The 56790-nt window shown below is 70.8% G+C and carries 51 protein-coding genes (2 of these 51 cut by a window edge); 18 read left to right on the top strand and 33 right to left on the bottom strand.

All coding sequences use genetic code 11. The features are described 5' to 3' along the window. From ACIA5G_RS18265 to ACIA5G_RS18300, 8 genes are all read right to left on the bottom strand, one after another. Positions 1–927 carry the 5' portion of an MlaD family protein gene (locus ACIA5G_RS18265; RefSeq protein ID WP_395924443.1) on the bottom strand. 105 nt of this gene lie to the left of the window's left edge, so 927 of the gene's 1032 nt are visible here — the first part of the coding sequence; the start codon lies at positions 925–927; its stop codon lies beyond the left edge, outside the window. Continuing rightward, a complete protein-coding gene (locus tag ACIA5G_RS18270) occupies positions 924–1961 on the bottom strand; it encodes an MCE family protein (RefSeq protein WP_395924445.1) in 1038 nt (345 codons plus the stop codon). Before ACIA5G_RS18270 ends, ACIA5G_RS18265 begins: the two co-directional genes overlap by 4 nt. Further along, positions 1958–3292 (bottom strand): MCE family protein, encoded by a 1335-nt coding sequence (locus tag ACIA5G_RS18275; RefSeq protein ID WP_395924447.1) that lies wholly within the window; start codon positions 3290–3292, stop codon positions 1958–1960. The genes ACIA5G_RS18270 and ACIA5G_RS18275 overlap by 4 nt, the downstream gene beginning before the upstream one ends. After that, positions 3289–4137, bottom strand: a complete 849-nt coding sequence (locus tag ACIA5G_RS18280) for an MlaE family ABC transporter permease (protein WP_395924449.1) — start codon at positions 4135–4137, stop codon at positions 3289–3291. Before ACIA5G_RS18280 ends, ACIA5G_RS18275 begins: the two co-directional genes overlap by 4 nt. Next, positions 4137–4925 (bottom strand): ABC transporter permease, encoded by a 789-nt coding sequence (locus ACIA5G_RS18285; protein ID WP_086674213.1) that lies wholly within the window; start codon positions 4923–4925, stop codon positions 4137–4139. The genes ACIA5G_RS18280 and ACIA5G_RS18285 overlap by 1 nt, the downstream gene beginning before the upstream one ends. 87 nt (positions 4926–5012) lie before the next feature. Next, complete coding sequence (locus ACIA5G_RS18290; RefSeq protein WP_395924451.1) at positions 5013–5771, bottom strand: glucose 1-dehydrogenase; 759 nt, start codon at positions 5769–5771, stop codon at positions 5013–5015. Then, positions 5768–6625 (bottom strand): 3-oxoacyl-ACP reductase, encoded by an 858-nt coding sequence (locus ACIA5G_RS18295; RefSeq protein ID WP_395924453.1) that lies wholly within the window; start codon positions 6623–6625, stop codon positions 5768–5770. The genes ACIA5G_RS18290 and ACIA5G_RS18295 overlap by 4 nt, the downstream gene beginning before the upstream one ends. 82 nt (positions 6626–6707) lie before the next feature. Beyond that, the gene (locus ACIA5G_RS18300; RefSeq protein WP_395924455.1) at positions 6708–6899 is read right to left on the bottom strand and encodes a ferredoxin; all 192 of its coding nucleotides are present in this window, start codon (positions 6897–6899) and stop codon (positions 6708–6710) included. A 70-nt stretch (positions 6900–6969) separates the two neighbouring features. Here ACIA5G_RS18300 and ACIA5G_RS18305 point away from each other — a divergent pair, with 70 nt between their 5' ends. Both ACIA5G_RS18305 and ACIA5G_RS18310 read left to right on the top strand, forming a co-directional pair. Next, positions 6970–8133 (top strand): acyl-CoA dehydrogenase family protein, encoded by a 1164-nt coding sequence (locus tag ACIA5G_RS18305; RefSeq protein WP_395924457.1) that lies wholly within the window; start codon positions 6970–6972, stop codon positions 8131–8133. A 9-nt stretch (positions 8134–8142) separates the two neighbouring features. Next, positions 8143–9165, top strand: coding sequence for an acyl-CoA dehydrogenase family protein (locus ACIA5G_RS18310; protein WP_395924459.1), 1023 nt, complete (start codon positions 8143–8145; stop codon positions 9163–9165). Between the two features lie 4 nt (positions 9166–9169). Here the strand turns inward: ACIA5G_RS18310 and ACIA5G_RS18315 are convergent, their stop codons facing one another. From ACIA5G_RS18315 to ACIA5G_RS18330, 4 genes are all read right to left on the bottom strand, one after another. After that, positions 9170–10303, bottom strand: coding sequence for a serine hydrolase domain-containing protein (locus ACIA5G_RS18315; RefSeq protein WP_395924943.1), 1134 nt, complete (start codon positions 10301–10303; stop codon positions 9170–9172). Beyond that, on the bottom strand, positions 10300–12981 hold the full coding sequence (locus ACIA5G_RS18320) for a GNAT family N-acetyltransferase (RefSeq protein WP_395924461.1): 2682 nt from the start codon (positions 12979–12981) through the stop codon (positions 10300–10302). The genes ACIA5G_RS18315 and ACIA5G_RS18320 overlap by 4 nt, the downstream gene beginning before the upstream one ends. Before the next feature lie 2 nt (positions 12982–12983). Further along, complete coding sequence (locus ACIA5G_RS18325) at positions 12984–14153, bottom strand: acetoin utilization protein AcuC (RefSeq protein WP_395924463.1); 1170 nt, start codon at positions 14151–14153, stop codon at positions 12984–12986. A gap of 80 nt (positions 14154–14233) precedes the next feature. Next, entirely contained in the window at positions 14234–15079 is an 846-nt protein-coding gene (locus ACIA5G_RS18330) for a sulfurtransferase (RefSeq protein ID WP_395924465.1), read from the bottom strand. Between the two features lie 113 nt (positions 15080–15192). On the opposite strand from ACIA5G_RS18330, the gene ACIA5G_RS18335 reads away from it, so the two are divergent. From ACIA5G_RS18335 to galE, 3 genes are all read left to right on the top strand, one after another. Beyond that, a complete protein-coding gene (locus tag ACIA5G_RS18335) occupies positions 15193–15909 on the top strand; it encodes an iron dependent repressor, metal binding and dimerization domain protein (protein WP_395924467.1) in 717 nt (238 codons plus the stop codon). Further along, positions 15906–17090, top strand: a complete 1185-nt coding sequence (galK, locus tag ACIA5G_RS18340; protein WP_395924469.1) for a galactokinase — start codon at positions 15906–15908, stop codon at positions 17088–17090. Before ACIA5G_RS18335 ends, galK begins: the two co-directional genes overlap by 4 nt. A 102-nt stretch (positions 17091–17192) precedes the next feature. Further along, positions 17193–18182 carry a UDP-glucose 4-epimerase GalE gene (galE, locus tag ACIA5G_RS18345; RefSeq protein WP_395924471.1) on the top strand — a complete coding sequence of 330 codons (990 nt, stop codon included), beginning with the start codon at positions 17193–17195 and terminating at the stop codon, positions 18180–18182. 653 nt (positions 18183–18835) lie between these two features. Here galE and ACIA5G_RS18350 read toward each other — a convergent pair. Beyond that, positions 18836–19909 (bottom strand): DUF4192 domain-containing protein, encoded by a 1074-nt coding sequence (locus tag ACIA5G_RS18350; RefSeq protein ID WP_395924473.1) that lies wholly within the window; start codon positions 19907–19909, stop codon positions 18836–18838. A 158-nt stretch (positions 19910–20067) separates the two neighbouring features. Continuing rightward, positions 20068–20922, bottom strand: a complete 855-nt coding sequence (locus tag ACIA5G_RS18355; protein WP_395924475.1) for a M23 family metallopeptidase — start codon at positions 20920–20922, stop codon at positions 20068–20070. Positions 20923–21018: 96 nt separating this feature from the next. Between ACIA5G_RS18355 and ACIA5G_RS18360 the strand changes: the two genes are divergently transcribed. Together ACIA5G_RS18360 and ACIA5G_RS18365 are read left to right on the top strand one after the other, a co-directional pair. Then, entirely contained in the window at positions 21019–22140 is a 1122-nt protein-coding gene (locus tag ACIA5G_RS18360) for a sensor histidine kinase (RefSeq protein WP_395924477.1), read from the top strand. After that, entirely contained in the window at positions 22137–22778 is a 642-nt protein-coding gene (locus tag ACIA5G_RS18365; RefSeq protein ID WP_395924479.1) for a response regulator, read from the top strand. Before ACIA5G_RS18360 ends, ACIA5G_RS18365 begins: the two co-directional genes overlap by 4 nt. Positions 22779–22787: 9 nt before the next feature. Here ACIA5G_RS18365 and ACIA5G_RS18370 read toward each other — a convergent pair whose 3' ends face one another. The 3 genes from ACIA5G_RS18370 to ACIA5G_RS18380 all read right to left on the bottom strand — a co-directional run bounded on the left by ACIA5G_RS18370 (position 22788) and on the right by ACIA5G_RS18380 (position 26488). Beyond that, entirely contained in the window at positions 22788–23951 is a 1164-nt protein-coding gene (locus ACIA5G_RS18370) for a hypothetical protein (RefSeq protein WP_395924481.1), read from the bottom strand. Between the two features lie 81 nt (positions 23952–24032). Further along, positions 24033–24680 carry a YdcF family protein gene (locus ACIA5G_RS18375; RefSeq protein WP_395924483.1) on the bottom strand — a complete coding sequence of 216 codons (648 nt, stop codon included), beginning with the start codon at positions 24678–24680 and terminating at the stop codon, positions 24033–24035. Further along, positions 24680–26488: a Xaa-Pro dipeptidyl-peptidase gene (locus ACIA5G_RS18380; RefSeq protein ID WP_395924485.1), complete on the bottom strand. Its 1809-nt coding sequence runs from the start codon at positions 26486–26488 to the stop codon at positions 24680–24682. Before ACIA5G_RS18380 ends, ACIA5G_RS18375 begins: the two co-directional genes overlap by 1 nt. A gap of 84 nt (positions 26489–26572) precedes the next feature. Between ACIA5G_RS18380 and ACIA5G_RS18385 the strand changes: the two genes are divergently transcribed. Then, positions 26573–28129, top strand: a complete 1557-nt coding sequence (locus tag ACIA5G_RS18385; protein WP_395924487.1) for a DUF4139 domain-containing protein — start codon at positions 26573–26575, stop codon at positions 28127–28129. 3 nt (positions 28130–28132) lie between these two features. Here ACIA5G_RS18385 and ACIA5G_RS18390 read toward each other — a convergent pair whose 3' ends face one another. The 4 genes from ACIA5G_RS18390 to ACIA5G_RS18405 all read right to left on the bottom strand — a co-directional run bounded on the left by ACIA5G_RS18390 (position 28133) and on the right by ACIA5G_RS18405 (position 32308). Continuing rightward, positions 28133–29860 (bottom strand): hypothetical protein, encoded by a 1728-nt coding sequence (locus ACIA5G_RS18390; RefSeq protein ID WP_395924489.1) that lies wholly within the window; start codon positions 29858–29860, stop codon positions 28133–28135. Between the two features lie 58 nt (positions 29861–29918). Then, positions 29919–30350: a CBS domain-containing protein gene (locus ACIA5G_RS18395; protein WP_395924491.1), complete on the bottom strand. Its 432-nt coding sequence runs from the start codon at positions 30348–30350 to the stop codon at positions 29919–29921. Between the two features lie 102 nt (positions 30351–30452). Beyond that, positions 30453–30899 carry a hypothetical protein gene (locus ACIA5G_RS18400; RefSeq protein WP_395924493.1) on the bottom strand — a complete coding sequence of 149 codons (447 nt, stop codon included), beginning with the start codon at positions 30897–30899 and terminating at the stop codon, positions 30453–30455. Further along, on the bottom strand, positions 30896–32308 hold the full coding sequence (locus ACIA5G_RS18405; protein ID WP_395924495.1) for a PLP-dependent aminotransferase family protein: 1413 nt from the start codon (positions 32306–32308) through the stop codon (positions 30896–30898). The genes ACIA5G_RS18400 and ACIA5G_RS18405 overlap by 4 nt, the downstream gene beginning before the upstream one ends. Positions 32309–32390: 82 nt before the next feature. Between ACIA5G_RS18405 and ACIA5G_RS18410 the strand changes: the two genes are divergently transcribed. Continuing rightward, positions 32391–32963, top strand: coding sequence for a TIGR03086 family metal-binding protein (locus ACIA5G_RS18410; protein WP_395924497.1), 573 nt, complete (start codon positions 32391–32393; stop codon positions 32961–32963). On the opposite strand, the gene ACIA5G_RS18415 is transcribed toward ACIA5G_RS18410, so the two are convergent. Continuing rightward, positions 32956–33918 (bottom strand): neutral zinc metallopeptidase, encoded by a 963-nt coding sequence (locus ACIA5G_RS18415; protein ID WP_395924945.1) that lies wholly within the window; start codon positions 33916–33918, stop codon positions 32956–32958. The genes ACIA5G_RS18410 and ACIA5G_RS18415 overlap by 8 nt on opposite strands. Before the next feature lie 181 nt (positions 33919–34099). Here ACIA5G_RS18415 and ACIA5G_RS18420 point away from each other — a divergent pair, with 181 nt between their 5' ends. After that, complete coding sequence (locus ACIA5G_RS18420) at positions 34100–36112, top strand: prolyl oligopeptidase family protein (protein WP_395924499.1); 2013 nt, start codon at positions 34100–34102, stop codon at positions 36110–36112. Here ACIA5G_RS18420 and ACIA5G_RS18425 read toward each other — a convergent pair. Next, the gene (locus tag ACIA5G_RS18425) at positions 36102–36416 is read right to left on the bottom strand and encodes a DMT family transporter (protein WP_395924501.1); all 315 of its coding nucleotides are present in this window, start codon (positions 36414–36416) and stop codon (positions 36102–36104) included. The two genes, ACIA5G_RS18420 and ACIA5G_RS18425, sit on opposite strands and share 11 nt — an antisense overlap. 77 nt (positions 36417–36493) lie before the next feature. On the opposite strand from ACIA5G_RS18425, the gene ACIA5G_RS18430 reads away from it, so the two are divergent. Further along, on the top strand, positions 36494–37039 hold the full coding sequence (locus ACIA5G_RS18430; RefSeq protein ID WP_395924503.1) for a TetR/AcrR family transcriptional regulator: 546 nt from the start codon (positions 36494–36496) through the stop codon (positions 37037–37039). Here ACIA5G_RS18430 and ACIA5G_RS18435 read toward each other — a convergent pair. Continuing rightward, complete coding sequence (locus ACIA5G_RS18435) at positions 36996–37553, bottom strand: hypothetical protein (RefSeq protein ID WP_395924505.1); 558 nt, start codon at positions 37551–37553, stop codon at positions 36996–36998. The two genes, ACIA5G_RS18430 and ACIA5G_RS18435, sit on opposite strands and share 44 nt — an antisense overlap. Before the next feature lie 250 nt (positions 37554–37803). Between ACIA5G_RS18435 and ACIA5G_RS18440 the strand changes: the two genes are divergently transcribed. Then, positions 37804–38151, top strand: a complete 348-nt coding sequence (locus ACIA5G_RS18440; RefSeq protein ID WP_395924507.1) for a Shedu anti-phage system protein SduA domain-containing protein — start codon at positions 37804–37806, stop codon at positions 38149–38151. On the opposite strand, the gene ACIA5G_RS18445 is transcribed toward ACIA5G_RS18440, so the two are convergent. Continuing rightward, a complete protein-coding gene (locus tag ACIA5G_RS18445; RefSeq protein ID WP_395924509.1) occupies positions 38148–38885 on the bottom strand; it encodes a ferritin-like domain-containing protein in 738 nt (245 codons plus the stop codon). The two genes, ACIA5G_RS18440 and ACIA5G_RS18445, sit on opposite strands and share 4 nt — an antisense overlap. Before the next feature lie 134 nt (positions 38886–39019). On the opposite strand from ACIA5G_RS18445, the gene ACIA5G_RS18450 reads away from it, so the two are divergent. Next, on the top strand, positions 39020–42640 hold the full coding sequence (locus tag ACIA5G_RS18450; protein WP_395924511.1) for a TIR domain-containing protein: 3621 nt from the start codon (positions 39020–39022) through the stop codon (positions 42638–42640). 9 nt (positions 42641–42649) lie between these two features. On the opposite strand, the gene ACIA5G_RS18455 is transcribed toward ACIA5G_RS18450, so the two are convergent. Beyond that, positions 42650–43348 carry a TetR/AcrR family transcriptional regulator gene (locus tag ACIA5G_RS18455; RefSeq protein WP_395924513.1) on the bottom strand — a complete coding sequence of 233 codons (699 nt, stop codon included), beginning with the start codon at positions 43346–43348 and terminating at the stop codon, positions 42650–42652. Positions 43349–43440: 92 nt separating this feature from the next. Here ACIA5G_RS18455 and ACIA5G_RS18460 point away from each other — a divergent pair, with 92 nt between their 5' ends. Next, positions 43441–44967, top strand: a complete 1527-nt coding sequence (locus tag ACIA5G_RS18460) for an FAD-dependent monooxygenase (protein ID WP_395924515.1) — start codon at positions 43441–43443, stop codon at positions 44965–44967. Here the strand turns inward: ACIA5G_RS18460 and ACIA5G_RS18465 are convergent. Beyond that, a complete protein-coding gene (locus tag ACIA5G_RS18465) occupies positions 44933–45823 on the bottom strand; it encodes a LysR family transcriptional regulator (protein WP_395924517.1) in 891 nt (296 codons plus the stop codon). The two genes, ACIA5G_RS18460 and ACIA5G_RS18465, sit on opposite strands and share 35 nt — an antisense overlap. Before the next feature lie 76 nt (positions 45824–45899). Here ACIA5G_RS18465 and ACIA5G_RS18470 point away from each other — a divergent pair, with 76 nt between their 5' ends. Continuing rightward, positions 45900–46691, top strand: a complete 792-nt coding sequence (locus ACIA5G_RS18470) for an oxaloacetate decarboxylase (RefSeq protein WP_395924519.1) — start codon at positions 45900–45902, stop codon at positions 46689–46691. 36 nt (positions 46692–46727) lie between these two features. Here ACIA5G_RS18470 and ACIA5G_RS18475 read toward each other — a convergent pair whose 3' ends face one another. From ACIA5G_RS18475 to ACIA5G_RS18485, 3 genes are all read right to left on the bottom strand, one after another. Then, positions 46728–49538, bottom strand: coding sequence for a vitamin B12-dependent ribonucleotide reductase (locus ACIA5G_RS18475; RefSeq protein WP_395924521.1), 2811 nt, complete (start codon positions 49536–49538; stop codon positions 46728–46730). A 30-nt stretch (positions 49539–49568) separates the two neighbouring features. Then, complete coding sequence (gene nrdR / locus ACIA5G_RS18480; RefSeq protein WP_395924523.1) at positions 49569–50063, bottom strand: transcriptional regulator NrdR; 495 nt, start codon at positions 50061–50063, stop codon at positions 49569–49571. A 299-nt stretch (positions 50064–50362) separates the two neighbouring features. After that, on the bottom strand, positions 50363–50836 hold the full coding sequence (locus ACIA5G_RS18485; protein WP_395924525.1) for a LysM peptidoglycan-binding domain-containing protein: 474 nt from the start codon (positions 50834–50836) through the stop codon (positions 50363–50365). Positions 50837–51198: 362 nt separating this feature from the next. Here ACIA5G_RS18485 and lexA point away from each other — a divergent pair, with 362 nt between their 5' ends. Beyond that, positions 51199–51858: a transcriptional repressor LexA gene (gene lexA, locus ACIA5G_RS18490; RefSeq protein WP_395924527.1), complete on the top strand. Its 660-nt coding sequence runs from the start codon at positions 51199–51201 to the stop codon at positions 51856–51858. A 234-nt stretch (positions 51859–52092) separates the two neighbouring features. Here lexA and ACIA5G_RS18495 read toward each other — a convergent pair whose 3' ends face one another. Genes ACIA5G_RS18495 through ACIA5G_RS18505 form a run of 3 tightly spaced genes read right to left on the bottom strand, consistent with a single transcriptional unit; the run spans position 52093 to position 55153 of the window. Next, positions 52093–53106, bottom strand: coding sequence for an esterase-like activity of phytase family protein (locus ACIA5G_RS18495; RefSeq protein ID WP_395924529.1), 1014 nt, complete (start codon positions 53104–53106; stop codon positions 52093–52095). 52 nt (positions 53107–53158) lie between these two features. Further along, positions 53159–54607 (bottom strand): GTPase HflX, encoded by a 1449-nt coding sequence (hflX, locus tag ACIA5G_RS18500; protein WP_395924531.1) that lies wholly within the window; start codon positions 54605–54607, stop codon positions 53159–53161. A 42-nt stretch (positions 54608–54649) separates the two neighbouring features. Further along, complete coding sequence (locus ACIA5G_RS18505) at positions 54650–55153, bottom strand: ArsR/SmtB family transcription factor (protein ID WP_395924533.1); 504 nt, start codon at positions 55151–55153, stop codon at positions 54650–54652. A 62-nt stretch (positions 55154–55215) separates the two neighbouring features. Between ACIA5G_RS18505 and ACIA5G_RS18510 the strand changes: the two genes are divergently transcribed. Beyond that, positions 55216–56472 (top strand): MFS transporter, encoded by a 1257-nt coding sequence (locus ACIA5G_RS18510; protein WP_395924535.1) that lies wholly within the window; start codon positions 55216–55218, stop codon positions 56470–56472. Between the two features lie 9 nt (positions 56473–56481). Continuing rightward, a protein-coding gene (gene valS / locus ACIA5G_RS18515) for a valine--tRNA ligase (protein WP_395924537.1) crosses the window boundary here: on the top strand, positions 56482–56790 show its 5' end (the start). Its footprint extends 2205 nt past the window's final position; the window shows 309 of its 2514 coding nt (coding positions 1–309); its start codon is at positions 56482–56484; the stop codon falls past the right edge of the window.

Consider the following 56790-nt stretch of genomic DNA (forward strand, 5'->3'; position numbering starts at 1 on the left):
CAGGTACCCCTCGAACCAGCGGCCGTTGCCGGTGGCGTTCGCGCCGACGCGGGCGAAGGGCGCCATCAGCTGCAGGCTCTGGTCGAGGTTGCCCTGGTTGCGCTGCAGGATGTCGGTCACCTTCCCGAGCTTGTCCAGCGTCGGCTTCAGCTGCGCGCGGTTGTCCTGGACCAGCCCGGTCAGCTGCGCCGAAAGCTGCTGGGTGCCGGTGAGCAGCGCGTGGATCGCGGTCTTGCGGTTCTGCAGCTCGGTGAGCAGCAGGTTGCCGTCGCTGATCACCCGCTGGAGCTGGGCGTTGCGGTCGGACAGCGTCTTCGACACCTGGCTCGTGTTGGCCAGCAGCGCGTGCAGATCGGCGTCGCGGGAGGACACCGTCTTGGCCAGCGAAGACAAGCCCGACAGGGTGTCCTTCAGGTACTGCGGGCTGTCCTTGAGGCTGTCGGAAAGCGCGTTGAAGCTGTCCGCGAGCTGTTTCGTGTTGATGTCGCCGACCGTCGTCGAGAGCTGCTCGAAGGCGTCCTGCAGCTGGAACGGCGTGCGCGTGCGAGCCTGCGGGATCGTCGTGTCCGGCTCCTGGGTGCCGCCGCCCTTCGGGTCGAGCGCGAGGTACTTCTCGCCCAGCAGCGTCTTGATCTCGATGGACGCCGTCGTGGCGTCGCCGACGTGGACGTCCTTGACCCGGAAGCGCACGAGCACCTGCTTGCCGGCCAGGGCCACCGAGGACACGGTGCCGACCTTCACACCGGCGACCTCGACCTCGTTGTCCGGCGCCAGCCCGGCGGACTCGCCGAAGTACGCCGAGTACGTCGTGCCGTTGCCGAAGAACGGGAGCTGGTCGGAGAAGTACGTGGTGGCCGTGACGAGCACGATCAGCACCAGCGCGACCGCGCCGACCGCGGCCTGGTTGCGATCCTTCAGCGGCTTCACGGACCACACCTTTCCGCGCGCTGGGTGCCGGGGATGGGGATGATCGGCAGGGTGATGTCGAGCGAGGAAATGCCGATGGTGCCGGTGATCCCGCACAGGTAGTAGTTGAACCAGCTGCCGTAGCTCAGGGTCCGGGTGAACTTCTGCAGGTTGCCCGGCAGCACCTCGAGGAGGTGGTTGATCAGCTCACCGGAGTCACCGAGGTTCTGCGACAGCACCCCGAGCTGCGCGACGTCGTCCTTCAGCGCCGGCCGCGCGTCGGCCAGCAGCCCGGTGGTCGACACCGCGAGGTCGCCGAGTGCGGTCACCGCGTCGCCGATCGGCTTGCGCTGCTCGGCCAGGCCGCTGACGAGCTTCTGGGTCTGCTCGATCAGGTCGCCGAGCTGCGGGCCGTGCTGGTTGACGGTGCCGAGGACGGTGTTGAGGTTGGCGATCACCTGGCCGATCACCTGGTCCTTGCTCGCGATCGCGGTGGTGAGCGACGCGGTGTGCTGCAACAGGCTGGTGATCGTGCCGCCCTCACCCTGGAAGACGCTGATGATCTCGGCCGAAAGCTGGTTGACGTCCTTGGGGCTGAGCGCCTTGAACAGCGGCTTGAAGCCGTTGAACAGCACGGTGAGGTTCAACGCGGGTTTGGTGCGCTCGGGCGGGATCGTGCCACCCTCCTCGAGCGCCCGGTCACCCGGGACGTCGGTGCCGAGCGCGAGGTAACGCTGCCCGACCAGGTTGCGGTACTTGATCGTCGCGGTCACCGATTCGGGCAGCCGGTAGCTGTGCTCGACGTCGAATCGCACCTCGGCGAGGTTCCGGTCCCCTTCGACCACCCCGATGGCGTCCACCTGGCCGACCTTGACCCCGGCGATGCGGACGTCGTCACCTTCCTTGAGGCCGGACGCGTCGGTGAACTTCGCCAGGTAGCCGGACGTCTCGCCGAAGTTCGTGTTCGCAATGGTGGCCGCGAGGACGCCGGTGAGCAGCACGGTGACGACGGCGAACACGGCGAGCTTCACCAGCGATGGCACGAAGGTCCTCATTTGAGCTCCACCTCCGCCCCGCGGTAGAGCGGCCCGACGAGCAGGCCCGCCCAGCCGGGCACCTGGTCCGGCCGCGCGCCCAGCGCCGGTGATGCGAGCAACGCGATCAGGTCGGACTCGTCGGCCGAGCCGACGATGCTGCCGGACCCGCCGATCGCGCCGCCGCCCGCGGTGATCGGGCCGGGCAGGCTGCCGTCCGGCGACTTCGGCGGCGCGGGTTTGCTGGAGCCGTCCTCGATCGGGCCGTCGGGCGGGTACTGCGGCCACACCCCCGGCTTCGGGACCGACGGATAACACCGCGGCCCGCGCTTGTCCTCGTACTTCGGCTCGTCGACGCCGGGCAGGTACTTGCCGCGGCTCGCGGCGAACTCGATGGTGACCCGGCTGACCTCCGGGTGCGCGGTGCCCTTGCCGAAGGCCAGCTCGGCGCGCGGCACGGACTCGGCCAGCTGCCGCATCAGGCACGGGTACTCGGGCGCGTACTTGGCGAGCACGTCCAGCGTCGGCTGGACCGCCGTGGTGAGCCGGATCAGGTTGTCCTTGTTGACCTGCAGGAAGTTCGTGAGGTCCACCGAAGCCGCGGTGACGGTGGCGTAGAGGTCGCTCAGCTGTGCGCGCTGGTCGACGATCGTCCGGCTGGTCGTGGTCAGATCGGACAGCGCCTGCAGCAGGTCCGGCGCCGCCTTGTTGTAGGTGTCCGCGACGTTCGCGAGGCCGGTGATGTCGGCCTTGACGTCCGGCAGTGACGGGTTGAGCTTGCCGAGGTAGTCACTCAGCTGCACGAGGGTCTGGCCGAGCTGCTTGCCGCGGCCTTCGAGCGCGGTCGACACCGCGGTGAGCGTGCTCGACAGCTTCTCCGGCTGCACCGCCTGCAGCAGCGGCATCACGTCGTCGAGGACCTTCTGCAGCTCGATCGCGGTGCTGCTGCGGTCCTGCGGGATGACGTCGCCGGCCTTGATCGAGCGCTCCGGCTCCGCGGGCAGCTGGAGAGCCACGTACCGCTCGCCGAACAACGTCTTCGGCAGCAACCTGGCCGACACGTTCGCCGGGATGACGGCCGTCTTGTCCGGGTCGAGCGCCAGTTCCAGCTCAGCGTGGTCCCCCTTCGCGAGCACCGACCGGACTTCGCCGACGAGCATGCCGCGGACCTTGACGTCACCGCCGGTGCGCAGCTGGCTGCCGACGCGGTCGGTTTCCAGCTTCACGAGCGTCACCGGCGTGAAAGCCTTGTTGTAGACGGCGAGCGTGAGCGTGATGAACAGGGCGGCGACAAGCAGGAAGGCGAGCCCCAGCACCTGGTACCGGAGCCGCTGCCAGAGCTCGCGCCTCATCCCGAGATCCTCACCGTGGTGTTCGCGCCCCAGATCGCGAGGCTGAGGAAGAAGTCCAGCACCGAGATCAGCACGATCGACGTCCGCACCGCGCGGCCGACCGCCACCCCGACCCCGGCCGGGCCGCCGCTGGCGTTGAAGCCGTAATAACAATGGGACAGGATCACGAGCACGCTGAACACGATCACCTTCCCGAACGACCACAGCACGTCGCCCGGGGGCAAGAAGAGCGTGAAGTAGTGGTCGTAGGTGCCGGCGGATTGGCCGTAGAGCCAGATGGTGATCTGCCGGGAGGCGAGGTAGCTCGAGAGCAGACCGACCGCGTACAGCGGGATCACCGCGGCGACCCCGGCCAGCACCCGTGTCGTCACCAAGTAGGGCATGCTCGGCACGCCCATCACTTCGAGCGCGTCGATCTCTTCGGAGATCCGCATCGCGCCGAGCTGCGCGGTGAAGCCGCAGCCGACGGTCGCGCTCAACGCGAGCCCGGCCGAAAGCGGCGCGACCTCGCGGGTGTTGAAGTAGGCGGAGATGAACCCGGTGAGCGCGGCCGTGCCGAGCTGGTTCAGCGCGGAGTAGCCCTGCAAGCCGACGATGAGACCGGTGAACAGCGTCATCCCGATCATCACGCCGAGCGTGCCGCCGATGACGGCGAGGCCGCCGGTGCCGAAGCAGACTTCGGTGAGCAGCCGCAGCGTTTCCCGGCTGTAGCGGCGGATCGTGCGCGGTGACCAGGCGAGCGCCTTCGCCGCGAAGGCGAGCTGCTTGCCGAGGCCTTCCAGGCTCTGGCCCGGGCGCGCGATGTACTCGAGCGTCCGGTCTCGTTCGATGGGCTCCGCCGTCATCACATGGCCTTCGGCGGGACGATCCGCAGGTAGATCGCGGTGAGCACAACGTTGATCAGGAACAGCAGCAGGAACGTGATCACGACCGCCTGGTTGACGGCGTCCCCGACGCCCTTCGGCCCGGGCGGCGGGTTCAGCCCGCGGAACGCCGCGACGACCCCGGCGACAAAGCCGTAGAGCAGTGCCTTGATCTCACTGACCCAGAGGTCCGGCACCTGGGCCAGCGCGTTGAAGCTGGCCAGGTACGCGCCGGGCGTGCCGCCCTGCAGGACGACGTTGAAGAAGTACCCGCCGAGCACACCCACGACGCTGACCAAGCCGTTGAGCAGCACCGAAACGACCATCGCGGCGAGCACGCGCGGCACGATGAGGCGCTGGATCGGGTTGACGCCGAGGACCTCCATGGCGTCGATCTCTTCACGGATCTTGCGCGCGCCGATGTCCGCGCACACCGCGCTGCCCCCGGCGCCCGCGACCAGCAGCGCGGTGATCAACGGGCTGGCCTGCTGCACGATGGCCAGCGCGCTGGCCGCGCCGGTGAACGACTGGGCGCCGATCTGCGCGGTCAGCGAGCCGAGCTGGAGGGCGATCACCGCGCCGAACGGGATGGCCACCAGCGCGGTCGGCAGGATCGTGACACTGGCGAAGAACCAGCACTGCTGGATCCACTCGCGGGCCTGGAAGGGGCGCTTGAAGATCGCGCGCAGGACTTCCCAGGAAAGCGTCGCGAGGCGCCCGACCTGGGTCAGGGCCGCGGTTCCCGGGAGCGTGCCCGTGCTCTCGCTCACCACACCTCCCAGTAGGTCGTCGCTGACCTCCGAGTGTTCTCCATACCCGGTGTCCACTTTTCGTTAGCGGTGTTAACTGATCGTCCGCTAGAAGTTGAGCGCGTGCGACGCCGTGGCGCCGCCGTCCGCGACGAACTCCGCCCCGGTGCAGTACGCGCTTTCGTCGCTGGCCAGGAACAACACGAGCTTGGCGATGTCTTCGGGCTGTCCGACCCGGCCGAGGGCGACCTTCTTGCCGACGTACGACATGTCGACCTTCTGGCCGCCGGCCGCGGTCGAGACCATCTGGGTGTCGATCGCGCCGGGGTGGACGGAGTTGACGCGGATGTGCTTCTTGCCGAGCTCCATCGCCGCGACCTTGGTCATCCCGCGGATCGCGAACTTGCTCGCGGTGTAGGCGACGAGGTACGGCATCCCGGCCAGACCCTCCACAGAGGACACGTTGACGATGGAGCCACCGCCGGCGGCGGTCATCGGTTCAACGACCGAGCGCATCCCGAGAAACGCCCCGATCTGGTTCACCCGGATGACGCGTTCGTAATCGGCCAGCTTCGTCTTGCCGAGTTCCGAGAAATGGAGGATGCCCGCGTTGTTGACCAGCACGTTCGGCGCGCCGAACTCGGTGGTCACGCGGTCGACGGCGGTGGCCCAGCCGTCCTCGTCGCCGACGTCGAGGTGCTGGTAGACGGCGTTCTCGCCGAGTTCGGCGGCGAGCTGCTTGCCCTCGTCGTCCAGGATGTCGGCGAGCAGCACCTTCGCGCCCTCGTCGACGAACGCGCGTGCGGCGGCTTCCCCCTGTCCGCGCGCGGCGCCGGTGATCAGGGCGATCTTCCCGTCGAGCCTCACGAGTCCTCCAGGATTTCGGTGGCGGCGAACATCCGGCCGGGGTCGCGGTCGGCGAAGAACGCGCTGACCGTGGTGTCGAGCTCGTCGAGGGACCAGCGCTGCTCGATCCGCGGGGCCTCGACCAGGGAGACCATGCCGCCGTGGACGACGAACACCTGGCCGTTGACGTGCTCGGCCGCCGGCGAGGCGAGGTAGGCGACGAAGGGGGCGACGTGCTCGACCGAGAGCGGATCGGCGCCCTCGGCGGGAGGAGCACCGAACACGCCCTCGGTCATCGCCGTCCGCGCGCGAGGGCAGATCGCGTTGGCGCGGACGCCGTACTTGGCCAGGCCGCGGGCGGCCGACATGGTGAGCGCGGTGATGCCCGCCTTCGCCGCGGCGTAGTTGGGCTGGCCGGGCGAGCCGATGAGGAAGGCTTCGGACGCCGTGTTGATCAAGCGTCCGTAGACCGGCTGTCCGTCCGCTTTGGACTTGTCGCGCCAGTGCTTGGCGGCGTTGCGGGACAACAGGAAGTGGCCGCGCAGGTGCACGCGCAGCACGGTGTCCCAGTCGTCGTCGGACATCGAGAACAGCATCTTGTCGCGCAGCACACCCGCGTTGTTGACCACGACGTCGAGCCCGCCGAGGTCGAGCGCAGCGCTCACGAGTGCGTCCGCAGTGGCCCGCTCCCCCACGTCACCGGCGACCGCGACGGCCTTGCCACCAGCGGCTTCGATTTCTTCGACGACGTCCTTCGGCTCACCGATGTCGTTGACGACGACGGTGGCACCCTGTGCGGCCAGTGCGAGCGCTTCCGCCCGTCCCAGCCCGGCGGCGGCGCCCGTGACGATCGCTGTCCTGCCGGTCAGGCTCACGCGAGGCCTCCTCATCGAGTCCGGTGATCGGGCCTACACTAGAATCTGTTCTCGCCGAGGGCAAGCCCTTGAGTGAACACCGCTAACTGGCGATGAACAGGGCGTTCTTAGGGCAACCTTTCACGGCATCTGTAACAAGTTCTATCTGATCGTCCGGAACCGGCCCGGGCTGGATGACCAGCTCTTCGTCGTCGTCGAGGTCGAAGACGTCCGGCGCGAACCCCAAGCACACCGCGTTCGCCTCGCAGAGTGAACGATCAACGCCGATCTCCATGCTTCCTCCGCCGCGTGAGTCCTGGTACAACTAGAACAGGTTCTACTATAACGCCGGATCGAGGTGACGGGTGCGGATCGACTACACACCGGAGCAGCGCGCACTGGCCGGAGAACTGCGGGAGTACTTCGCCGAGCTGATGACGCCCGAGCGTCGCGAAGGTCTCCGCACGGGCAACGGCGAGTACGGCGACGGCCTGGCGTACAAGGAGATCGTCCGGCAGCTGGGCAAGGACGGCTGGCTCGCGATCGGCTGGCCGCCGGAGTACGGCGGGCAGGGCCGGCCGATGCTCGACCAGCTCATCTTCACCGACGAAGCGGCGGTCGCCGGGGTGCCGGTCCCGTTCCTCACGGTGAACACCGTCGGGCCGACGATCATGCGCTACGGCACCGAAGAGCAGAAGGCGTTCTACCTGCCGAAGATCGCCGCCGGTGAGCTGCACTTCTCGATCGGCTACTCCGAGCCGGAGGCCGGCACCGACCTCGCGTCGCTGCGGACGCGCGCGGTGCGCGACGGTGACGAGTACGTCGTCACCGGCCAGAAGATGTGGACCAGCCTGATCGAGCACGCCGACTACGTCTGGCTCGCGGTCCGGACCGACCCGGAGGCGAAGAAGCACCGGGGCCTGTCGATCCTGATCGTGCCGACGTCGGCGCCCGGGTTCTCGTGGACCAAGGTGCACACGGTGGCGGGGGCGGGTACCAGCGCGACGTACTACGACGACGTGCGCGTGCCGGTGTCGGCGCGCGTGGCCGAGGAGAACGCGGGCTGGCCGCTGATCACCAACCAGCTCAACCACGAGCGCGTCGCACTGACGTCGTCGGCGCCCGTCCGCAAGGCGCTCGCCGACGTTCTGGCGTGGGCGAAGGAGACCGGCGCCATCAACCAGGAATGGGTGCGGCTGCACCTCGCGCGGGTGCACGCCGGCGCGGAGTACCTGAAGCTGCGGAACTGGCGGATCGCCTGGGCGGCCGCGGCGAGCGAGCTGGGCCCGGCCGACGCGTCGGCGACGAAGGTGTACGGCACGGAGTTCGCGATCGAGGCCTACCGGCTGCTGATGGAGGTGCTCGGCGCGGCCGCCGTCGTCCGCGACGGATCGCCGGGCGCGCTGCTGGCCGGGCGGATCGAGCGGCTGCACCGCTCGGCGCTGATCCTCACCTTCGGCGGCGGCACCAACGAGATCCAGCGGGACATGATCGCCGCGACCGCCCTCGGCCTGCCCGTCACGCGCTAGGAGCGTCCCATGGACTTCACCCCTTCCGAGGCGTCGGCCGACCTCGCGGCGCTGACCCGGCGGATCCTCGCCGACAAGGTCACCCACGACCCGCACGGCACCGGCGGCTTCGACGCTCCCCTGTGGACGGCGCTGGGCCAGGCGGGTGTGCTCGACGCGGCGCTGCCGTCGTCGCTCGGCGGTGGCGGGTTCGGGCTGCTGGAGCAGTGCGCGGTCCTCACCGAAATCGGCCGTGCGGTGGCCGCGGTCCCCTACCTGACCTCGATCACGATGGCGGCGTCGGCGCTGGCGGAGTTCGGCACGCCGGAGCTGGTCGACCGCTGGGTGCTGCCGGTGCTGCGAGGAGAACGTGTTCTAGCGGTGGCACTGTCCGGCTTCACCGCCTCGGACGGCCGCTTGTCCGGCACCGAGTCCGCGGTGGCGTTCGGCGCCTTCGCGAACGGCTTCCTGGTGGCCGTCCCCGGCGAGGTGTTCCTCGTCGACGCGGCGGCCCCGGGGGTCACCGTGCGGCCGCAGCAGACGGTGGATCACGCGGACGCTGGTCTGCTGGAACTGTCCGAGGCGCCGGGGATTTCGCTGGGCGACATCGGTGAGTGGCTGCGCCTGCGCGGCACGGTGGGCGTGTGCGCGCAGCAGCTCGGCGTTGTCGAGCGGGCGCTTGAGCTGACCGCGGCGTACGCGGCCGAGCGCAAGCAGTTCGACCACGTCATCGGCGGGTTCCAGGCGGTCCGGCAGCGTCTCGCGGACGCGTACGTCGACGTCGAAGCGGTCCGGCTTACGTCGCTGCAGGCCGCCTGGCGGCTCGCGTCGGACCTCCCGGCGGCGGAAGCGGCGGCGACGGCGAAGTTCTGGGCCGCCGAAGCCGGGCACCGGGTGGCCCACACGACGGTCCACGTCCACGGCGGTGTCGGCATCGACGTCGACCACGTCGTGCACCGCTACTTCGTGGCGGCGAAACGCTTGGAGTTCCTGCTGGGCCCGGCGACCTCGCAGCTCCTGGCCCTCGGCGACCAGCTGGCCGCGGACGCCTGAAGCCCTACTCCGCCGCGTAGGTCCAGAACTCGCGCATCAGCGGGGTCGGCGCCGGGCTCGTCATCTCGACCTGGGTGAGCAGGACCGTGACCGTGCCCGTCGCGGGGACCACGTGCCAGGCCGTGCCCGCGCCGCCGATCCAGCCGTAGCGGCCGGGCACGTGCCACGGTTCCCGCGCCTCGACGTCGACCGAACCGCCGTAGCCCCAGCCCTGGCCGTCCAGGAACATCCGGCCGGCCTCACGCTGGGCCGGCGTCAGGTGGTCGGTGGTCATCCGGCGCACCGACGCCGTCGTCAGCAGCCGGCGGTCGCCCACCGTGCCTCCGGCCAGCAGGAACCGGCCGAACGCGAGCAGGTCGTCAGCCGTCGAAACCAGGCCCGCCGCCGCGGACGGCAACGCCGGCGCGGAGCTCCACCGGCCCTCCGGCGAGTCGATCAGCCGCAGCCCCGCCTCACCGGGCCGGTACGCGCTGGTGAACCGGCCCAGCGCCGCGGTCGGCACGAAGAACCCGGTGTCGGCCATGCCCAGCGGCTCGAACAGCCGCTCCGCCAGGAACTCCGGCAGCGGCCGGCCCGACACCCGCGCGATCAGCACCCCCTGGATGCTCGAACCGGTGCCGTAGAGCCACCCCTCGCCCGGCTGGTGCAGCAGCGGCACCTGCGCCAGCGCGGCGGTCCACTCGTCCGGCGACAGGTCCCGCGGCGCCGCTGCCGGGTGGCCCAGCACCTGCAGCAACAGGTCGACGGCGGGCAGCGTCATGTCCGCCGCGAAGCCGTACCCGCAGCGGAAAGTGAGCAGGTCGGCGACCGTGATCGGGCGGGCGGCGGGCACGACGTCGTCGACCGGCCCGGCCGGCGTCCGCACGACCACCGGCGACGCCAGCTCCGGCAGCCATCGCGCGATCGGGTCGTCCAGCGCGAGCTCACCATCGTCGACGAGCAGCATGACCGCCGCGGCGACGATCGGCTTGGTCAGCGAGGCGATGCGGAACAGCGAGTCCCGCGCCATCGGCACGGTGCCCCCGGCGTCGGCCGAGCCCACCGCCGCCACCTCGACCTGGTCGCCGTGCGCGACGAGCGCGACCGCGCCGGGCAGGTCCGCGGCGTGCCCCTTCAGCAGTTCGGTGAGCATGCTCAGTCCTGGGGGTTGATGGCGCGCAGGCGCCGCGGGCCGGTGTCGGGCCGGGACGGCGGTGGCCCCAGGACAAGCCGGGCATTGGCGACAAAAGCGCCGTCCGGCGACGCCAGGATCGGGTCGAGCACCAGCGACCGCACCTCCGGGTTGTCCTCGGCCAGCGCGGCGACCCGCAGCACCATGTCCTGCAGGGCGGCGAGGTCGGCGGGCTCGTCACCGCGGTAGCCGGTGAGCAGCGGCGCCGTCCGCGGCTCACGCAGCAGCGTGGCCGCGTCGACGTCGGTGAGCGGCACCGCACGATACGCGCGGTCGCCCAGCAGCGTGCTGACCAGGCCGGACAGCCCGAACGACACGAGCGTGCCGAACGACGGGTCGTCCTGCAGCCCGATCACGCACGACAGGCCCTTCGGGGCCATCCGCTGGACGTAGACGTCGTCGTCGCCGGAGATTTCGCGCAGCGTCTCGTAGGCGGTGCGCACGGCTTCGTCGGAGGCCAAGTCGAGCCGCACGCCGGCCAGGTCGGGCCGGCCGCGCAGGCGTTCGTCGACGGCCTTGAGCGTCACCGGGTAACCCAGCTCGGCCGCCGCCGCGACCGCGTCGTCCACTGTGGACACGACGCGGAAGGGGACGACGTTGATGCCGTAACAGCCCAGCAGCCGCACGACGTCGGTGTCCGACAACAGCGTCGTCTTGCCGCTCTCGCTTTCCAGGAGCTCGCGGACGATCACCTGCGCCTGTTCGGTGTGGATCCCCGACGGCGTCACGAGCGTGCCTTGCGGGCGCTGCCGCCACGCCGCGTACCGGATGACCTGGGCGAGGGAGTTCACTGCACGTTCCGGGCTCGGGTACGACGGGATCGAGCCGCGCGTCGGGACGCCGTCTTCGGACAGGACGGCGAGCTCGTCCGGCACTCCTTCGGCGGCGAGGAACGTCGAGACGATCGGCTTGCGCTGTCCCAGTTCGACGACGGTTTCGCGCAGGGCGCGTGCGTACGCGGTACCGGGGATCGCCACCGGCGGCGCGAACACGACGACCAGCGCGTCGACGTCCGGCGACGTCAGCGCCTCGCCGACCGCCTTGGCGAAGTCGTCGGGCCCGGCCTGCGGGCCGACGTCCACCGGGTCCGACGCCAGGCGCAGCCCTTGCATCCGCGCGGTGTCGGCGGCCAGCAGCCCGATCGCGCTGGAGTTGCCGACGATCGCGACCCGCGGCCCGGCGGGCAGCGGCTGGTGGGCGAACACGAGCGCGGTGTCGAACAGCTGCGCCAGCGACTCCACCCGCACGACGCCCGCCTGCTCGAACAGCGCCTGCACGCTGGCCTCGTCGATCTCCGTCGACGTCGCCGCCAGCTGCGGGCGGACGGCGTGCCGCCCCGATTTCACCGCGACGATCGGCTTCGTCCGCGCGAGCCGCCGGGCCAGCCGCGCGAACTTGCGCGGATTGCCGAACGACTCGAGGTACAGCAGCACCAGATCGGTGTCCGGGTCGGTTTCCCAGTACTGGAGCAGGTCGTTGCCGGAGACGTCGGCGCGGTTGCCGGCCGAGACGAACGTCGAGAGCCCGAGCCCGCGCGACTCGGCGTCGGCGAGGATCGCGGTGCCCAAAGCGCCGGACTGGCAGAAGAACCCGGTGCGCCCGCGGGCCGGCAGCCGCGGCGCGAGGGTGGCGTTGAGGCGGATGCCGGGCGCGGTGTTGAGGACGCCGAGCGCGTTCGGCCCGACCACGCGCATGCCGTGCGCCCGCGCCTCGCCGACCAGCCGCAGCTCGGCGTGCAGGCCGTGCAGGCCCGCCTCGGCGAACCCGCCGGAGACGATCAGCAGCGTTTTCACGCCCTTCGCCAGGCAAGCGTCCAAAACGGACTCGACGACCTCGGCGGGCACCGCGACGACGGCCAGGTCGACCTGGTCCGGGATGTCGAGCACCGAGGCGTAGGCGCGGACGCCGCGAACCGAGTGGTGCTCCGGGTTGACCGGGTAGACGGTGCCCGTGAACGCGGCGGCCAAGAGGTTCGCGAAGGCGACGTGCCCGACCTTGCCCGGCTCCGCGGACGCGCCGATCACCGCGACCGACGTCGGGTGCAGCAGGTTGTGCACACTGCGCGCCTCGGCCGCCTGCTCCCGCGAGCGGGCCACGGCCAGCGACTCCTCGGTCGGGTCGATGTCGAACTCCAGGTGCAGCACGCCTTCCTCGATCTCGCGGCTGACCTGGTACCCGGCGTCGCGGAAGACGCGGACCATGGCGGCGTTCTCGGCGAGCACCTCGGCGACGAACCGGCGCAGCCCGCACTCAGACGCGGCCGCGGCGAGGTGTTCCAGCAGGATCGAGCCGACTCCGCGGCCCTGGTGCGCGTCGCTGACGACGAAGGCGACCTCGGCCGACGGGCCGTGGTCGAGCCGCTCGTACCGGCCGACCGCGACGATGTCGTCCCCCAGGAACGCGGCGAACGCGACCCGGTCGTGGTGGTCGACGGTGGAGAACCGCTTCAGGTCCTTCTCCGGGATCCGCGGGTAGGCGCCGAAGTAGCGGAAGTAGCGCGTGCGCTCCGACAGTTTCCCGTGGAAGGCGACGAGCCCGTCGGCGTCACTGGGCACGACCGGGCGCAGGTGGACGGTGCCGCCGTCGGACAGCACGACGTCGGCCTCCCAGTCGCGGGGGTAGTCGAAGGGATCACGGCCGGCCATCGTCAGTCCCTGGGGTCGTCCGGATCGAGGCCGTGCAAGGGGAAGACGGCCCGGCGCGTGTCCCGGACGGCGACGTCGACCGGGTCGTCCTCACCGTCACCCCACGGCTTGAACTCCGTGTCGCGGTCGTCGGTCATCGCCAGAGGCAGCTCGGCGCGTGGAGCCGCTTTCTTGACGGTGGAGATCCAGCCGGGCGGCAACGGCGTCGACGGGGCGACGTCCCGGTCGAGGACGGTGGCGATCAGGTGCGTCCACGACCGCGGCACCACCCGGATCAGCTGGTAGCCGCCCCCGCCGACGGCGATCCACTTGCCGCCCGCGTACGTCTCGGCGAGGTCGCGCAGGGTGCTGTAGATGGTGCGGTGGCCGTCGACGCTCAGCGAGAGGTCCGCGAGGGGATCTTCTTCGTGCGAGTCGACGCCGCACTGGGTGAACAGCAGCTGCGGCTCGAAGTCCGCCAGCATCGACGGGACGACGGCGGTGAACGCCCGCAACCAGCCCGGGTCCCGGGTGCGCGGCGGCAGGGGAATGTTGACGGAGGTGCCGTCGGCCTTTCCGCGGCCGGTCTCGCCGGAGTAGCCGGTGCCCGGCCAGAGCGTGAAGGGGTGCTGGTGCATCGAGATCGTGAGGACCCGCGGGTCGTCGTAGAACGCCGCCTGGACGCCGTCGCCGTGGTGGACGTCGGTGTCGATGTAGGCGATCCGCTCGAAACCGTGGTCGAGCAGCCACGAGATGGCGACCGCGCAGTCGTTGTAGACGCAGAACCCGGCCGCCTGGTCACGCATGGCGTGGTGCAGCCCGCCGGCGATGTTGACCGCGCGGGTCGCCTCCCCCTCCGCGATCTTGCGGGCGGCCAGCAGCGTCGAGCCGACGACCAGGGCGGAGGCGTCGTGCATGTCGGTGAAGACGGGGTTGTCCGCGGTGCCCAGCCCGTGCCCGACGTCCCACCCGACCAGCGGCGCCTCCCGCACGGCGGCGAGGTATTCGGGGGCGTGGATCCGCAGCAGCTCCTCGTCCCCGGCGGCGGACGGCACGAGCAGCTCGACCCCGTCGAGCACCCCGAGCTCGGTGGCCAGCCGGACGGTGAGTTCCAGCCGGACGGGGTTGAACGGGTGTTCCCCGCCCAGGTCGTAACCCAGCAGGGCGGAGTCCCACACGACAGCCGGCGACATACCGTCCGACTGTAGTGCCCGCCGCGGCGATCCGTGGTTTCGAAAGCCGCGCTCCGGCTCTCGCACCTCCCGTGCCGTGCTCAGCCCGGGAGGTTGCCCGTCGCCGCCGGACGCTCCGGGTCACGCGACCAGTGCGACCACGAGCCCGCGTACAGCCCGGCGCCGGCGTGGCCCGCGAGCTCCAGCGCCAGCACCACCGAGCTGGCCGTGACCCCGGAGCCGCAGTACGCGCCGACCGGCTCGCCCGGGCGCAACCCCAGGTCCGCGAACCGGGCGGCCAGCTCCTCGGGCGCGCGCCAGCGGCCGTCCTCACCGGTGTGGCCGGCGAACGGCGCGTTCACCGCGCCCGGGATGTGGCCGGCCCGCGGGTCGACCGGCTCGGTCTCACCGGCGTAGCGCGGGGTGGCGCGGGCGTCGAGCAGCAGGCCGTCGCGGGCCAGGGCCGCCGCCTCGTCGGCGTCGAGCACCGGCATCGCGCCCGGACGGACCGTGATGTCACCCGGCTCCGGCCGCGCCGGCTCGGTGTCGACGGGGTGGCCGTCGGCGGTCCACGCCGCGTAACCGCCGTCGAGGACCGCGACCTCGTCGTGGCCGGCCCAGCGCAGCAGCCACCACGCCCGCGCGGCCACCGAACCGTCGGCGTCGTCGTAGACCACCACCGGCGCGCCCGCCCGCACACCGGCCGCGCGAAGGTCGCGCTGCAGGTCGGCAGGGTCGGGCAACGGGTGCCGGCCGCCTTCGCCCGGCTCGCCCGCGAGCACGCGGTCGAGGTCGGCGAACACCGCGCCGGGCAGGTGGCCCTCCCGGTAGGAGTCGGCGCCGGGCGGGCCGGCGAGCCGCCAGCGGACGTCGAGGACGACGGGCCGGTCGCCGGCCGGGCCGCCGAGCGCGGCGGCGAGGTCGGTGGTGCTGATCAGCGGACGCATGCCTCCCATCTTCCAGCGGCCGCCCACCCGGCCGCGCCGGGGTGCGGACATATCCCCCACCGGCGAGTTGTTATCCGCAAGGCCCCCCGCCGCTGTCGGGGTCAACGACTACGATGAGCAACGCGGACGAAGGGGACAGCGTGAACGATCTCATCGACACCACCGAGATGTACTTGCGTACGATCTACGAGCTCGAAGAAGAGGGTGTCGTTCCGCTGCGCGCCCGGATCGCCGAGCGCCTGCAGCAGAGCGGCCCGACCGTGAGCCAGACCGTCGCCCGCATGGAGCGCGACGGGCTGGTCGTGGTGGCCGACGACCGGCACCTCCAGCTGACCGACCACGGCCGTGAGCTGGCCATCGCCGTCATGCGCAAGCATCGCCTGGCCGAACGCCTCCTCGTCGACGTCATCGGGCTCGAGTGGGAACACGTTCACAACGAGGCGTGCCGCTGGGAGCACGTGATGAGCGAGGCCGTCGAGCGCAAGCTGGTCAAGCTGCTCGACCACCCGACCACCTCGCCCTACGGCAACCCGATCCCCGGCCTGGACAAGCTGGGTGACGGTGACCCGGCGCCGCCCGCCGAGGCCGACCTCGTCCGGCTCGACGAGTTCGCCCGCACCGGCGGCGGCCGTGTCGAGATCCGGCGCATCGCCGAGCACGTCCAGCTGGACGAGTCGCTGATGACCGAGCTCAAGTCCGTCGGCATCGTGCCGGGCGGCACGGTCACCATCGGCCGGGCCAACGGCGGCACCATCGAGGTCACCGGCGGGGACACCACCGCCCAGGTCGCCAGCTCCGCGCTGCACGCCGTCCTGGCGCAGGCCAGGTGAGCCCGGCCTCGGAGGCCAAGGCGGCGTTCCGCACGGTGCACGGCGTCGAGCCGGCCGGTGTGTGGTCCGCCCCGGGGCGGGTCAACCTGATCGGCGAGCACACCGACTACAACGACGGCTTCGTGCTGCCGTTCGCCCTGCCGCACCGCCTGGCCGCGGCGGCGTCACCTCGCGAAGACGGCGTCCTGTCCGTGGCCACGCTGGGCGACGACGGCCAGCTCCAGCGCTCCGGCGACCTCAAGATCGCCGACCTCGCGCCGGGCACGGTCGGCGGGTGGGCCGCGTACCCGGCGGGGGTCGCCTGGGTGCTGCGCGACCAGGGCTTCACGGCCGGGGCCGACCTGGTCATCGCCGGGGACGTGCCGTCGGGGGCGGGACTGTCCTCCTCCCACGCGCTCGAGTGCGCGGTGTCGCTGGCGTTGCTCGGGCTGGCCGGCCTCGAGCTCGACGCGACCGGCGAGCGGGTCCCGGCCCGGCCCCAGGTGGCCCGGTGGGTGCAGCGCTCGGAAAACGACTTCGTCGGCGCGCCGACCGGCCTGCTCGACCAGACGGCGTCCCTCTGCTGCACCGAGTCCCACGTCCTGTTCCTCGACGTGCGGTCCGGTGAGCAGGAGCAGGTGCCGTTCGCCCTGGCCGAGGCCGGGCTGCAGGTGCTGATCATGGACACCCGCACGAAGCACTCGCACGCCGAAGGCGGGTACGGCGAGCGCCGGCGCGGCACCGAACGAGCGGCCGAGCTGCTCGGGGTGAAGGCGCTGCGCGACGTCACCGCCGAAGGCCTCGCCGACGCCCTCGACCGGCTGCCGGACGACCTCGCGCCGCTGGTGCGGCACGTGGTCACCGAGAACCAGCGGGTCCTCGACGTCGTCGCGCTGCTGCGCGAAGGGAAGATCGCCGAGATCGGCCCGTACCTGGACGCGTCGCACGTCAGCATGCGCGACGACTACCGGATCTCCACGGCCGAGCTGGACCTCGCGGTCGACGCGGCCCGGCAGGCCGGCGCCCTCGGCTCCCGGATGACCGGCGGCGGCTTCGGCGGCTCGGCGATCGCGCTGGTCCGCGACGCCGACCTGGCCGGGGTCAAGGCGGCCGTCGAAGCGGCGTACGAGAAAGCCGGCTACCGGCGGCCGCGGATGTTCACGGCGGTGCCCTCCCGCGGCGCCGGCCGCGACGAGCTCTGAGGCCGCGCGGGTCCGCCCGGGGCAACCCCCGCGCGGACCCGTGCGTCGCCATGGGGGAAGACTGTGGCGCACAGTCACCACCCTCGGCAGGAAGGCCTGGACGTGTCGGAGCAGAGCAACGCCCTGAAACTGGTCGTGACGGGCGGAGCCGGGTACATCGGCAGTGTCTGCGCCGCCCGGCTCGTCGAAGCCGGCCACCAGGTCACCGTGGTCGACGACCTGTCCACCGGCCACGCCGACGCCGTCCACCCGGACGCGCGGTTCATCGAGGGTGACGCCGCCGAGGTGGCGGGCAGCCTGCTTCGCGAGGGCTTCGACGGCGTGCTGCACTTCGCGGCGAAGTCGCTGGTCGGCGAGTCGATGGCGGAGCCGGCGAAGTACTGGGAAGGCAACGTCGTCACCTCGCTGCGGCTGCTCGAGGCCATGCACGAGCACGGCACGCCCCGGCTGGTGTTCTCCTCGACGGCGGCGGCGTACGGCGAACCGGACCAGTCGCCGATCCCGGAGTCCGCGCCGACCCGCCCGACCAACACCTACGGCGCCACGAAGCTCGCCATCGACGCGGCGATCACCAGCTTCGCCGTCGCGCACGGCCTGGCCGCGGTGAGCCTGCGCTACTTCAACGTTGCGGGCGCGTACGGCGCGTTCGGCGAGCGCCACACCACGGAAACCCATCTCATTCCTCTCGTCCTCCAGGTCGCCTCGGGCGACCGCGAGCGCATCCAGATCTTCGGCGACGACTACCCGACGCCCGACCACACCGCGATCCGCGACTACATCCACGTGGTGGACCTCGCGGACGCGCACCTGCTGGCGCTGAAGCACGCGACCGCGGGTGAGCACCGCATCTACAACCTGGGCAACGGCACGGGTTTCTCCGTTCTCGAGGTGATCGAGGCCTGTCGCGAGGTCACCGGCCACCCGGTGCCGGCGGCGGTAGCACCGCGCCGCGCCGGCGACCCGGCCGCGCTCGTGGCGGCCAGCGACCGGGCTCGGGAGGAGCTGGGCTGGAAGCCTGAGCGCACCGAGCTGACGGGGATCGTGCGCGATGCCTGGGAGTTCACCCAGGCACAGCGGGCTGCCCAGGGCTGAGGCATCCGCGCGGTGGGGGTGGGCCGGTCGGCACGCCCCCAACCGGCGCCCGTCTCGGACAGCCAGCGAGCTAGACCACGAAACGCTGGGCCCGAAGCCGGAACGCACGAGCTGACGAGGATGGTCCGCGACGCCTGGGAATTCACCCAGGCACAGCGGGCCGCCCAGGGCTGAGCCATCCGCGCAGCGGGAGTGGGCCGGTCGACCTGCCCTCACCAACGCCGGTCTCGAACAGCCAGCGACCCAGACCAGGAAGCGCTGGGCTGGAAGCCTGAGCGCACCGAGCTGACGGAGATCGTCCGCGACGCCTGGAGATTCACCCAAGCCCCGCGGGCCGCCCAGGGCTGAGGCATCCGTGCAGCGGGAGTGGGCCGGTCGGCCCGCCCTCACCGGCGCCGGGTTTCAGACCGCAGTTGCCGTATGTCCGATCGCGCCCTGACTCGTCGGCGCCGTTCTCGCCTGCCTCGGCCAGTGCCAGTTCGTGCGCAAAACCGGACGGCTTCCAGCGCGGGTAGCCAGCGACCGGCCTAAGCCGGAACGCACCGAACTGACCGGCCTCGTCCGCGACGCCGGGGAATTCACCCAGGCACAGCCGGCCACTCAAGCTTAGGACGCGGAACCGGAGTCCTCAGTGGACAGCGGGCAAGCACGAATCACGCCCTCTCGAAGCTGTCGAGGTCCACGGGTTCCAGGCCGAAGCCGGAAATGCCCGCCGGGTCGGCGGCCAATGCCAGGCCCAGCAGCACCTCCGGTGGCGTGCCTCGCTCCAGCACCGCCTTCAACAGCGTCGCCAAGACGTGGCCCGGAGCCGCCTCCAGCGCGTTCTCCAGCGCCATGCCCGCCAGAGTCCCGTCGCCGCGCATGAAGGCCGAATAGCCCAGCAGCGCCGCGGCTTCCGCGCGTTCCGGCGCCGGGAGTTCGCGGACCAGCGTCAGCCAAAGGCGCTCGGCCTCGCGGGCCGCCGGCAGGTGGGGTGGGACCGCCATCGCCAGGCACACGTCGCGGATCTCCGCGATCGTCAGGGCGCTGGCCAGCAACACGGCCTCCTCGTCCGTCGGAGGTCCTTCGCCGCGGAGCTGACGCTCGAAGGCCGCGCGGATCTCCGACGCCGCATCGGAAACGCGCGTTGCTTCGGGCCGCGGCGGCGAAGGCAGGCGCGCCAGCTGGGCAGCGCGGCGGGCGAGCGCGTCCGGCGAACGCGGGGTGAGCAGCGCCGCCAGTTCGTCGCGGCTGTCGAACGCCACCGTGCCGCAGCCGGTCGCCGCTGCGGCCGCCACGGTTGCACGGGGGTCCGGCAGGGTGCCGCCGCACTCCGGGTCGGCGTAGCACCCCCACGGCGCGTCCTCGGTGATCTCCGCGGTCCACATCGCGTGCAGCACCGGGAGGCCGAACTCGGCCAGCGCGTCGGCCAGTTCGTCGACGAAACCCGCGTGCGGTGGCGGGTCACCGGGTCTTCGCCGGCCGCCGACGACCACCAGTGTCACGCCGGTGTGCGCGCCCGTGGCGAACTTCGGGGCCAGTGCGCGGGCCTGGCGGACCTCGTCTTCACCGCGGGGGAGGTTGCCGCGCAGCACCAGGCCCAGGCGGTTGCCCACGGGGGCCCGGTGGCCGAGCGCGACGACGGAGTTCTCGGGCCGGAACCCGATCAGGTACGGGAGCGCGGCCAGCAGCTGCGCCGGGTCCCGGAGGTTGACCGGCGCCCGGCCGGTCGGGGTGGAAGTGGTCATGCCTCCACCGTGGGGCAGAACGGGGCCGGATGGGGCGGTGGCGGCAAATCTGTGGATCGCCGGGGCCGATGTGGACGGAACCGGGCGGGAGCCGGCCGGACGGCGGGTTTCTGTCGGTGGGGCGGGCTATGCTGCCCGGCCCCACCGACCGGTCCGGCTCAGCCGCAGTGCTCGAAACCGCTTTCGTAGGTGTTGCTGCCGACCGAGCCGCCCCACTTCACGCAGGTCGCTTCGGCGGTCTTCTTCACCGGCCCGGCGTAGTAGGTGAAACTGCCGGAATCGGTCGTCCGGGCCGAACCCTGGACCTCGAGGAACGCCGAGACCGGGCTGGCCGTGCCGAGCGACGTCGCCTTCAGCGTCGTCACGCAGTTCGCCTTGGTCGAGGCGTTGTACAGCAGGTACGCCGTGCCCGACGAGTTCGCCAGCGCCTGCTGGTCGACGACGGAGAAGCCGGAGCCGCAGACCTCTTCGGCGGAGTACGGGTTGCCGCCGCAGTTGTTCTTGCTGGTGAAGCTCGTGTGCCCGTAGTACGGCACGGCGACGCCGTTCAGCTTGGCCTTCTGGACGACACCGTCGAGCCGCTCCTCGAAGTGCAGGTGCGGGCCGCTGACCCCGCCGGTCGCGCCCGCCTTGCCGATTTCCCGGCCACCCGAGACCGACTGCCCGACCGAGACCTCCTGCTCCGACAGGTGCGCGTACCGGGTGCGCCAGCCGCCGCCGTGGTCCAGCTCGATCCACTTGCCGTAGCTGGTGCTGCCCTCGTTCGCCACCCGGGTCACGGTGCCCGACGCGGCCGCGAGCACCGGCATTCCGGTGATGCCCGACTTCTGGAAGTCGACGGAGTACTCCGGGCTGTGGCCGCTGAACGTCGCGGCGGTCACGGTGACCCCGCACTTGAACGGCACCTGGAAGTTCGGCGCCGCCGACGCGGTCGCCTGGCCGGCGAGGGTGAGGCCGAGCGCGGGCAGCGCCGCGGCGGCGGCGAACACGGCGAGCCGTCGCAACCTGGACATGGGGAGTACCTCCTGACAAACGGGGCAGCTTGACCCGCCAAGGGAAGCCCGCGTCGGTACATTTTCCGTACAACCACCCCGCGGAGGGCACCGAAGATGATCACCCGACGAGCCGATCTCCACCGGCTCCCGCAGGCCCAGGACTGGGTGCGCTGGGGGTTCGTCGCGGTGCCGATGTTCGCCGCGATGCCCCGCGCGAACACGCTCTCCTGGATCCTGATCGGCATCACCCTGGTCCTGTCGATCCCGCTGCTGTGGATCTTCGACGTCGCCGGCCACCGGCTGCTGCCGGTCATCACCCTCACCGTGATCGCCGCCGCGGGCGGGCTGTGGGCGGTGGTGCCGAACAGCTGGGCCTCGGTGACGATGTTCAGCACCACGTTCTTCGTCGTGCTCCGGCAGTCCAGGGTGCCGATCGTGCTCGCGGTCGGCGTCGACCTGGCCGTGATCACCTTCTGGGCCGGCCACCACCACGCGTGGGAAGGCGCCCTGCCGACCTACACGATCCTCGCCGTGGTCGTGCTGCTCGGGCTGAACCGGCGCACCCGGCTGGCCCGGATCGAGCAGACCGAACTGGCGCTGGCCCGCGCGCAGACGGCCACCGAGGAGCACGCCCGCGCCGCGGCGCTCGCCGAACGCGCCCGCATCGCCCGCGAAGTGCACGACGTCCTGGCGCATTCGCTCGCCGGGCTCTCGCTGAACCTGCAGGGCGCGCGGCTCATGCTGGTGCGCGACGGGGCGAGCCCGGACGCCGTCGCGCAGATCGAACGGGCCCAGAAGCTGGCGTCGGAAGGCCTCGCCGAGGCGCGGAAGGCCGTCGCCGCGTTGCGCGAGGACGCCGTCCCGGTCGAACGCACGATCGCGGACCTCCTGACCGCGTACCGGCTCGACAGCGGGGCCCGCGCGGACCTGACGATCGAGGGCGAGCCGCGTGAGCTCGACCCGGCGGTCGGCACCGCGCTGGTCCGCGCGGTGCAGGAGGCGCTGGCCAACACCCGCAAGCACGCGGCGCACGCCGATGTCGACGTCACGCTGGACTTCGGCGCCGGAACCGTCGCGCTGACCGTGGCCGACCGCCAGGGCAGGCGCCCGCCCGACGCGCCGGCGGCAGGTTACGGTTTGCGCGGGATGAGCGAACGGGTCGCGCTGCTCGACGGACAGCTCGAGAGCGGGCCGGGGGAGGACGGATGGCGGATTCACCTGACGGTGCCGGCGTGACACTGCGCGTGGTGCTGGCCGACGACCAGGCGGTGGTCCGGGAAGGCCTGGTCACGCTGCTCGGGCTGCTGCCCGGGGTCGAGGTGGTCGGCGCCGCCGCCGACGGGCTCACCGCGCTCGACCTGGTCGCCGAGCACCGCCCCGACGTTGTGCTGGTGGACCTGCGGATGCCGCGCTGCGACGGCGTCGAGACCACCGAGCGGATCCGCGCCGAGCACCCGGGCACCGAGGTCGTCGTGCTCACCACCTACGCCGACGACGAGTCGCTGCTGGCCGCGTTGCGCGCCGGCGCCCGCGGGTTCTTGACGAAGGACGCCGACGCCGAGGCCATCGCCCGGGCGCTGCGCTCGGCCGCCGCCGGTCAGTCCACAGTGGACGGCGAGCTGCAGCGGCGGCTCGTCGAGGCCGCCACGCGCAGCACGCCCAAGCGGGTCAAGGAGGTCGAAGGCCTGACCGCGCGGGAGATCGAGGTGCTGCGGCTGATCGCGGCGGGGCTGTCGAACACGGAGATCGCGCGCACGCTCGTGGTGAGCGAGGCGACCGTGAAGACCCACGTGAACCACCTGTTCACCAAGGCCGGGCTGCGGGACCGCGCGCAGGCGGTCGCCTTCGCCTACCGGGCCGGCATTGCCGACTGACGCTCGCGGTCAGGGGGCCGCACCGTCTCGATCCTGGTTCGCCGCGATCTCGGCGAGGAGGCGGAACGCGGCGTCGCGGCTGTCGTCGTTCGTCACCTTCGAGACGAGGAAGTTGGCGAAGTGCAGGTGGTGGGTGGCCACCAGCCGGTCGTGGAAGGTCCCGATGGACTGCACGGTCTCCGTGAACATCCTGAGGTAGACCACGGCGATGAAGTTGCCGAGGATCCCGCCGATGGCCCCGAGCGACGCCACCAGGATCTTCTCGAGCGAACCGGCCGGCGTCGCGGACCTGAGCAGCACGAACGCGATCGCGATCACGGCAAATCCGGCGACGATGCAGAAGATCCCGGTGAAGAAGATCAGCCCGCGCTGCCGCAGCGCCTGGTCGTAGTACCGCTTCAGCTGCTGGCTGTGCACCTGGAACAGTTTCATCGCCCGGCGCTCCAGCTCCTCGCCCGCCAGCATCTGTTCGAGGTCCTGCTGGCCCCGGATCGCCTCGATGTCCTTGAACAGCGAGCTCGATTCCATCCGGGCCCACACGCCGTACGCCAGCAAGCCGCCCGAGTACAGGAGGATCAACAGCGCGAACTTGGCGAAGTCGGCCGAAACGAACGCGAACCCGCCGCCCATCCCGCTGACCGCGGCGACCAGGATCGCGGCCGCGGAATACTTCTTCAGCCGCTGCCGCCGGGTCTCGATCCGGTGCACCCGCCGGTCGATCGCGGCGGTGTCGGTGGAGATCACCGGGTCGGTGTCCCCCAGTTCGAGGCTGCCGCCCGGGCGCCAGCACGCGGTCACGTGCACCGGCCGGTCGCCGCCGAGCCCTTCGAGCTCCTCCACCAGGGACTTCACCAGGGCCAGCACCTTGGCTTCGAAGTGGCCGCCCGCCGTCGAGCTGTTGCTCTTGGCCAGGTTCAGCCGTCCGTAGGCGTAGAGCCGCACGGTCATCGTCCCGCCGGTCGCGCCAAGTTCGACGGAGCCGTTCTGGACGTCCTTGAACTGCCGCTGGGCCGCGGCGAGGAGCCGGTCCCCCAACCCGCTCTTGAGGGCGGCGAGCCGGTCCGCGCCGAGCGACGAGCCGTCCGCGTCCCGGACGATCAACCCGATCGACACCAGTTCCCCGGACGCGACCAGGAAATCGGTGGCCGCCCGCAGTTCTTCCAGCTTCACCATGACGTCCTCCCCGACGGATCCGGCAGCCGCTGTCCCCTATCCGGACCTCCGGAACCCGCCCGTGATACCGGCGGGAGGCAATCAGTTCCCGCGGAGCAGGCGCTGGGTGAACCCGGCGTCGACCAGCCGGCCGAACGCCCGCTCGACACCCGCCGGGACCCGTTGCGGGATCGCGAAACCCCGCGCCGCGTACTCCGTGATCCGCTGGGTTTCGCCGACGAGCATGCCGATCACGCGGTCTTCGTCCTCTTCGCCGGTGAGGTGGTCCTCGAACGACACCGCCTTCGACGCGCACACGAGGTCGACGCCGGGCCAGAGCCGCTTCGCCGTGGCGTAGGCCCGCCGCTGCTGGTACGGCCGCGTCACCAGCGTCACGGACCGGACCTCGCGCTCGGCGAGCAGCGCACGGGTGAACACGATGTTCTCCCCCGTGTTGCGGGCCTCGGGCTCGACCAGGATCGCCTCGGCGGGCACGCCGAGCTCCAGCGCGATCTCGCGGTAGTGGACCGCTTCGCCGCGCGGGAAGCGCTCCACCGTCGTCGGCGCGTTGGCGCCGGTGAAGACGATCAGCGGGAACCGCCCGGCGTGGAACAGCTCCGCCGTGTGGACGGCTACGCCGGGATCGCGGCTGCCGAGCCCGATCCCGACGTCCGACCGCCGCCGCGGGTGCCGCAGGTCGTGGTAGTCCCATAACGTGCGGACGTCGGCGTGGAGCTGTTCCGGCAGCATCAGCCGAACGCGGCTCGCAGGGCCGGCTTCCCGCCCGTGACCGGCAGGGTCACCGACGTCTTGGTCAGGTCGAGCGCCAGGCCCGCGCCCGGCTTGGGCCGCAGCGTGTAGTCGTGGTCGCTGGAGGCCAGCAGGAACTCGAGCCGGTGCCCCGCCGCGAGGACGTAGTCCTTCGGCATCAGCTCGACGCCGATGCGGTAACCCCGGCCCGGCGTGATCGGCTCGGTGCGGGCCGGCGACGTGCGGTTCTGCGGGTCGGTCCAGCCGCGGCTGATCACGTGGGACGTGCCGTCCGGCGCCCGGTCGAGCAGGATCGCCGAGACGTTCGCCGCGGGCCGGTCGAACGACAGCGCCAGGTCGGCGCGCGCCGTGCCGGACAGGCGTACGGACTGCTTCGCCGCCGAAGTCGCGTACAGCAGCCGGTTGCCGGACGACGCGAGGCCGGCCAGCTGCTCGATCGTCTTGCCGGAGTCGTCGGCGAGGGTCTCGACGGTCGCCGTACCCGGCACCGGGTTGCGGGTGTTGATGGTGCCCTTCGCCTTGCCGCCGGGCCACGGGTAGACGCGCACGTCGGCCGTCGTGGGCGCCGGCCAGTCGGCCTCGTCGACCCACGAGAGGTCCTCGCGCTGGATCGTCGCCTTCGGCTCGTCCTGGATGCCGTTGTCGATCCCGTAGAGGTAGTGCGACATCCACTTGTTCAGCGTGGCGAGCCAGGCGTCGCGCCGCAGCGAGTACGGGTCCGCGTGCCCGGCCTGGTGCAGCCAGATCTTGTGCTCGACGCCGTGCGCCTTGAGCGCTTCGTACCACTCGGCGACCTGGTCGGTCTTGACGTTCCAGTCGTTGAGGCCGTGCACCGCGAGCACCGACGCGTGCACCTTGGCGACGTCGTTGCGGTAGTTGCGGACGTCCCAGAACGGCGTGTAGTCGCCGGTCACGCGGTCCTGGTCGCGCACCAGGCCGTCGATCACCGGGCGGCAGATCTGCCGGTCCTCGCGGGTGTAGACGTACTCGGCGAGCACGTCTGCGTCCTCGCCCTGGTAACCGCCGGCGGCGACAACCGCGCCGTCGTTGCGGTAGTACTGGTACCAGCTGGAGATCGCGGCGATCGGGACGATCGTCTCGAGCCCTTCGACGCCGGTGCTCGCGACGGCGTTGGGCAGCGTCCCGTTGTAGGACACGCCCATCATGCCGGTCTTGCCGGTGCTCCAGTCGGCCTTCGCGGCGGCGCCGGCGGCGTCCCGGGCGGGCGTGCGGCCGTTGAGCCAGTCGACGACCGAGCGGGCGCCGATCGTCTCGTTGACGTCACCCGTGGTCGGGCAGCCGGTCGAGAGGCCGCTGCCGAGCGATTCGCCGTACACCACGGCGAACCCGCGCGCGGTGAAGTAGTCCTGGTAACGCCAGGTGATCGGGGTGGCCGGGCCGACGCCGTGCGCGGCGACGCGCGGACCTTCCGGACCGCGGGCGTGGCCGGGCGCGTACAGCTCGACGTCGACGTCGTGGTTCGCGACGTCGTTGCCGCCGGCGTAGTACGGGCTGGCCTGGTAGACGACCGGCACCTTCATCCCCTGCTGCGTCGCGCGCGGGCGCACGACCTGGGCGTGCACGAGGTCGTCGGCGCCGTCGTGGTCGCTGTCGACCGGCGCGGTGACCCAGACGTCCTCGCGGACGACGTCGGCCGGGTCGAACACCGGTTGCGCCTGGCCGCCGGTGAACACCGGGGCGGGCGGGTCGGCGGCTTCGGCGGTGACCGCGGTCAGCGGCAGGCTCGCCAGGGCGAAGAGCAGGACGGCTGTTCGTGCGGCTTTCACTCAAACCCCCAAGCCGGGCGAAGCGGACGCTTGAAGACACTTCCGTCCGGCCCGATCCGGTGTCAAGAGACTAACGTCGGGGGCATGCCGACCGTGGAAGCGCCGATCGCCGCCGTGACCGTCTACCCGCAGCAGGCCCGGATCACCCGCCGGGGCAAGGCGCCGCTCGACGGCGGGCCGCGCCTGACCTTCGCCGGGCTCCCCCTGGCCCTCGACCCGGGCTCGGTGCGCGTTACCGGCACCGGTCCCGCGCTGATCACCGGCGTCGACGTGCGCACCGAGCGGCACGCGGCGCCGGCCGACGCCGCCCTGCGGGAGCTCGTCGAACAACGGCGGGCGGACCAGGCCACGCTCGACGGCGTCGTCGACGACGAAACGGCCGAAGCGATGAAGGTGGATCTGCTGAACTCGCTCGCGAAGCGCAGCGGCGGCAGCTTCGCCAAGGCACTGGCCGCCGGGACCGCTGAGCCGTCACGCGTCACCGAGGTGACCGACGCGCTGAGTGCGCGGCTGGCCGCGGCGCTGAAGGCCCGGCGGGCTCTCGCGGACCGGATCGCCCGGTTGCGTGAGGACCTCGCCGCGCTCGACCGCCGGATCGAAATGCACAGCGCACAGTCCGAACAGGACAGCACGTCGGTGGTGGTGGAGCTGGAGATCTCGGATCCCGCGGCGTCGGCGGAGCTGGAACTGTCCTATGTGGTCCCGGGAGCGAACTGGGAGCCGGGTTACGACATCCGGGTCCGCGGCGCCGACGTCACGGTGATGTCATACGGGCTGGTCACCCAGCACACCGGCGAAGACTGGCCGGAGTGCGAACTGGCGCTGTCGACGGCCCGGCCGGCGGTTTCGGTGGTCGTCCCGGAGCTTTCGCCGTGGTACCTGGACCGGGTCCACCCAGTCCCACCGGCGCCGGCGGCCGCGTACGGCGGCTCCGGCGGCGGCATCCCCGAGGGCGCGCGGATGGCCCGATTCACAGCGGCGTCGGCGAGCCTGGCACCGAAGTTCGCTTCGGTCGAGCAGGGGACGACGGCGGTCACGTACCGGCCGTCGCGCCCGGTGGCGGTGCCCTCGGGAGCGCAGGGGCACCGGACGACGTTGGCACAGCTGGATCTCACCGCTTCGCTGGGATATGTGACGGCGCCGGTGCTGGCCGAGGAGGCTTATCTGCGGGCCACGGTTGTCAACACATCCGAGCACGCGTTGAGGCCGGGTCGGGCTTCGGTGTTCCACGACGCGGAGTTCGTCGGGACGACGGTCTTGGAACCTTGGGCGCCTGGAGAGGAATTGGAACTGGCGTTGGGTGTTGACGACCGGATTCGAGTCGAGCGGGAACTGGTGCGCCGGACGGCTTCGAAGGCGACGTTGTCCGGGCAGAAACGGCGTGAAGCGGAGTACCGGATTTCGGTCGGGAACCACGGGCCGCGTTCTGCGGTCGTCACGGTGCTGGACCAGGCGCCGGTTTCGCGGGACGACACGATCACGGTGAAGGACGTTCGCACCTCGCCCGATCCTGTCGAGACGTCGGCGCTGGGTGAGTTCACGTGGAAGCTGACGTTGGAGCCGGGTGAGACGGGCGTGGTGACGTTGTCGTATCGGGTGGATGTCGCGAAGGGCGTGGAACTGTCCGGCTGGCGGGAATAAGTGTCAGCCGGCCTTGCGGATGAGTCCGGTGTATCCGGCGAGGGCCAGCGTAGCCAAGCCCCAGACCGCTGCCTGCACAAGCCAGATGGCCACGGTGAACAGGCTCGCGCCAGGCACGTCGGGGTTGATGTCACACCGCGCGCGGATCCCGGTCGGTGACAGGGGCAAGCCTCGGTCGAGCCCGAGGCCGACCAATTCGACGGTGGTGCAGGGTCGTCCCGCCGGGGCCCCGAAGTCGGAGACGCGCTCGGCGACGTTGTGGGACCCCTCTGCGACGCGCCCGGCCATGAACCCGAGGACCCCCGCCACAGCGAGCGCGCTTGCGAGCGCAAGCGCCGTTCGCCGCGTGCGGTAGCCGTACCCGGCGAGGGCGCCCCAGAGCTTGTGGATCCGCCGTGACCACCAGCCCCCGAGGGCTTCCGGCGCTCGATGATGCAGATCCTGCTGCTGCGCGATGAGGATCCGCCGGGCGTTGCCGTCGTGCCCGGCGGCCCGCTCCACCGCAGCCAGCTGCTGGTACGGCGCCGGCCGGTACTTCGCGGTGTGGAAGCGGATGACGTGCAGCCACTCTTCCCAGGAACTTCCCTCCAGCACCGCAAATGTGCAGTCGTCGACGTTGACGGTCTTCGCTCCGGCACACCTTTCCCGCGCACCCGGTGTCGAGCACACGATTCCGACGGGCCAGAACCAAGCACCATCGATCTTGGCTCCTTCGAGCACCACTGCGGGCCCAGTGTCGTTTTCGATGTTTGCGCCGCTGAAGACGAGCTGAGAACCCACCCTGGTGGAAGACGCGCTCAGCGCCCCCCATTCCCCGCGACCGGCGATCCGTGTCTGGTCGAGCCGCAGATTTCCGTGGATGTCGGAGTTGTCGAGGGTCATTGCGGTACCGCCGTCGTTGCAGATCTTGGCGCCGGCGAAGTTCGCGGATCCGCCGATGCTGATGCCTTGCAGCACAATGGCTCCCGGATCGCCGTGGCCGACGATGTCCGCCCTCCGGAACTCCACCAAGCCGTCGGCACGGAGGCGGTCGCCGAACAGAGCCGGACCGGTGTCGTTGCGGACGACCACGTCATCAGCCAGCAGCAATCCCTCCACCTGCGCACCGACGAGCCGGACAGCGCCGAATCGACCCGAGCCGGACAGCTGCGCATCTCGAAGCAACAGGTTCCCTGCCACTCGCAGATTGTCGGCGGACAATGCAGGCCCTGCGGTATTCGTCAGGACCGTTTTATCGAGGTCGACTTCGCCATCGACTCGGGCGTCGGTGAGCCGGACCACACTGCTCTTCCCATCGCCTCTCGCACGTGTCCCTCGCAGCCGGAGAATTCCATCGACTCTGAGGTGCAACGCGTCGAGACCGCCGATGACGCAGTGGAGCACCATGATGTTGGGCAGATGCGCGCCACGCAATAAGATTTCGCCTTCGACCACGCAGCTGTCCAGAACGAGGCTGACGGAGCTGCGCACATTATCCAGGTCGAGCGTGTAACTGATCCGCGCGCCGCTCAGCCACACGCCGTGTGGATCGAGCGGGCCGTGCAACCCTATGAGCAGGTCGCGCAGAACCCGCGCCCGGATCTCTTGAGACGGATCGACGTCGTGGGCGAGATCGTCCGCGGTCAGACTGCTGCATTGGAAGGCGCGCTGGCCACGACGAACCGCGGCGACCAGGTCCCTTTCGGGACTGGTGAGATTCTCGAGCGCCGGCAGCGGCGGAAAGTCGGTCACCGGTGCACCGTAGCCGCGGCACACGGCGCGAGGACGACTTTCCGCCCGCCGCCTTTGCTCAGCCCTGCGAGATGTACGCCTCCAGCTGTTCCTGGCTCTTCTCCAGCTCCTCCATCCGGTTCTTCACCACGTCCCCGATGGAGATGATCCCGGCCAGCCGGCCGTTCGCCAGGACCGGGACGTGCCGGATGCGCCGCTCGGTCATCAGGACCGACAGCTGGTCCACCGAGTCGTCCGGGCCGCAGCTGGCCACCAGCTTCGTCATGATCTCCGACACCGGGCCGTCGAGCAGGCCGGGGCCGTGCTCGTTGAGCCGGCGTACCACGTCGCGTTCCGAGACGATTCCGGCGATCGAGCCGTCCGGGGCGACCACCACCATCGCGCCTACGTTGTTTTCGGCCAGGCCGGCCAGCAGCGTGGTCACCGTCGTCTCAGGGGTGACCGTCGCGACTGCCGACCCCTTCTTGCGCAGCAGATCCGCAATCCGCATGGCGATCCTTCCCGTCGGTGAGCTGGATCACCACAGGGTAAGGGTGCCCGGACGTGCGCGAAAGTCCGGCAAACGGGGTGAATTCGTGGTATTGAAAACGATTCAGCCGAGACGTTCGGCCAGGCCGTCGAGCGCCAGGCGGATCCCGGCGGCGTAATCGTCGTCACAGAGGGCGTCGAGCCGGGTCCGCGCCAGCGACAACTGCTCGCGGGCCGCCGGGATGTCACCCAGTTTGCGGTAGTCCTCACCCAGGTTGAGGTGCAGTGACGGGTAGAACCCGCGCACCGCCAGCGACGAGTGGTGCTCCTGTGCCCGCGAGTCCGTCAGCGAATCCGCCGCCGCCAGCGCGCGCAGATCCCACTCGAGCTCTTCGGCCGGGTCGTCGCAGACGTCGGCCATGTGGTGTGCGAGCGCGACGCGGTGCAACGGGTCGCCGTCCGGGCCGATCGACGCCCACAACTGCGTGAAGGTCGCGTGCGCGCCGGCCCGGTCGCCGCCGATGTGCTGCCGCAGACCGGCGTCGATCGCCACCATCACGTCGTCGGTCATGCCGCTCCTTCGTCCACCAGCGCCCGCAGCCGGGCCAGTCCCGGCTCGATCCGCTCGGCCGCGACCGCACCGTAACCGAAAACGAGCCCGTGCCGCCGCTCGCCCACACTGAAGTCGCCGAGCGAATACAGCCGGACGCCGTGGCGCCGCGCGGCCTTCACGAGCGGGCCCGCATCGAAGTCCGAAGCCGCGCTCAGGTGCAGGCCCGCCGTCGACGGCAACGGTGTGAGGACGTCGGCGAAATCGCGAACGAGCAAAGCGGACAGCAGCTCGTGCCGCGCGCGGTAGACCTTCCGCATCCGCCGGACGTGCCGGGCGAAGCCGCCTTCGGCCATGAACGCCGCGAGCGCCGCCTGCTCGACGTTCGGCGCGTGCCAGTCGGTGAGGTACCGGGCCTTCACCAGCGCCGGCACCAGCGACGGCGGCGCGACGAGGAACCCGAGCCGCAGCGCCGGGGAAAGCACCTTCGAGAACGAGCCGACGTACCCCACCCGGCCCCGGGAATCCAGGCTGTGCAACGGTTCCAGCGGCCGCCCGGTGTAGCGGAACTCGGTGTCGTAGTCGTCCTCGACGATCACCGCGTCGTTCCGCTCGGCCCAGTCCAGCAGCTCGAGCCGCCGCTCCAGCGACATCGACAGCCCCAGCGGGTACTGGTGCGACGGCGTCACGTACACCAGCCGCGTCCCCGCCGGAATCGCGTCGACGACGATCCCGGACTCGTCCACCGGCACCGGCGCGACGCGGACGCCGCGCGCGGTGAGCACCAGCCGCGGCGGCGGGTAGCCCGGGTCCTCGACGGCGGCCAGGTCACCGTGGCGCAGCAGCACCCGCGCGACCAGATCGGTCGTCTGCTGGGCCCCGGCGGTGACGACGACCTGCGCCGCGGCCGCCCGCACGTCGCGGGACACCCCGACGTGCCGGGCGATTTCGGCGCGCAGCAACGCGTGCCCCTGTGGGTCGCCGTAGGTCATCAGGTCGGCCTGGCCGGCCCGCAGCCGCTGCGTGACCAGCCGACGCCAGGTGTCGAACGGGAACCGGGTGAGGTCGGGGACGCCGGGCCGGAAGTCGAACTCCGGTGCCGGGGCGAACGGCGCGGGCGGCGCCGGCATCGTGTCCCACTCCGGCAGCGGTTGTACGCCGGGGACGTCCGGCACGGGCTCGGGGCGAGCCGGTGAAGCCGTGACGAACGTGCCCGCGCCGACACGCCCGGCGAGGAACCCCTCCGCGGTGAGCCGGTCGTAGGCCGCGCTGACCGTCGTCCGGGAGACCGCCAGCCGCTGCGCGAGCTCACGCGTCGGGGGCAGCGCCTCGCCGGGGCGGATCCGGCCGGCCAGGATCGCCGCGCGGAGCTGCCGGTAGATCGCGTCGCGGTGGCCGCGCGTGCCGGTCAGGTCGATGTGGATCTCCACCCCGCGAGTCTAGATTGGACCACGAAGGTTGCCGCAGATTTGGCACTGTTCGTGGACCGATCCCGCGCCTAGCGTGCGAACCATGGATCTCCGCGAACTCGACCGCCGCGCCCTGCTCGTCCTGGACAAGATCGTCGCCACCACCACACCCGCCGACCTCGCCCGCCCGACCCCGTGCGCCGGCTGGACCCTGGCCGACCTGCTCCGCCACCAGGTCGGCGAGAACCACGCCTTCGCGACGGCGGCTCGCGAGGGCTCGGCGCCGGACTGGGACGCCGGTGACCTCGGCGACGACGCCCACGCCGCGTACCAGGCGTCCGTCGACGACTTCCTCGACGCGATGGCCGACGACGCCGTGCTGGAGCGGCAGCTCACCATCAACCACTTCGGGACGTTCCCCGGCACGATCGCCGCGCACATGCACCTCGTCGACACCGTCGCGCACGGCTGGGACCTGGCCCGCACGCTCGGCCTGCCCTACGAGCCGGACGCCGAAGCCGTCCACGCCGCCTTGCAGCTGGCCGAGCGGATTCCGGACGAGGGCCGCGAGGTCAACGGCTCCTTCGCGCACAGCGTCGACGTGCCCGCCGAGGCGAGCGAACTCGACCGGTTCCTTGCCCTGCTCGGCCGCGACCCGGCGTGGACCGTCAGCTGATGTCGGCGGGCGCGGCGCTCCACGTGTCGCACGACTTCGTCGCCTTGCCGTCGTAGCCCGCCTTCGCCCAGGACAGCTGATGCTCGCGCGAGCCGTGGGTGTCGCTGTCGTTGGCGCGGCCGTAGTCGGCCACGGCGGCGTTCGCCAGCGACCGGCTGATCGAACCCGAGCCGGCGACGGCGGCCAGGAACAGCGCGCCGAAGCAGTTCGCCTGCAGCTCGATCCGGCGGACGACCTCCTTGTCGGCCGCGCTGTCCTCGTCCGGCGAGGTCATCTTGTCCGCCGCCGCGGACAGGATGCCGCTCTCGCGCTGCACGTGGTGGCCGTACTCGTGGGCGATCGTCGCGATGTGCCGGGCCTTGTTCAGCCCGGCGTCCGACAGCATCCAGTCGGTCGGGGCGTAGATCGTGGTGTCGCCGCCGCAGTAGTAGGCGACGGCTTCGTTCTCCGTCGGCGCGTCGCCGCACGCGCTGTGCTCGGGCAGCGTCACCGACACCGTGGCGGTCAACGTCGGCTCGTTCGCCTTCTCCAGCGCCGGGCGCCACGACTGCTCGAGGCAGTCGGCCAACGCGCCGTAGTAGGCCTTGAGCTGCTCGGCGGCGCGGCCGAGGTCGGGCAGGGAGCAGGTGGCGGGCCCGGGGGTGATGCCCGCGGCGAGCAGCGGGTTGCGGGCCAGCTCCGGCACGGCCTTCGGCGGCTTGCCGCTGTTCGACCCCGTGCCGCCGTACGCCCGGCCGACGTCGGCGCCCTGCGCGGCGAACGCGCGCCCGTCCACCCGGCGCGGGATGGTGGCCGCGATCAGCGAGATGGCCAGCACGACGACCATGACCCCGCCGACGGCGCCCCAGAGCCGGTTGCGCGGCGGGGCGATCGGGACGGGTGGCGCGGCGGCCCAGTTCGGCGCCCACGGGCTCGGCTCCGGCGTCCAGGCGGGTTCCGGCGACCGGGCCGCCATCGGCGGCGGTGATGGCGGCCCGGGAAGACCGGATTCCCCCGGCGCGACCGGGCCGTCTGCGTCGTTCACGTTCTCCCCCTGCTCGCTGTGACCAGCATACGGACCACCGAGGAGGGCTGGATCACGAAACGAAAACGTGATCGGCTGGCCAGCGGGACGGCGGGCGGGCGAAACTGTGACCATGAGTGTCGAGGATCCGTACCAGTGGCTCGAAGACGTGACCGGCGACGATGCGCTCGGCTGGGTGCGCGCCCGCAACGACGAGACGCTCGCGGAGCTGACCCGCGGCGCTCGGTTCGCCGAGCTCCGGGACGAGCTGCGCGAGGTGCTCGACGCCGACGACCGGATCCCGTACGTGCGCCGCCGTGGTGAGCTCCTCTACAACTTCTGGCAGGACGCGACGCACCCCCGCGGCCTGTGGCGGCGGACGACGCTGGAGTCGTACCGGCAGGCCGAGCCGGAGTGGGAGCTGCTGCTCGACGTCGACGCGCTGGCCGAGGCCGAGGGGGAGAACTGGGTCTGGCAGGGCGCGACCGTGCTGCGGCCGGACTACCGCCGTGGCCTGGTCGAGCTGTCCCGCGGCGGCGCGGACGCCACCGTGGTCCGCGAGTTCGACCTCGACGCGCACGAGTTCGTCGAGGGCGGCTTCACCGTGCCCGAGGCGAAGACGCGGATCGGGTGGATCGACGCCGACCGCGTTTACGTCGGCACCGACTTCGGCCCCGGCTCGCTGACCAGCTCGGGCTACCCGCGGCTGGCCAAGGAGTGGCGGCGCGGCACGCCGATCGCGGAGGCCGTCACGGTCTACGAAGGCAAGCCCGACGACGTCTCGATCGGCGCGTCCCACGACCCGACCGAGGGCTTCGAACGCGACTTCGTCAGCCGCGCCGTCGACTTCTACCGCTCGGAGCTGTACCTGCGGACGCCGGACAAGCTGGTCAAGATCGACGTCCCGGACGACGCCAGCGCGTCCGTGCACCGCGAATGGCTGCTGGTCCGGCCGCGGACGGCGTGGACGGTCGGTGACACCGAGCATCCGGCAGGTTCGCTGATCGGGATCCCGTTCGACGACTTCATGGCCGGCGAGCGCACGTTCACCACGCTCTTCACGCCCGACGAGCACACGTCGCTCGACTACTGGGCCTGGACGCGTCACCACCTGCTGCTCGGCACGCTGCGCGACGTCCGCACCGAGCTGCGGACCCTGACACCGGGCCCGGACGGCTGGGCTGAGGAGCCACTGTCGGGCGGGCCCGAGTTCGGCAGCGCGGACATCTTCGACACCGACCCCGACGTCAGTGACGAGTACCTGCTGAACTCCAGCGGCTTCCTCCAGCCGTCCACGCTGAGCTATGGCCACGTCGGCGAAGAGGTCGAAGTGCTGAAGCAGGCTCCGGCGTTCTTCGACGCTTCGGGGATGGACGTCGCGCAGTACTTCGCGACGTCCGAGGACGGCACGAAGATCCCGTACTTCGTCGTCCGGCCGTCCGGCGCCGAAGGGGGCCCGACACTGCTGACCGGCTACGGCGGCTTCGAGGTGTCGCTGACGCCGTCCTACAGCGGGATGATCGGCCGCGGCTGGCTCGCGCGCGGCGGCACGTACGTCGTCGCGAACATCCGCGGCGGCGGTGAGTACGGGCCGAGCTGGCACACGCAGGCGATCAAGGCCGAGCGGCACCGCGTTTACGAGGACTTCGGCGCGGTAGCCGCGGACCTGGTTTCGCGGGGCGTCACGACGCCGGAGAAGCTCGGGATCCAGGGCGGCAGCAACGGCGGTCTGCTGATGGGCGTCATGCTGACGCGCTACCCGGAGCGGTTCGGCGCGATCGTCAGCCAGGTGCCGCTGCTGGACATGCGCCGCTACCACCTGCTGCTGGCCGGTGCGTCGTGGATGGCCGAGTACGGCGATCCCGACGAGGCCGCGGAGTGGGAGTTCATCTCGAAGTACTCGCCGTACCAGAACGTCCACAGTGGACGCTCATATCCGCCTTCGCTGTTCGTGACGTCTACGCGGGACGACCGCGTGCACCCCGCGCACGCCCGCAAGATGGTGGCGCGGATGCGCGAACAGGGTCACGACGTCCGCTACCACGAGAACATCGAAGGCGGCCACGGCGCGGCGGCGGACAACGAACAGCTGGCGTTCAAGTGGGCGCTGGTCTTCGAGTTCCTGTGGGAGCAGCTCACGAAGTGACCCGCGCGAGCACAACACCGCCGACGATCAGGGCGAGCGCGGCCACCCGGCCGAGGCTCAGCGGGTCCTTGTTCACGACAACGCCGAGCACGATCGCGCCGACGGCGCCGATCCCGGTGAACACCGCGTAGGCGGTGCCGACCGGGACGGTGTCCATCGCGCGTGAAAGCAGGTAGACGGCGGCGGCACCGAGCACGAAGCACAGCAGCGTCGGCCACGGCTTCGTGAAGTTCTCGGTCGGCTTGATGCTCTGCGACCAGGCGATCTCGACGAGTCCGGCGGCTACCAGCGTGATCCAGCCCATCAGGGTCCCTCCTAGGTGGACACGGCGTCCACTTCACTCAACTGGACGCCGTGTCCGGTTATTCCTAGGCTGGGGACATGCCCGAACGCGCCGACGCGGCCCGCAACCGCGCGAAGATCCTCGCGGCGGCCGAGGAGCTGTTCACCGCCCGCGGCGCGGCGGAGGTGACGATGGAGGACATCGCCCGCACGGCCGGCGTCGGCCGCGGCACGCTGTACCGCCGCTACCCGGACCGCGCGGCGATCGCCGTCGCCCTGCTCGACGAGCACGAGCGCCGCCTGCAGGAGTCCCTGCTGCACGGCGACCCACCACTGGGCCCGGGCGCACCCCCGGCCGACCGCCTGGCCGCGTTCTACGCGGCGATGGTGGAGCTGCTGGAGCGGCACGCGCACTTGGTGCTCGGCACGGAGGTCGGCCATTCGCGGTTCACGACGGGCGCGTACGGCTTCTGGCGGGCACACGTCCGGGCGTTGGCAGCAGGTGCGCCCGACCCCGACGTCCTGGCCGACGTCCTGCTGGCCCCGCTGGCGCCGGAGCTGTTCCTGCACCAGACCGCGCGGGGCGTCTCCCCCGAACGTCTCACTGCGGCTTTGCGGGAACTGGCGCTGCGGTCGCTCGCCTGACAAGCACGATCACCAGGAGGAACCGATGCCTCACAACGACGGATCGCGCAAGACCATCCGCTCGGACCAGGTCACCCGGCTCATCCTCGAGTGCGTCGAGGAACACGTGACCGATGCGAACGTCGAAGCCGCGGTCACCGACCTTCGCGAACACCTGGGCAGGTCGCACAACCGAGGTGGGCGAAAGATGCTGGAGCTGGCGGAGTTCGCTCACCGAGAAGCGCTGGCGGCCGGCGACACAGCGACGGCCGGACGCCTGGACGACCTGATCGGGCACGCGACGGGCCGCATTCTCACGGATGACGTAACGCGCCGCTACCAGCTCTACGACGCACGGGAAACCAACCTCAACGCGGTCGAGCTCATGACCTCGAACGCGCATGCGCTGGGCGCATACCGCGCCAGGGACTACCTCGTCGAGAATCCGGAGGCGACTGCCGCTGAGCTGGTGAATCACCTCGAAAGGCTCAGCGAGTTGTCCATCAGGGTGGTCGAAGACCGCGAGCGCGGCCACTACCGCGTCCTTCGCCTGAACACCGAATCACAGGTCTGGCTGGCCGAGGTCCTGGCCAGGCGGACGAGCTTCGAGCTCGGCAGCGAGCCTGAAGACGGAGTCCTCGACCTGTCGGACACCAAGCTGACGAACATGGTCGAGGCGGCGCACCTGCAGCTTCGCCGGGAACGGCTCGCAGTGACATCGACGTCGCTTCACCATCGGAACCGAAGTCGACATTCCGCTCCTGCGCCCGGATGGCTCGCTCCACGTGATCGAACTCAAACGCGCGAACGTGCCGCTGGTGCGGAACTACCGCACGTTCGGCCTGATCGTCGACCGGCGTGTGCACGAAGCGACAAGTCAGGTCGCGAACTACCTGACCGCCTTCGACGAAGATCGCGACGCGATACGCCGTAGGCACAACATCGATTCCAGGCGAGCGACAGCCACAGTCGTGATCGGGCATCCGGGATTCCAACCAGAGTTAAGCGAACAGGAGATCGCGGAGACGCTCCGGACTTACAACGCCGAGCACGCCCGGATCACGGTGATCACTTATCAGGAGCTCCTGGACAATGCCGAGCGCTCGCTCACCATCGACAGCGGACAGGACTAAACGAGCCCCCGCGGTCGAGCCCGTCGCGGAACATGCGGTGCTTTCGGTTTCGGCTCGTCACCACGGATCCGCGCGAGGGCGGCCTCGAAGGCGGTGAGCACGTCGGCGACGAACACGAGCCGTCCGACGCCCAGCTGCCGCAACGCCGGACCGTGATCGGCGGCGACGGTGATCACCACGCCGAGCAGCAGCACCCGCCAGCCCCCGAACACCGCGGCACGCAGCGGGTTGCTCCGGAAGCCGATTCCGAGCCGGTGACAGTGAAAGGGCACGTGCCGTTCCTCGTCGGCGAGGATCCGCGCGGCGACCTGCGTGACGAGCGGATCGTCCGTGCCGTCGCGCAGCGCCCGGTAGTACCGCAGCGCGACGACCTCGGCGATGAGCAGCACCATCAGCTCGAGCCGCAGCCCGAGCGCCCGCCGCAACCGGACGAACACGGTGTCGGACCAGTGTGTGGCGATGGTGGGCACCCCGGCGGCCTTGAGGAGTTCGGCGAGCATCCGCGCATGGTTCTGCTCCTCGGCGACGAAGAGCCTGACAGCGGCAAGATAGGTGCCGCCCCCGGCTTTCGCGATCAGGTTGGCGCCGTCGCCGGCTTCGCCGACCTGGAACCGCTGGATGCTCCGCGCGACGTCGGGATGCAGCCGGGCTCCGCGCGACCACGGTGGATCTTCGCGCTGCCGCCTGCGTTCGGCCTCGGTTTCGAAGTCCTGGAGCCAGAATTCGTGGGTCACCGCGTTGATGATGCCGGACCGGTGTGGTGGAAGCGGGCCGCTTCCGTGGAGATTCGGTGAAGCGACTTGTTCCTCTCGAGTAGTCAACGGGAAACACCTTGAGCTGCGCATCAGGACCGGACACGATCGGCGGCATGCTATTCATCAACTTCCGTGGCGACGACGGCGCGGACAAGGCCGCATGGCTGGATGCTGAACTCAGCGCGGTCTTCGGCAAGAACAAGGTTTTCCGGTCGAGCAGGTCGATCGACCTCGGGCACGACTACGAACCGATCATGTGGGACGCGGTCGACAACTGCTCCGCGATGATCGCCGTGATCGGAGACGGCTGGCTGTCCGACTCCCGACTGTTCGAGCCCGGCGATGTCGTCCGGCAGGAAATCGCCCGGGCGCTCGCGGCGGGCAAGCCGGTCATTCCCGTCCTCGAGCAGACGGGTCGCCTGCGCCGAGACGCCCTGCCCCCGGACCTCGCCGAGCTGGCCGACTGCCAGTACGTCCGGCTCACCTACCGCGATGCGCACGCCTTCCCCGGTCTGGTCGATCGGTTGATCGACGCCGCACCCGATCTCGGCATCGGCGTCCGGGACGGGATCAAGGATCTGGCCACGTGGTCTCGGGAGCGCACCGCGCTGACCGGTTCCCGGCTGCCCGCGGAGCTCGACCTGCTCGGCCGCGACGAGCAGGTCGCGCAGGTGCGGTCCTGGCTGTCCGGACCGCCGGGAAACTTGATCATCCGCGGTCAGACCTCCGACGAGGTCGCTGCGTTCACCGCCGCCGTCTTGGATGGCCACGACCCACACCATCGCGCGGTCAGGGTGACTTCGGCGGCAGGCTGGCAGCACGCGACCAGGATTCCCCCGTCGTTCCCCGCGGTCGTGGTGAGCGACGACGTCCCCGTGAGCGAAGCGCAGAACAGCCGCCACGTCGTCATCGCACGCGACGGGTTCGAACAGCGCCCCGGCGGGCTGAGCCTGCCGCGCATCCCGAGGGACAAGGCACGCGACGCATTCTTGGCGATGGGTGTGCCACTGCACCAGGCCGACGAGCTCGGGGGCCTCGCCCGGCGCAGCACGCAGGCCTTGATCCGGCGGCTGAGCCCGAACGCACCCCGTCCGCCGTGGGTCCAGCCGCCGGACTCGGCCATCGCCGCACCGCTTTCGCTCGTCAGCAGGTGGTCCACGACCAACAAAGCCGACCATGAGGTCATCGCCCGGATCACCGGCGAGGCGTACTCGCGGGTCGAGCGCTTCGCCACGGTCAGTGCGGCATCTCGGGACCCTTTCCTCCACCGCAGCGGTTCACGCTGGCAGCTCGCCGATCCCCTGGACGCGTGGTCCCAGTTGGCGGCGCAGATCAGCGACACGGACATCCGTCAGTTCAGCGCAGCGGCGATCGACGTCCTGAGCGAGAGCGACCCCGTGCTCTCCCTGCCGGACCCGGAGGTGCCGACCGCGAAGCTCACCGGCGCCATCCGGAAATGGTCGGACGACCTGCGGCAGGGAATCGCGCACGGCCTGGCCCGGCTCGGTGACTCCGGATCCGCCAGGATCGCCGGCAGCACCGCCGGTGACATCGCCGCGACGGTCGTCCACCAGCTGCTGCGGCAGGCCAACGCCGACCGGACCGGACTGGCCTGGCGTTCGCTCCGTGACGTTCTCCCGCTGCTCGCCGAAGCCGCTCCACGCGTGTTCCTGGACGCTGTGAGTGCCGGGCTTCGAGGAACGGACCCACTGCTGCGGGTCATGTTCGAAGATGCCGAAGGCCGGACGCTCAACCGGCACTCCGCGCACACGCGGCTGCTCTGGGCACTCGAAACGGTTACGTGGGCACCGCAGCACGGTACGGAAGCCGCGCTGCTGCTGGCCCAGCTGGCCCGCATCGATCCCGGCGGCCAGCCTGGCAACCGGCCGGACCGCTCTCTACTCACGGTGATCGCGCCTGCACCGGAAAGCCCGCTGCCGCTCGAGCGCCGGACCGCGGTCATCGGCCAGGTACGCACCAAGTACCCCGAGGTCGGGTGGCGATTGCTGAGCGACCTCACCGACCGGGCCCCCTTCCTGACGCCCCTGGCTCGCCCCCGGGTCCGGCAGGACTGGCTCGGCTCCGCCGTCACACCCTCGGACTCGCTCAAGATCTACCGGGACGCCGTCTTCGACGCCGTGCTGACCGACCTGGGCACCGTCCCGGACCGGTGGGCCACCTGGCTCACCCGGCTGACCGGCCTCTCAGCATCCCACCAGGAGTCGCTGCTGACGGCCCTCGAAACCACCGACTTCAGCCAAGCGGATCCGGAAGCCGTACGCGCGCTGTGGGACCAATGCCTCAAGCTCGTGAACTTCGAGCGGAACGGATCTTCCGGGCCGCGGTTCTTTTCGGTCGAAACCATCGACCGCTTGTCGTCCTTCCTCACCACGATCGAGCCGACCGACGATCCGACCCGCCACGCATGGCTGTTCACCTGGCACCCGGACATCCCCGATGTCGAGCTGACCGACCTCGAAGCCCACGACGCCGCGGTCGAAAGGCTTCGCACCGAAGTCGTGGCAGAAGAACTGGCCAGGCACGGCGTCGACGGCTTGGCCCAGTTGGCGGACGCGAGTGACCGGGGACAGACGGTGGGATGGGCGCTCGCCCAGGTGGCCGGCGACACCGTCCGGGACGAAATGATCGCGAGGCTCACCGAACCGCTGGCGGAAGGCTGGATCTGGTGCCGGGCCAAGACCGCCGGCCAAAGCTGGGCAACCGACCTGTTCGGCGCTCTTCCCGACGATCCGGCCCGTCGGACGGCGTTCCTGCTGGCCCTGCCGAGTGATTGGGCCGTCGGCCTGCTGGCTCAGGAGGAGCCGGACGTCCGCGATCGTTTCTGGTCCTCGGCGCCGGCTTTTCCCTATCCTGCCGAGCAGCCGGAGGCATACCTCGCCGAGATCCTCGGACAAGGCCGCGCGGTGGCCGTCATCGACGCCTTGTCACTGGCGCTGTACGGCAACGACCAATCCTGGCACCCCGCCGCCGAGCTGGTCGAGGCAGCCTTCGACCGTCTGCTGAACACCTCCGCCCAGGTCACCTCCTACACGGCGTACGCGGTCGGCCGTCTTCTGGACTACCTGCACGTCACCGGCCATGACCTCCACGCCGTAGCGCGTTGGGAAATAGCGTTCGCCGGACTGTTCCACGATCGCACACCACGGGCGCTGCTGGAGCTGATCGCCGCCGACCCGGCTGCCTTCGTCGAACTGCACCAATTCCGTTATCTCCCCACAGAGAAGATCAATCCCAAGGCCATCCGGTTCTGGTGGACCGGGGAGCACTTGAGGTGTCTGCCCGGGCAGACCGGCGACGTCATGGACCGATCTCGGCTGCTCGAGTGGGTGCGTCAAGCGCGTGAACTCCTCAATGCCATCGGCATGCTGCACACCGGCGACCAGGCCATCGGCACACTGCTGGCGACGGGCCCGGCGGGGGCTGACGGCGCTTGGCCCACCGAGGCCGTCCGGGACGTCCTCGAACTTGATGACAGTGGCGACCTCCGAGAAGGATTCGTGAGGGGAATCGGCAACAACATCGGCTTCACGACGCGTGGGGTGTACGACGGCGGCGATCAGGAACGAGCCTCCGCGGAGGCCTACCTCGCCTGGGCCGACAAGATCGAGGCAGGATGGCCGCTCGCGGCCGGAGCACTCCGCGACCATGCCGAATCCTTGCGCTGGCAGGCCAAGCGCTGGGATGCCGAGGCCGAGGATGATCACGACGAATAGCCGTGACGCTCAGGACCGGGCGCGGGCCGCGATGCCGTCGAGGACGCAGCTCAACCCGAATTCGAACACCTTCTCCGCACTCCGCTCCTCTCCCTCGATCACCCGCCGCGAGAATTGCGGGTACCGGCCGCTCTTGATGACGTCGCGGATGTACGGGCCCACGCTTGCCTGCCACTGCTCCTTCGTCAGCCCGGACCGGCGCTGGGCCTGCAGCTCAGCCAGCTCCTGCGTCACCGTGCCGAAGACATACGCCATCACCACATCCACCACTCCCGCCGCGAACGTGATGTCGCCCGTCAACGACGCCGCGGCCGTGAGGGCGGCTTCGTGGCGGCGCAGGGAGTTCGTGCCCAGTGCCGGGCGGCCGGGGAGTTCGCCGCTCAGCCAGGGGTGACGCAGCAGCGTCGCGCGCGCCTGGTGGGCGACGCCGGCCAGGTCAGCCCGCCAGTCGCCGGTCAGCTCGGTTTCCTCGGGGCCCTTGACCTCGTCGATCATCAGGTCCACCAGCTCGTCGCGGCTCGCGACGTAGCGGTAGAGCGACGCCGTGCCCGAACCCAGGTCCGTGGCGACCCGGCGCATCGAGACCGCCGGAAGCCCTTCGGCGTCGGCGATCGTGATCGCCGACCGCACGATCTGCTCGACGCTCGGGGCCTGGCGCCGTGGGCTGCGCCGCTCCTTGGCCCACACCAGCGCCGGCTCCTCGGCCATCCTCATCCTCCTGACGTCGTTGCGAACAGCGTACCCCAATGGCTACGGTGTATCCGTAGCGAGAACATCGTAGCCACAACTGGGGGTAAGTCATGCAGGTGCTGATCGCCGGCGGGGGCACCGTCGGCCTGTCCACCGCGCTCTTCCTGGCCCACCACGGCGTGCCGACGCTCGTCGTGGAACGCGCACCCGGCCCGTCCGCCCACCCGCGCGCCACCGGACTCGGCTTCCGGACCATGGAGTTCTTCCGCCAGGCCGGCATCGCGGGTGACGTCGAGGCGGTCGCCGTCCGGCCGTCCGCCACGCTCGGGAAGATCTACGCCACCACGCTCGCGACGGCGGAACTGCCCGACTCGCCGCCCGCGGTGCCGAACAGCCCGAACGTCGCGGCGAGCGCCCTCAGCCCGGGCCGGCTCCGCGGCACCTGCCCGCAGGACCGGCTCGACTCGGTACTCCTGACCGCGGCGCGGGAGCGCGGAGCGACGGTCGCGTACTCGACCACGCTCGTCTCGGCCGAGCAGGACGGCACCGGCGTCACCGCGGTCCTCGACGGCCCGGCCGGGCGGCAGCTGGTGCGCGCCGACTACCTGGTCGCGGCCGACGGCGGCCGCAGCGAACTGCGCGCCGCGCTCGGCATCGGCACCACCGGACCGGGCGCGCTGGGCCGGCCGCTGCTCAACATCCTGTTCCGCGCCGACCTCACGCCGTACACCAAGGGCCTCCACTTCGCGAATTGCACGATCACCACGCCCGAAGCACCCGGAATGCTGGTGACCGTCGACGCCGAGAAGGACTGGATCTTCCACACCGACCTCGGTGACGAGCCGGCGGACGCCTTCCCGCCGGAGCGCTGCCGCGCGCTGATCCGGGCCGCGGTCGGCGATCCCGAGCTGGCGGTCGAGGTGGTGAGCGTGCTGCCGTGGCGGGTGCGCGGGCAGCTGGCCGACCGGTTCCGCGCCGGACGGGTGTTCCTGGCCGGCGATGCGGCGCACGCGATCCCGCCGCTCGGGGCGTTCGGCGCGAACACCGGCATCGCCGACGCGCACAACCTGGCGTGGAAACTCGCCGCGGTCCTCGACGGTTCCGCCGGGTCGGCACTGCTGGACACCTACGAGGCCGAACGCCGGCCGGTGGCAGCACAGGCGCTCGAACAAGCGTTGCTGCGACTGAAGGATCCCCGCTTGCACTGGGAACAGGGTCCCGCCGCCGCGGCGGCCCGAATCGCAGCGGGCGTGGTCAACTCACCGGTTGTCCAGCTCGGCTACCGCTACGACTCGGCGGCGGTGCTCGGCGCCCGACCCGAGCTTCCGTCCACCGAGGACGTCGTCCTCGACGGGACGCCCGGGTCGCGCGTCCCCCACGCCTGGCTGGCCGACAACTTGTCCACATTGGACCTCGTCGGCCCTCGGCTCACGTTGCTGACCGGCCCGTCCTGCGACTCGCTCGACGCACCACCGAGCGTCGACGTGCACCGGGTGAACGACGCGGATTGGCTGCGGGCCACGGGAATAACCGACCGCGGCGCCGTCCTGGTGCGTCCGGACCACTTCATCGCTTGGCGCGCCGAGACGGGGTCCGGTGACCTCAGCCGCGTCGTCGACCGGATCCTGGCGCGCTGAGCGCCGCGAGGAACGCCGCCTCGGCCGGGTTGGGGTGGCTGCCCCGGCGGCGGACCGCGAACACCGGGATGCGAGCGTCCACACCGGACACCGCCACGGTGCGGAGGCTGCCGATCCGCAGCTCCTCGCGGATGCTCGCCAGCGGCATCAACGCAACACCGAGGCCCGCCTCGATCAGGCGTTTCTGCGCGGTCAGGCTGTCCACCGTGGTGATCGACGGGTTCGTCAGGCCCGCCGCGGCCAGCTGGTGCTCCAGCAGGCCGCGGAACGAGCCCGCGCCGCCGCGTTCCGCCGGGAAGCCCAGCCACTTCTCGTCGCGCAGCGGGCCCAGGTCCGGCAGCCGCTCGGCGGTGATCCGGTGCCCGGCCGGCAGCACGACGTGGAGCTCTTCCTCGCCCAGCGGGATCGACTCGAGGTCGGCGTCGGGGTGGTAGCGCACGCCGAGATCCGCTTCGCCGCGACGGACCAGCGCGCTCACTTCGCGGCTGTTGGCCGTGCGCAGGTCGACCTCGACCCGGCTTCGCGCGGTGAACTCTCGCATCGCGTCCACGACGTGCGAGTCGGCCAGGGTGCCGACGAGGGCCAGCCGGAAGACGGTCCCGGGTTCCCGCACCGCCCGCTCGCCGTCGCGGATCGCGGCCAGCGCGGCCTCGGCGTACGGCAGCAGGGCGCGTCCCGCGTCGGTGAGGGTCACCCGGCGGCCGGTGCGCTCGAACAGGGCCGCGCCGAGGCCGTGTTCCAGCTCGTGGATCCGCCGGCTCACCGCGGGCTGCGAGCGGCGCAGCCTGCGCGACGCCTCGGTGAACCCGCCCACCTCGGCGATGCAGACGAAGGTTTCGAGCTCGTCGACCGTCATGCGATCAGTATTCCTGATGGATTTGTCGACACACTATGCATTTGTTCGATGCACGGTGAGCGGGCAAGGTGAAACCATGAGCACCCCAGCCGACCGGTTCCGCGCGCTGCACGAGCGCCCGGAGCCGCTCCTCCTGCCGAACCCGTGGGACGCCGGAACGGCCCGGCTGCTGGCGAGCCTCGGGTTCGAAGCCCTGGCCACGACGAGCCTGGGCGTCGCCAACACACTCGGCCGTCGTCGCGCGAGCCGGCAGGAGGTCTTGGACAACTGCCGGGAGATCGTCTCGGCGACACCGCTGCCGGTGAACGCGGACCTCGAGAACGGCTTCGCCGACGACCCCGCCGAAGCGGCGGCCATGGTCGCGGATGCCGCCGAGGCGGGCGTGGCCGGCGCGTCGATCGAGGACTACACGGGCGACCGCGCGAAGCCGATCTACGACTTCGAGCTGGCCGTCGACCGCGTTCGCGCGGCGGTGGAGACCGCACGCGGCCGGGTGGTGCTCACGGCGCGCGCCGAAAACCTGCTGCACGGGGTCGACGACCTGGACGACACGATCAAACGTCTGCAGGCGTTCGAGGAAGCCGGCGCCGACGTGCTGTACGCGCCGGGATTGCGGACGCTCGACCAGATGCGCGCCGTGGTTTTGTCGGTGGGCAAGCCGGTCAACGTCGTGATGGGCTTCGCGGACCCGTCGATCACCCTCGACCAGCTGGCCGGGATCGGGGTGCGGCGGATCAGCATCGGCGGTGCGCTTTCCCGGCTGGCGTTGAAGTCCTTCATGGCCGGGGCGCGGGAGATGCGAGCGGGCCGGTTCGGGTTCGTCGCGGACCTGCCGCCGGTTTCCGAGCTGTACCGCGCGTTCGGCTGACCAGGCAGGGATACCCGCCTGGTCAGCCGAACGACGTCAGCTACAACCCGACGTCGCGCCGCAGCCTTCGCAGGCGTAGCACGAGCCGGCCGGGCGCATCTTCGTTCCGCACGTCATGCACAGCGGGGCGTCCGCCGCCTTGCCGAGGCGCAGCTCCATCAGCTCCGTCGTCGTCTGGGCTTCGCGGTGCGGGTGCGCGGCTTCCTCCGCGTGCGGCTCGGGTGAGGAGTCCACTGTGGAGCTGAGCATTTCGACGTCGACACCACCGCCGTAGGTGGCCTCCACCTCCGCCGAACGCTCGTCCGCGGACAGGATGCCCAGCTGCGAACGCTTTTCGTACGGCAGGTAGTCCAGCGCCAGGCGGCGGAACAGGTAGTCCATCACACTCGTCGCGATGCGGATGTCCGAGTCGTCGGTCATGCCGGCCGGCTCGAAGCGCAGGTTCGAGAACTTCGAGACGTAGAACTCGAGCGGGATGCCGTGCTGCAGGCCCACCGAGATCGACATCGAGAACGCGTCCATCACGCCGGCCAGGGTCGAACCCTGCTTGCCCAGCTTGACGAAGATCTCGCCGAGGCCGTCGTCCGGGTACGAGCCCGCCGTCAGGTAGCCCTCCGCGCCGCCGACGGTGAACGACACCGTCTGGCTCGGGCGCTTCTTCGGCAGGCGCTTGCGCACCGGCCGGTACTCGACGACCTTCTCCGGCTCCGCCTCGGCCTTGTCCTTCTTGCCCGTGGACAGCGGCTGGCCGACCTTGCAGTTGTCGCGGTAGATCGCCAGCGCCTTCAGCCCGAGCTTCCAGCCCTGGAAGTAGATCTCCTCGACCTCTTCGACCGTCGCCGTCTCCGGCATGTTGACCGTCTTGGAGATGGCGCCGGAGAGGAACGGCTGCACCGCGGCCATCATCCGGACGTGCCCCATCGGCGCGATCGAGCGCTCGCCGACCGCGCAGTCGAACACCTCGTAGTGCTCGGGACGCAGCCCCGGCGCGTCGACGACGTGGCCGTTCTGCGCCACGAACTCGACGATCGCCTCGACCTGCTCGGCCGGGTAGCCCAGCGCCTCCAGCGCGCGCGGCACCGTCTGGTTGACGATCTGCATCGAGCCGCCGCCGACCAGCTTCTTGAACTTCACCAGCGAGAAGTCCGGCTCGATCCCGGTGGTGTCGCAGTCCATCATGAAGCCGATGGTGCCGGTGGGTGCGAGCACGGACGCCTGCGCGTTGCGCCAGCCGTGCTTCGTGCCGATGTCGATGCCCTTCTTCCACTCGTCCGTCGCCAGCGCGCGGACCGCGGCGTCGTTCGAGTGGTAGGTGCGGACGAGCTCGTTCGCCGCCGCGTGCTTGCGCATGACGCGCTGGTGCGCCTCCGCGTTGCGGGCGTAACCCTCGTACGCGCCGACGGCCTGGGCCAGCTCGGCCGAGCGCCGGTAGGAAACACCGGTCATCAGCGACGTGATCGACGCCGCGAGCGCGCGGCCGCCTTCGGAGTCGTACGCGTGGCCCAGCGCCATGAGCAGCGCGCCCAGGTTCGCGTAGCCGATGCCGAGCTGGCGGAACTTCCGCGTGGTGTCGGCGATCGGCTCGGTCGGGAAGTCCGCGAAGCAGATCGAGACGTCCATCGCGGTGATCACGAACTCGACCGCGCGGGCGAACAGCGGCGCGTCGAACGTGCCCTCGGGCGTGACGAACTTGAGCAGGTTCAGCGAGGCCAGGTTGCAGCTCGAGTTGTCGAGGTGCATGTACTCGCTGCACGGGTTCGACGCGGTGATCCGGCCCGACTCCGGGCAGGTGTGCCAGTCGTTGATCGTGCCGTCGTACTGGATGCCGGGGTCGGCGCACTCCCACGCCGCCTGGGCCAGCGTGCGGAACAGCTTCTTCGCGTCGGTCCGGTCGATCACCTCGCCGGTGAGCCGGGCGCGCAGGCCGAAGTCCGTGCCGTTCTCGACCGCCTGCATGAACTCGTCGGTCACGCGGACCGAGTTGTTCGCGTTCTGGTACTGCACCGAGGAGATGTCCGCGCCGGAGAGGTCCATGTCGAACCCGGCGTCGCGCAGGACCTTGATCTTCTCCTCTTCGCGCGCCTTGGTCTGGATGAACTCCTCGACGTCCGGGTGGTCGACGTCGAGCACGACCATCTTCGCCGCGCGCCGGGTGGCGCCGCCGGACTTGATGGTGCCCGCGGACGCGTCGGCGCCGCGCATGAACGAGACCGGGCCCGATGCGGTGCCGCCGGAGGTGAGCAGCTCCTTCGAGGAGCGGATGCGGGAGAGGTTCAGGCCGGCGCCGGAGCCGCCCTTGAAGATCAGGCCCTCCTCGCGGTACCAGTTGAGGATCGACTCCATGGTGTCGTCGACGGCGAGGATGAAGCACGCCGAGACCTGCTGCTTCGACGCCGTGCCGACGTTGAACCAGACCGGGGAGTTGAAGCTGAAGACCTGGTGCAGCAGCATCCAGGTGAGCTCGTGCTCGAAGATCTCGAGGTCCTGCGGCGTGGCGAAGTAGCCGTGGTCACCCGCGGCCTTGACGTAGCTGTGCACCACGCGGTCGATGAGCTGTTTGAGGCTGCGCTCGCGCTGCGGGGAGCCGACGGCGCCGCGGAAGTACTTGCTGGTGACGATGTTCGTGGCGTTGACCGACCAGGACGACGGGAACTCCACGCCGCGCTGCTCGAAGTTGACCGAGCCGTCGCGCCAGTTGGTCATCACGACGTCCCGCTGCTCCCAGGTCACCTGGTCGTACGGGTGCCGGCCCTCGGTCGTGAAGACGCGCCGCGCGGTCAAGCCACGGCCGGCCTTGCTCTTCTTCCCGGTGGCCGTGCCGGCCCCGGTTCCCACGGTCTCGGTCATGGTCGAACCCTCACTCCCGCAGCGGGACGGTCAATCGCCGTCTTCGCGCTGATCGCTCTCCTCCTGGGCAGCAGACCCCGCTATGGCCTCGCGCAGATCGGCGATCTCCTTCTCGAAGTCCTCGACCGAGGAGAAGGAGCGGTAGACGCTGGCGAACCGGAGGTAGGCGACCCCGTCGAGCTCACGCAGCGGGCCCAGGATGGCCAGGCCGACCTCGTGACTCGGGATCTCCGCCAGCCCGGCGGAGCGGATCGACTCCTCCACGCGCTGCGCGAGCTGCTGCAGCGCGTCGTCGTCGACCGGCCTGCCCTGGCAGGCGCGGCGGACGCCGCTCACCACCTTGTCCCGGCTGAACTGTTCGGTCACGCCCGAGCGCTTGACGACGGCGAGCACCATCGTCTCCGACGTCGTGAACCGACGTCCGCACGACGCGCACGAGCGCCGCCGCCGGATCGCCTGGCCTTCATCCACCTCTCGGGAGTCGACGACCCGAGAGTCCGCATGCCGGCAGAACGGGCACCTCATCCGCCGATCACCTTCCCCTCCGCGCCGGCCGCCCCGGTCGACGTCCGCCGGCCACCACGCGTGGCCGTGCCTCGAGCACCCGGCACCCCTGCACCTGGTGATCGAATTGTGGACATCCGGTGGGTGAGAGCCGACCAGCTGTGGACAACTGCTGCCCAGTCTACCCCAACCTGTGGACCAACTACAGCGGTGTAACTACTACATATAGCGGCTGAGAGTAGAACTCGGGAGGGGTGCACGCAAGCGGCGCGCCCGGCCGGATCCCCGCCCGGGTGAGAGCGGTTGACGGCCCCGGCAAGTCAGGGAGCGGAGACGGCCGCGGCGTCGGCGACCGGGACCGTGAGCGGCAGCCCGGGCACCAAAACGGCCTGGTCCAGGCGATTGAGCTCCTTGATGCGAGCGACAACCGCGCCAGGCTCGCTGTTCGGCGCGAATCGCGCGGCCAGCGAAGAGAGCGTGTCGCCCTGCCCGACCGACACCGTGGCGGTCTGCTCGGGCACCGGCGCGGCGGAAACTCCGCCATTCAGAAGACCCAATCCGGTGACCACGAGACAGCTCGCGACCGCGAGCGCGGCGAGCCACGGCCACCGCACCGGCACCCGGCGGGGCGCGGCGCACGGCGCGCCGGCCGGGCGGCGCCCCGCGACGACACGGGCGCGTGTCGGCGGGCGCTGCACCTCACCACGCCGCCCGCGCAAGACGCGCACAGGACGGGGTGGCGCCGGAACCGGGGTCGCCGGGCGAGCCGGACCGCGTTCGGCCAGAATGGACATCCGAACCTCCTCGAAACCCTGGTGTCCGCCCGATCCGGCGAACCGGCTGCGGCTCGCGGATCAAGGTCGAACAAGCGTTCTATCGAACGCCCGTGCGAAGGTCTACCACCTACCACCGACAAAATCGAGCGGACACGGCGTGTCGATCGAACAGATGTTTGAAATCGTCGTGCCCGGGGGCTAACGTCGGTGACCAGGGCATCTGCCGGGCAGATGCCGCCGGCGAGGCTGCCCGCACCCCCGCGGGCGGCGGCCGGCGCGCAGATACGTGCAGCGAACGTCTGGGAGGCGACGCAGTGGCAAAGGAGAACAAGGCGGGCAGGACGAGTGGGTCCCCCGGTGGCTCGGGCAAGGTGCACGCCATGCCCGAGGTGTACGACGTGGACGACGCTCTCACCGTCCGCCAGCAGCAGGTCCTCGACGTGATCCGCTCGTGGGTGAGCCGGTTCGGCTACCCGCCGAGCGTCCGCGAAATCGGGGAAGCGGTCGGCCTGACCTCGACGTCGTCGGTGTCGCACCAGCTGCGCGCGCTGCAGCGCAAGGGTTACCTGCGCCGGGACGCGAACCGCCCCCGCGCGGTCGGCGTGCTCTCCGCGACCGACGACAACCCCATGGGCATCGAGATGGACCAGCAGCCGGTCATGCCGAAGGCGGCGTACGTGCCGCTGGTCGGCCGGATCGCCGCCGGTGGCCCGGTGCTGGCCGAGCAGGCCATCGAGGACGTGTTCCCGCTGCCGCGGGAGATCGTCGGCGAGGGTGAGCTGTTCCTGCTCAAGGTCACCGGCGACTCGATGGTCGACGCGGCCATCACCGACGGCGACTGGGTCGTGGTCCGGCAGCAGCCGGACGCGGACAACGGCGAGATCGTCGCGGCGATGATCGACGGCGAGGCCACGGTCAAGACGTTCAAGCGCAAGGACGGCCACATCTGGCTGATGCCGCACAACGAGGCGTACGAGCCGATCCCCGGCGACGACGCGACGGTGCTCGGCAAGGTCGTGGCGGTCTTGCGCAGGTTGTAAGAGGTGGCTTCCGGGCTATCGCACGGCCCGGAAGCTTCACCGGATCGAGTGGTCTCGGCCGTGGGGAGCCGAGCCCGGCGAGCGCAGTCCCGGCGGCGGACGGACGGGAAAGCCCGGTCCCGGCCCACCGCGCCGGACGACGCGCTCCCACCGGTCGAAGTGTTTCCTTCGCGCGGTGCGCAGGACTGCGCGGCCTGAGCGGCCGCGCCCCGCACCGCGCGAAGGACGATCCGTTCAGCTCCGGCGGCGGCGCAGCCTGCTGAACCCGAACCAGCCCAGCCCCACCACGGCGACCGCGATGCCCGCCGCCGGCAGGATCGGCACTCCCCCGCCGTCCGACGATCCGGTGCCGCTCGCGCTCGAAGCCGGTTTTCCGTCCGACGAAGGTGCCGCTGAAGCGGCCAACGCTGCCGCCCCCGCCACCGTGCGGAGGGGCTGGCCGACACCTTCGCTGCCCGAGACCAGCGTCCCGTCGGGATCGAACGCGATCGCCTCGCCCTGCTTCTCCCCCGGCAACGGGATCCGGACCGGGGTGCGCTGCAGTGCGGCGAGAACATCGCCGTCCGGCACCGCGTAGACGTAAGCGTCGGTGTAGGTCCGCAGTGCGACGGCGCTCCCGTCGGCCATCGACGCGCCGCCGGTCACCAGGACCGAGCCGAACGAGCCGACCGGGCCGCCCTGGGTGTCGGTCTCCGCGATCTTCACCGTGCCGACCTTCTCCAGGTTGGTCGGCCCGGGACTGGCCAGCGGGCCCGACGGCCGGTAGACCCGGGCCTCACCCAGGATGTCCTTGGTGATCAGGTACGGCGTCCCCGCCTTGTCCATGATCAGCGCTTCGGTGTCGTGCTGGCCGTCGGGATAGGTGAGCCGGTGCAGCGCGACCTTGCCCTGGGGGCTCATCTCCAGGAGCGCGACCGTCAGCCGGCCCTTCTCGTTGTCACCGGTGTCGGACAGCCACAGCCGCCCGTCCGGGGTGCGGGCCAGGTCCTCGACGTCGAACGGGTCCGTCTTGTCGGTCAGGACCTTCTGCACCTTGCAGTCCCGGCCGAGGACGAACACCTGGACCTTGGTGCCGCCGTCGTTGATCGCGTAGAACCGCGAGCCGTCGGACACCAGGCCGGACAGCTCGCCGATCCGCGAGTCCTTCATCGTGCACAGCGGCTCCGGAGCAGCCGGAGCCGCGGAAGCCGGGACAGGCCCACCGAGCACGCCCAAGAAAACCGCCGCAACCGCGACCATCCAGCGCACCCAGCCACCTCCGTAGTGTGCGAACTCGCTGTCCGCACACTACGGAGACGTGTCAGGCCCTGGTCGAGTTGGTCTCGTACTCACGCAAAGCCGCGGCGAAATCGGGGCGGACCCGCACCAGCAGGCGCGTGCCGTCCTCGACGTGCTCCTCTTCCAGCACTTCGCCGTCCGCGTGCGCCCGCGCGACCAGCTCGCCACGCGTGTACGGCACGAGGACCTCGATGGTGACCTCCGGCCGCGGCAGGCGGTCGGCGATCACCTCGACGAGCTCGGCGATGCCCGCCCCGGTCCGCGCCGACACCGGCACCGAGCCGGCCAGCGCGTGCCGCAGCCGGGCGAGGCTGACCTCGTCGGACGCGTCGATCTTGTTGATCACCAGCAGCTCCGGCGGGAGCGGCTCCTTGCGCTTGCGCGTGATCTCGCCGAGCACCTCGCGCACCGCACTGACCTGCTCCTCCGGCGCCGGGTCGGACCCGTCGACGACGTGCACGAGCAGGTCCGCGTCCGCGGCCTCCTCCAGCGTCGAGCGGAACGCGTCCACCAGCTGGTGCGGCAGGTGCCGCACGAACCCGACGGTGTCGGTCAGCGTGTAGCCGCGCCCGTCGCTGGTCTGCGCGCGCCGCGTGGTCGGGTCGAGGGTGGCGAACAGCGCGTCCTCCACCAGCACCCCGGCCCCGGTCAGCGCGTTGAGCAGGCTCGACTTGCCGGCGTTGGTGTACCCGACGATCGCCACGCTGGGCACCTCGTTGGCCAGCCGCCGCCCGCGCTTGGTCTCGCGGATGGTGTCCATGGCGGCGATCTCACGGCGCAGCTTCGCCACGCGCTTGTTGATCCGCCGCCGGTCGGTCTCGAGCTTGGTCTCACCGGGACCACGCAGGCCCACGCCGCCGTTCGCGCCCCCGGCGCGGCCACCGGCCTGCCGGGACAGCGACGCACCCCACCCGCGCAGCCGCGGGATCAGGTACTGCAGCTGGGCCAGCTCGACCTGCGCCTTGCCCTCCTTGGACCGGGCGTGCTGGGCGAAGATGTCGAGGATCAGCGCGGTCCGGTCGATGACCTTGACCTTCACCTTCTCCTCGAGCTGCCGCAGCTGGCCCGGCGAGAGCTCGCCGTCGCAGATCACGGTGTCGGCGCCGGTGGACCCGACGATTTCGCGGACTTCCCGCACCTTGCCCGAGCCGATGTAGGTGGCCGGGTCCGGCTTGGTCCGCCGCTGGATGAGCCCTTCGAGGACTTCCGAGCCCGCCGTCTCGGCCAGGCGCGCCAGCTCGGCCAGCGACGCCTCGGACTGCAGGGCGGTGCCCTCGGTCCACACGCCGACCAGCACCACGCGTTCGAGCCGCAGTTGCCGGTACTCGACCTCGGTGACGTCGTCGAGTTCCGTGGACAGCCCCGCGACCCGGCGGAGCGACGCCCGGTCCTCGAGCTCCATTTCGCCCGTCGACAGCTCGGCGTTGTACAGGTCGTCGTCGTGGTCTTCGGTGTGTGTCAGTTCTGTCATCGTGCCTCCATGTTCCCACGATTCGCCGCGGGAACCGAACTTTTACGTGCTGGGATAGGTGGCGAGGTAGATCGCGGTGCGTTCGGCGCCGGGCCGGCGCGGACGCGCGCGGAACTCCTCGAGCAGGGCGTTGAGCCGCGTTTCCAGCTCCGCCCGCTCCTCGGGGGCCACCTGGACGACCAGGCGCGACTGGTGCACGCCCTCGAATCCGGTTTCGGCGATCTCGGCCAGATAGGCCTCGAGCACCGCCTGTTCCACGTCCTTGTCACCGCATGAGTCGAGTGTCCACGAAAGGCCCGTCGAAAGATACGGGATTTCCCGGGCACCCCGGGTCCCTCGGCGCGGGGGCTGCGCGGCGAGGAAGCCGGTGTCGACGAGCCTGCGCACGTGGTGCAGTGTCGTCGCGGGATCCCGGCCCAGCCGTTCCGCCAGCTCCTTGTTCGTCAGCGCCTCCGAGAAGGTCAACCGGATGATGCGCAGCCGTATTCCGGAGGCCAGCGCGGCGGCCTCGGCTTCGGTGGCGGTACGTCGTTTCTCGGGGAGCACGCGCACAGCCTAGAGCGAACAGTGATTGACACTTTCCAATCACTCGCGGCACACTCGATCCCATGTCCAGGGGGTCATCACTCTTCTTCCACGCCGACTTCAGACGGCTGTGGGCCGGCGACACGGCCAGCCAGTTCGGCACCGCGGTCGGTTACACCGCGGTGCCGCTGCTCGCGGCGGTGACGCTGGCCGCGACGCCGTTCCAGATGGGCCTGCTGACCGCGGCCCAGACGGTCGCGTTCCTGCTGCTCGGGCTGCCCGCCGGGGTGTGGGTGGACCGGCTGCGCCGCCGCCGGGTCATGCTCACCGCCGACTTCATCCGCTTCGCGCTGCTGCTGAGCGTGCCGCTCGCCTGGTGGGCCGGTGTGCTGACGCTGGCGCAGCTGATCGTCGTCGTGCTGCTCGTCGGCGTCGCCACGGTGTTCTTCGACGTCGCCTACCAGTCGTACCTGCCTTCGCTCGTCGGCCGGGAGCACCTGCTGGAGGGCAACGCGAAGCTGCAGGCGGTCCAGTCGGTCGCGCAGGTCGCCGGGCCGAGCGGCGCGGGCGTGCTGGTCCAGCTGATCAGCGCGGCCAACACGGTGCTCGGCACCGCCCTCGGCTACCTGACGTCGGCGCTGTGCCTGCTGCGGATCCGCGCGGTGGAGCCGGAACCGGACCGCACCGGGCACACCCGCCTGGCGCCGCAGATCGCGGAAGGACTGCGGTTCGTCTTCTCCGACAAGCCGTTGCGGTCGAGCGTGGCGTGCACGGCGACGGCGAACCTCTTCGGCGGCGCGTTCGTGGCGGTCCAGGTGCTGTTCTTCACCCGCACCGTCGGGCTGTCCCCCGCGCTCGTCGGCGTGATGCTCGCCATCGGCGGCGCGGGCGGCGTCCTCGGCGCGGTCTTCTCCGGCGCGCTGACCCGCCGGATCGGGCACGCTCGCACGATCTGGCTGGTCCCGCTGCTGTCCTGGCCAGCGCACCTGCTGCTCCCCTGGACCGGCGCGGACTGGCGGCTCGTGCTCGCCGCGGTCGGCGAGGTCGTCTACGGGTTCGGGGTGATCGTCTACAACGTCGCCCAGGTCTCCTACCGGCAGGCGATCTGCCCGGACCGGCTGCTCGGCCGGATGAACGCGAGTGTGCGGTTCCTCGTCTGGGGCACACTGCCGCTCGGCGGGCTCCTGGGCGGCACGCTCGGCGAAACGCTCGGGCTGCGCGGCGCGGTGTGGGTGGCGGCCGCCGGTGAGGCGGCCGCGGCGCTCTGGGTGGTGTGCTCACCGCTGCGGAAGATGCGCGACCTGCCCGTCACGGAAAAAGCAGGTGCCACCACCGCCTAGAGTTGCTTCATGACAACTCCCTTCACGAACCCGCGAGTCCCGGACAAGGTCGGTGTCGACGGTCTGGAGGCCAAGTGGGTACCCGTATGGGAGTCCACGGAGGCCTACCGGTTCGACCGGACGAAGACCCGCGACGAGATCTACTCGATCGACACCCCGCCGCCGACGGTCAGCGGGTCGCTGCACATCGGGCACGTCTTCTCCTTCACCCAAACCGACGTCGTCGCGCGGTTCAAGCGGATGCGCGGGTTCGAGGTGTTCTACCCGATGGGGTGGGACGACAACGGCCTGCCCACCGAACGCCGGGTGCAGAACCAC

This window comes from Amycolatopsis sp. NPDC051758 (assembly GCF_044453095.1).
Lineage (GTDB): Bacteria > Actinomycetota > Actinomycetes > Mycobacteriales > Pseudonocardiaceae > Amycolatopsis.

Bases quoted from the DNA above. Each gene is read 5' to 3' on its own strand.
- ACIA5G_RS18270 (WP_395924445.1), bottom strand. From the start codon at position 1,961: ATGAGGACCTTCGTGCCATCGCTGGTGAAGCTCGCCGTGTTCGCCGTC.
- ACIA5G_RS18275 (WP_395924447.1), bottom strand. From the start codon at position 3,292: ATGAGGCGCGAGCTCTGGCAGCGGCTCCGGTACCAGGTGCTGGGGCTC.
- ACIA5G_RS18280 (WP_395924449.1), bottom strand. From the start codon at position 4,137: ATGACGGCGGAGCCCATCGAACGAGACCGGACGCTCGAGTACATCGCG.
- ACIA5G_RS18300 (WP_395924455.1), bottom strand. From the start codon at position 6,899: ATGGAGATCGGCGTTGATCGTTCACTCTGCGAGGCGAACGCGGTGTGC.
- ACIA5G_RS18310 (WP_395924459.1), top strand. From the start codon at position 8,143: ATGGACTTCACCCCTTCCGAGGCGTCGGCCGACCTCGCGGCGCTGACC.
- ACIA5G_RS18320 (WP_395924461.1), bottom strand. From the start codon at position 12,981: ATGGCCGGCCGTGATCCCTTCGACTACCCCCGCGACTGGGAGGCCGAC.
- ACIA5G_RS18325 (WP_395924463.1), bottom strand. From the start codon at position 14,153: ATGTCGCCGGCTGTCGTGTGGGACTCCGCCCTGCTGGGTTACGACCTG.
- ACIA5G_RS18330 (WP_395924465.1), bottom strand. From the start codon at position 15,079: ATGCGTCCGCTGATCAGCACCACCGACCTCGCCGCCGCGCTCGGCGGC.
- ACIA5G_RS18335 (WP_395924467.1), top strand. From the start codon at position 15,193: ATGAGCAACGCGGACGAAGGGGACAGCGTGAACGATCTCATCGACACC.
- ACIA5G_RS18350 (WP_395924473.1), bottom strand. From the start codon at position 19,909: ATGACCACTTCCACCCCGACCGGCCGGGCGCCGGTCAACCTCCGGGAC.
- ACIA5G_RS18355 (WP_395924475.1), bottom strand. From the start codon at position 20,922: ATGTCCAGGTTGCGACGGCTCGCCGTGTTCGCCGCCGCCGCGGCGCTG.
- ACIA5G_RS18360 (WP_395924477.1), top strand. From the start codon at position 21,019: ATGATCACCCGACGAGCCGATCTCCACCGGCTCCCGCAGGCCCAGGAC.
- ACIA5G_RS18370 (WP_395924481.1), bottom strand. From the start codon at position 23,951: ATGGTGAAGCTGGAAGAACTGCGGGCGGCCACCGATTTCCTGGTCGCG.
- ACIA5G_RS18375 (WP_395924483.1), bottom strand. From the start codon at position 24,680: ATGCTGCCGGAACAGCTCCACGCCGACGTCCGCACGTTATGGGACTAC.
- ACIA5G_RS18385 (WP_395924487.1), top strand. From the start codon at position 26,573: ATGCCGACCGTGGAAGCGCCGATCGCCGCCGTGACCGTCTACCCGCAG.
- ACIA5G_RS18395 (WP_395924491.1), bottom strand. From the start codon at position 30,350: ATGCGGATTGCGGATCTGCTGCGCAAGAAGGGGTCGGCAGTCGCGACG.
- ACIA5G_RS18400 (WP_395924493.1), bottom strand. From the start codon at position 30,899: ATGACCGACGACGTGATGGTGGCGATCGACGCCGGTCTGCGGCAGCAC.
- ACIA5G_RS18410 (WP_395924497.1), top strand. From the start codon at position 32,391: ATGGATCTCCGCGAACTCGACCGCCGCGCCCTGCTCGTCCTGGACAAG.
- ACIA5G_RS18415 (WP_395924945.1), bottom strand. From the start codon at position 33,918: ATGGCGGCCCGGTCGCCGGAACCCGCCTGGACGCCGGAGCCGAGCCCG.
- ACIA5G_RS18420 (WP_395924499.1), top strand. From the start codon at position 34,100: ATGAGTGTCGAGGATCCGTACCAGTGGCTCGAAGACGTGACCGGCGAC.
- ACIA5G_RS18425 (WP_395924501.1), bottom strand. From the start codon at position 36,416: ATGGGCTGGATCACGCTGGTAGCCGCCGGACTCGTCGAGATCGCCTGG.
- ACIA5G_RS18430 (WP_395924503.1), top strand. From the start codon at position 36,494: ATGCCCGAACGCGCCGACGCGGCCCGCAACCGCGCGAAGATCCTCGCG.
- ACIA5G_RS18450 (WP_395924511.1), top strand. From the start codon at position 39,020: ATGCTATTCATCAACTTCCGTGGCGACGACGGCGCGGACAAGGCCGCA.
- ACIA5G_RS18455 (WP_395924513.1), bottom strand. From the start codon at position 43,348: ATGGCCGAGGAGCCGGCGCTGGTGTGGGCCAAGGAGCGGCGCAGCCCA.
- ACIA5G_RS18460 (WP_395924515.1), top strand. From the start codon at position 43,441: ATGCAGGTGCTGATCGCCGGCGGGGGCACCGTCGGCCTGTCCACCGCG.
- ACIA5G_RS18465 (WP_395924517.1), bottom strand. From the start codon at position 45,823: ATGACGGTCGACGAGCTCGAAACCTTCGTCTGCATCGCCGAGGTGGGC.
- ACIA5G_RS18470 (WP_395924519.1), top strand. From the start codon at position 45,900: ATGAGCACCCCAGCCGACCGGTTCCGCGCGCTGCACGAGCGCCCGGAG.
- ACIA5G_RS18475 (WP_395924521.1), bottom strand. From the start codon at position 49,538: ATGACCGAGACCGTGGGAACCGGGGCCGGCACGGCCACCGGGAAGAAG.
- nrdR (WP_395924523.1), bottom strand. From the start codon at position 50,063: ATGAGGTGCCCGTTCTGCCGGCATGCGGACTCTCGGGTCGTCGACTCC.
- ACIA5G_RS18485 (WP_395924525.1), bottom strand. From the start codon at position 50,836: ATGTCCATTCTGGCCGAACGCGGTCCGGCTCGCCCGGCGACCCCGGTT.
- lexA (WP_395924527.1), top strand. From the start codon at position 51,199: ATGCCCGAGGTGTACGACGTGGACGACGCTCTCACCGTCCGCCAGCAG.
- hflX (WP_395924531.1), bottom strand. From the start codon at position 54,607: ATGACAGAACTGACACACACCGAAGACCACGACGACGACCTGTACAAC.
- ACIA5G_RS18510 (WP_395924535.1), top strand. From the start codon at position 55,216: ATGTCCAGGGGGTCATCACTCTTCTTCCACGCCGACTTCAGACGGCTG.